General features: G+C 66.5%; 53 protein-coding genes and 3 tRNA genes. 30 read left to right on the forward strand and 26 right to left on the reverse strand.

The window, feature by feature from the left end; translation table 11 throughout:
* Positions 1-615: 615 nt before the first annotated feature.
* Complete coding sequence (locus tag ACTOWJ_RS28360) at positions 616-876, forward strand: helix-turn-helix domain-containing protein (protein WP_441337994.1); 261 nt, start codon at positions 616-618, stop codon at positions 874-876.
* 342 nt (positions 877-1,218) lie between these two features.
* Here the strand turns inward: ACTOWJ_RS28360 and ACTOWJ_RS28365 are convergent, their stop codons facing one another.
* The 7 genes from ACTOWJ_RS28365 to ACTOWJ_RS28395 all read right to left on the reverse strand — a co-directional run bounded on the left by ACTOWJ_RS28365 (position 1,219) and on the right by ACTOWJ_RS28395 (position 6,148).
* Positions 1,219-1,521, reverse strand: a complete 303-nt coding sequence (locus tag ACTOWJ_RS28365; protein ID WP_441337995.1) for a hypothetical protein — start codon at positions 1,519-1,521, stop codon at positions 1,219-1,221.
* A 26-nt stretch (positions 1,522-1,547) separates the two neighbouring features.
* Positions 1,548-1,982 (reverse strand): hypothetical protein, encoded by a 435-nt coding sequence (locus tag ACTOWJ_RS28370; RefSeq protein WP_441337996.1) that lies wholly within the window; start codon positions 1,980-1,982, stop codon positions 1,548-1,550.
* Positions 1,979-2,734, reverse strand: coding sequence for a hypothetical protein (locus ACTOWJ_RS28375; RefSeq protein ID WP_441337997.1), 756 nt, complete (start codon positions 2,732-2,734; stop codon positions 1,979-1,981). Before ACTOWJ_RS28375 ends, ACTOWJ_RS28370 begins: the two co-directional genes overlap by 4 nt.
* Positions 2,731-3,735 carry a transglutaminase family protein gene (locus ACTOWJ_RS28380; protein WP_441337998.1) on the reverse strand — a complete coding sequence of 335 codons (1,005 nt, stop codon included), beginning with the start codon at positions 3,733-3,735 and terminating at the stop codon, positions 2,731-2,733. The genes ACTOWJ_RS28375 and ACTOWJ_RS28380 overlap by 4 nt, the downstream gene beginning before the upstream one ends.
* A 208-nt stretch (positions 3,736-3,943) precedes the next feature.
* The gene (locus tag ACTOWJ_RS28385) at positions 3,944-4,612 is read right to left on the reverse strand and encodes a hypothetical protein (RefSeq protein WP_441337999.1); all 669 of its coding nucleotides are present in this window, start codon (positions 4,610-4,612) and stop codon (positions 3,944-3,946) included.
* 162 nt (positions 4,613-4,774) lie between these two features.
* Positions 4,775-4,864, reverse strand: a tRNA-Ser gene (locus tag ACTOWJ_RS28390).
* A 270-nt stretch (positions 4,865-5,134) separates the two neighbouring features.
* Positions 5,135-6,148: a LysR family transcriptional regulator gene (locus ACTOWJ_RS28395; RefSeq protein ID WP_441338000.1), complete on the reverse strand. Its 1,014-nt coding sequence runs from the start codon at positions 6,146-6,148 to the stop codon at positions 5,135-5,137.
* 120 nt (positions 6,149-6,268) lie between these two features.
* Here ACTOWJ_RS28395 and ACTOWJ_RS28400 point away from each other — a divergent pair, with 120 nt between their 5' ends.
* Entirely contained in the window at positions 6,269-6,847 is a 579-nt protein-coding gene (locus ACTOWJ_RS28400; RefSeq protein ID WP_441338001.1) for an FMN-dependent NADH-azoreductase, read from the forward strand.
* A 121-nt stretch (positions 6,848-6,968) separates the two neighbouring features.
* Here ACTOWJ_RS28400 and ACTOWJ_RS28405 read toward each other — a convergent pair whose 3' ends face one another.
* A complete protein-coding gene (locus tag ACTOWJ_RS28405) occupies positions 6,969-7,331 on the reverse strand; it encodes a hypothetical protein (RefSeq protein ID WP_441338002.1) in 363 nt (120 codons plus the stop codon).
* A 65-nt stretch (positions 7,332-7,396) separates the two neighbouring features.
* Positions 7,397-8,689, reverse strand: a complete 1,293-nt coding sequence (serS, locus tag ACTOWJ_RS28410) for a serine--tRNA ligase (protein WP_441338003.1) — start codon at positions 8,687-8,689, stop codon at positions 7,397-7,399.
* Positions 8,690-8,884: 195 nt separating this feature from the next.
* Here serS and ACTOWJ_RS28415 point away from each other — a divergent pair, with 195 nt between their 5' ends.
* The gene (locus ACTOWJ_RS28415; protein WP_441338004.1) at positions 8,885-9,553 is read left to right on the forward strand and encodes an energy transducer TonB; all 669 of its coding nucleotides are present in this window, start codon (positions 8,885-8,887) and stop codon (positions 9,551-9,553) included.
* A 194-nt stretch (positions 9,554-9,747) separates the two neighbouring features.
* Entirely contained in the window at positions 9,748-10,368 is a 621-nt protein-coding gene (locus ACTOWJ_RS28420) for an energy transducer TonB (protein ID WP_441338005.1), read from the forward strand.
* Positions 10,369-10,686: 318 nt separating this feature from the next.
* Here ACTOWJ_RS28420 and aroA read toward each other — a convergent pair whose 3' ends face one another.
* The 4 genes from aroA to serC form a co-directional block, all read right to left on the reverse strand.
* Entirely contained in the window at positions 10,687-12,027 is a 1,341-nt protein-coding gene (aroA, locus tag ACTOWJ_RS28425) for a 3-phosphoshikimate 1-carboxyvinyltransferase (RefSeq protein WP_441338006.1), read from the reverse strand.
* Positions 12,024-13,196: a histidinol-phosphate transaminase gene (hisC, locus tag ACTOWJ_RS28430; RefSeq protein WP_441338007.1), complete on the reverse strand. Its 1,173-nt coding sequence runs from the start codon at positions 13,194-13,196 to the stop codon at positions 12,024-12,026. The genes aroA and hisC overlap by 4 nt, the downstream gene beginning before the upstream one ends.
* The gene (pheA, locus tag ACTOWJ_RS28435) at positions 13,193-14,422 is read right to left on the reverse strand and encodes a prephenate dehydratase (protein ID WP_441338008.1); all 1,230 of its coding nucleotides are present in this window, start codon (positions 14,420-14,422) and stop codon (positions 13,193-13,195) included. The genes hisC and pheA overlap by 4 nt, the downstream gene beginning before the upstream one ends.
* Before the next feature lie 142 nt (positions 14,423-14,564).
* Positions 14,565-15,650 carry a 3-phosphoserine/phosphohydroxythreonine transaminase gene (gene serC / locus ACTOWJ_RS28440; RefSeq protein ID WP_441338009.1) on the reverse strand — a complete coding sequence of 362 codons (1,086 nt, stop codon included), beginning with the start codon at positions 15,648-15,650 and terminating at the stop codon, positions 14,565-14,567.
* 192 nt (positions 15,651-15,842) lie between these two features.
* On the opposite strand from serC, the gene msrP reads away from it, so the two are divergent.
* Both msrP and msrQ read left to right on the forward strand, forming a co-directional pair.
* Complete coding sequence (gene msrP / locus ACTOWJ_RS28445; protein ID WP_441338010.1) at positions 15,843-16,814, forward strand: protein-methionine-sulfoxide reductase catalytic subunit MsrP; 972 nt, start codon at positions 15,843-15,845, stop codon at positions 16,812-16,814.
* An 82-nt stretch (positions 16,815-16,896) separates the two neighbouring features.
* The gene (gene msrQ / locus ACTOWJ_RS28450) at positions 16,897-17,517 is read left to right on the forward strand and encodes a protein-methionine-sulfoxide reductase heme-binding subunit MsrQ (RefSeq protein WP_441338011.1); all 621 of its coding nucleotides are present in this window, start codon (positions 16,897-16,899) and stop codon (positions 17,515-17,517) included.
* A gap of 201 nt (positions 17,518-17,718) precedes the next feature.
* On the opposite strand, the gene ACTOWJ_RS28455 is transcribed toward msrQ, so the two are convergent.
* Positions 17,719-18,522, reverse strand: a complete 804-nt coding sequence (locus ACTOWJ_RS28455) for an FHA domain-containing protein (protein ID WP_441338012.1) — start codon at positions 18,520-18,522, stop codon at positions 17,719-17,721.
* A 234-nt stretch (positions 18,523-18,756) separates the two neighbouring features.
* On the opposite strand from ACTOWJ_RS28455, the gene ACTOWJ_RS28460 reads away from it, so the two are divergent.
* Positions 18,757-19,032: a polyhydroxyalkanoic acid system family protein gene (locus ACTOWJ_RS28460; protein ID WP_441338013.1), complete on the forward strand. Its 276-nt coding sequence runs from the start codon at positions 18,757-18,759 to the stop codon at positions 19,030-19,032.
* 24 nt (positions 19,033-19,056) lie between these two features.
* Here the strand turns inward: ACTOWJ_RS28460 and ACTOWJ_RS28465 are convergent, their stop codons facing one another.
* Positions 19,057-19,737, reverse strand: coding sequence for an FFLEELY motif protein (locus ACTOWJ_RS28465; protein WP_441338014.1), 681 nt, complete (start codon positions 19,735-19,737; stop codon positions 19,057-19,059).
* A 422-nt stretch (positions 19,738-20,159) separates the two neighbouring features.
* On the opposite strand from ACTOWJ_RS28465, the gene ACTOWJ_RS28470 reads away from it, so the two are divergent.
* The 3 genes from ACTOWJ_RS28470 (at position 20,160) to ACTOWJ_RS28480 (ending at position 24,395) form a co-directional block, all read left to right on the forward strand.
* A complete protein-coding gene (locus tag ACTOWJ_RS28470) occupies positions 20,160-21,464 on the forward strand; it encodes a patatin-like phospholipase family protein (protein ID WP_441338015.1) in 1,305 nt (434 codons plus the stop codon).
* Positions 21,465-22,269: 805 nt separating this feature from the next.
* The gene (locus tag ACTOWJ_RS28475; RefSeq protein WP_441338016.1) at positions 22,270-22,872 is read left to right on the forward strand and encodes a phasin family protein; all 603 of its coding nucleotides are present in this window, start codon (positions 22,270-22,272) and stop codon (positions 22,870-22,872) included.
* A gap of 488 nt (positions 22,873-23,360) precedes the next feature.
* Positions 23,361-24,395, forward strand: a complete 1,035-nt coding sequence (locus ACTOWJ_RS28480; RefSeq protein ID WP_441338017.1) for a restriction endonuclease — start codon at positions 23,361-23,363, stop codon at positions 24,393-24,395.
* 205 nt (positions 24,396-24,600) lie between these two features.
* On the opposite strand, the gene ACTOWJ_RS28485 is transcribed toward ACTOWJ_RS28480, so the two are convergent.
* The gene (locus ACTOWJ_RS28485; RefSeq protein ID WP_441338018.1) at positions 24,601-26,604 is read right to left on the reverse strand and encodes an SDR family oxidoreductase; all 2,004 of its coding nucleotides are present in this window, start codon (positions 26,602-26,604) and stop codon (positions 24,601-24,603) included.
* A 156-nt stretch (positions 26,605-26,760) separates the two neighbouring features.
* Between ACTOWJ_RS28485 and ACTOWJ_RS28490 the strand changes: the two genes are divergently transcribed.
* The gene (locus ACTOWJ_RS28490) at positions 26,761-27,030 is read left to right on the forward strand and encodes an acyl-CoA-binding protein (RefSeq protein WP_441338019.1); all 270 of its coding nucleotides are present in this window, start codon (positions 26,761-26,763) and stop codon (positions 27,028-27,030) included.
* Between the two features lie 35 nt (positions 27,031-27,065).
* Positions 27,066-27,692: a TetR/AcrR family transcriptional regulator gene (locus ACTOWJ_RS28495; protein ID WP_441338020.1), complete on the forward strand. Its 627-nt coding sequence runs from the start codon at positions 27,066-27,068 to the stop codon at positions 27,690-27,692.
* 133 nt (positions 27,693-27,825) lie between these two features.
* Here the strand turns inward: ACTOWJ_RS28495 and ACTOWJ_RS28500 are convergent, their stop codons facing one another.
* The gene (locus tag ACTOWJ_RS28500; RefSeq protein ID WP_441338021.1) at positions 27,826-28,227 is read right to left on the reverse strand and encodes a hypothetical protein; all 402 of its coding nucleotides are present in this window, start codon (positions 28,225-28,227) and stop codon (positions 27,826-27,828) included.
* 181 nt (positions 28,228-28,408) lie between these two features.
* Here ACTOWJ_RS28500 and ACTOWJ_RS28505 point away from each other — a divergent pair, with 181 nt between their 5' ends.
* The 3 genes from ACTOWJ_RS28505 to arsC all read left to right on the forward strand — a co-directional run bounded on the left by ACTOWJ_RS28505 (position 28,409) and on the right by arsC (position 30,194).
* On the forward strand, positions 28,409-29,263 hold the full coding sequence (locus tag ACTOWJ_RS28505) for a hypothetical protein (RefSeq protein WP_441338022.1): 855 nt from the start codon (positions 28,409-28,411) through the stop codon (positions 29,261-29,263).
* Between the two features lie 313 nt (positions 29,264-29,576).
* Positions 29,577-29,651: transfer RNA gene (locus tag ACTOWJ_RS28510), tRNA-Val, on the forward strand.
* A gap of 165 nt (positions 29,652-29,816) precedes the next feature.
* Positions 29,817-30,194, forward strand: coding sequence for an arsenate reductase (glutaredoxin) (gene arsC, locus ACTOWJ_RS28515; RefSeq protein WP_441338023.1), 378 nt, complete (start codon positions 29,817-29,819; stop codon positions 30,192-30,194).
* Between the two features lie 188 nt (positions 30,195-30,382).
* On the opposite strand, the gene ACTOWJ_RS28520 is transcribed toward arsC, so the two are convergent.
* From ACTOWJ_RS28520 to ACTOWJ_RS28535, 4 genes are all read right to left on the reverse strand, one after another.
* Complete coding sequence (locus tag ACTOWJ_RS28520) at positions 30,383-32,005, reverse strand: FMN-binding glutamate synthase family protein (protein WP_441338024.1); 1,623 nt, start codon at positions 32,003-32,005, stop codon at positions 30,383-30,385.
* 252 nt (positions 32,006-32,257) lie between these two features.
* Positions 32,258-33,547 carry a nucleotide sugar dehydrogenase gene (locus ACTOWJ_RS28525; RefSeq protein WP_441338025.1) on the reverse strand — a complete coding sequence of 430 codons (1,290 nt, stop codon included), beginning with the start codon at positions 33,545-33,547 and terminating at the stop codon, positions 32,258-32,260.
* A gap of 177 nt (positions 33,548-33,724) precedes the next feature.
* Positions 33,725-34,045 carry a hypothetical protein gene (locus ACTOWJ_RS28530; RefSeq protein WP_441338026.1) on the reverse strand — a complete coding sequence of 107 codons (321 nt, stop codon included), beginning with the start codon at positions 34,043-34,045 and terminating at the stop codon, positions 33,725-33,727.
* 1 nt (position 34,046) lies between these two features.
* Entirely contained in the window at positions 34,047-35,114 is a 1,068-nt protein-coding gene (locus tag ACTOWJ_RS28535) for a diguanylate cyclase (RefSeq protein WP_441338027.1), read from the reverse strand.
* A 458-nt stretch (positions 35,115-35,572) separates the two neighbouring features.
* On the opposite strand from ACTOWJ_RS28535, the gene ACTOWJ_RS28540 reads away from it, so the two are divergent.
* The 3 genes from ACTOWJ_RS28540 (at position 35,573) to ACTOWJ_RS28550 (ending at position 37,871) form a co-directional block, all read left to right on the forward strand.
* Positions 35,573-37,072 carry a S8 family serine peptidase gene (locus tag ACTOWJ_RS28540; RefSeq protein WP_441338028.1) on the forward strand — a complete coding sequence of 500 codons (1,500 nt, stop codon included), beginning with the start codon at positions 35,573-35,575 and terminating at the stop codon, positions 37,070-37,072.
* Between the two features lie 194 nt (positions 37,073-37,266).
* Positions 37,267-37,614, forward strand: a complete 348-nt coding sequence (locus ACTOWJ_RS28545; protein WP_441338029.1) for a hypothetical protein — start codon at positions 37,267-37,269, stop codon at positions 37,612-37,614.
* 65 nt (positions 37,615-37,679) lie between these two features.
* Positions 37,680-37,871, forward strand: coding sequence for a hypothetical protein (locus ACTOWJ_RS28550; RefSeq protein ID WP_441338030.1), 192 nt, complete (start codon positions 37,680-37,682; stop codon positions 37,869-37,871).
* Here the strand turns inward: ACTOWJ_RS28550 and ACTOWJ_RS28555 are convergent.
* The 5 genes from ACTOWJ_RS28555 to ACTOWJ_RS28575 form a co-directional block, all read right to left on the reverse strand.
* Complete coding sequence (locus tag ACTOWJ_RS28555) at positions 37,861-38,316, reverse strand: macro domain-containing protein (protein ID WP_441338031.1); 456 nt, start codon at positions 38,314-38,316, stop codon at positions 37,861-37,863. The genes ACTOWJ_RS28550 and ACTOWJ_RS28555 overlap by 11 nt on opposite strands.
* Before the next feature lie 76 nt (positions 38,317-38,392).
* Positions 38,393-39,109 (reverse strand): SDR family oxidoreductase, encoded by a 717-nt coding sequence (locus tag ACTOWJ_RS28560; protein ID WP_441338032.1) that lies wholly within the window; start codon positions 39,107-39,109, stop codon positions 38,393-38,395.
* On the reverse strand, positions 39,109-39,669 hold the full coding sequence (locus tag ACTOWJ_RS28565) for a 2-amino-4-hydroxy-6-hydroxymethyldihydropteridine diphosphokinase (protein ID WP_441338033.1): 561 nt from the start codon (positions 39,667-39,669) through the stop codon (positions 39,109-39,111). Before ACTOWJ_RS28565 ends, ACTOWJ_RS28560 begins: the two co-directional genes overlap by 1 nt.
* Positions 39,670-39,890: 221 nt before the next feature.
* The gene (locus ACTOWJ_RS28570) at positions 39,891-40,874 is read right to left on the reverse strand and encodes an NAD-dependent epimerase/dehydratase family protein (RefSeq protein WP_441338034.1); all 984 of its coding nucleotides are present in this window, start codon (positions 40,872-40,874) and stop codon (positions 39,891-39,893) included.
* A 76-nt stretch (positions 40,875-40,950) separates the two neighbouring features.
* A complete protein-coding gene (locus ACTOWJ_RS28575) occupies positions 40,951-41,379 on the reverse strand; it encodes a hypothetical protein (RefSeq protein WP_441338035.1) in 429 nt (142 codons plus the stop codon).
* A gap of 236 nt (positions 41,380-41,615) precedes the next feature.
* Here ACTOWJ_RS28575 and ACTOWJ_RS28580 point away from each other — a divergent pair, with 236 nt between their 5' ends.
* The 12 genes from ACTOWJ_RS28580 to ACTOWJ_RS28635 all read left to right on the forward strand — a co-directional run bounded on the left by ACTOWJ_RS28580 (position 41,616) and on the right by ACTOWJ_RS28635 (position 52,765).
* Positions 41,616-42,743 (forward strand): hypothetical protein, encoded by a 1,128-nt coding sequence (locus ACTOWJ_RS28580; RefSeq protein ID WP_441338036.1) that lies wholly within the window; start codon positions 41,616-41,618, stop codon positions 42,741-42,743.
* Positions 42,744-42,770: 27 nt separating this feature from the next.
* Entirely contained in the window at positions 42,771-44,000 is a 1,230-nt protein-coding gene (locus ACTOWJ_RS28585; protein WP_441338037.1) for a toxic anion resistance protein, read from the forward strand.
* 85 nt (positions 44,001-44,085) lie between these two features.
* Entirely contained in the window at positions 44,086-45,687 is a 1,602-nt protein-coding gene (locus ACTOWJ_RS28590) for a substrate-binding and vWA domain-containing protein (RefSeq protein ID WP_441338038.1), read from the forward strand.
* Positions 45,687-46,340 (forward strand): hypothetical protein, encoded by a 654-nt coding sequence (locus tag ACTOWJ_RS28595; protein ID WP_441338039.1) that lies wholly within the window; start codon positions 45,687-45,689, stop codon positions 46,338-46,340. Before ACTOWJ_RS28590 ends, ACTOWJ_RS28595 begins: the two co-directional genes overlap by 1 nt.
* A gap of 10 nt (positions 46,341-46,350) precedes the next feature.
* Positions 46,351-46,860 (forward strand): DNA-binding protein, encoded by a 510-nt coding sequence (locus tag ACTOWJ_RS28600; protein WP_441338040.1) that lies wholly within the window; start codon positions 46,351-46,353, stop codon positions 46,858-46,860.
* A gap of 146 nt (positions 46,861-47,006) precedes the next feature.
* Positions 47,007-47,093, forward strand: a tRNA-Leu gene (locus ACTOWJ_RS28605).
* Positions 47,094-47,279: 186 nt separating this feature from the next.
* Positions 47,280-48,521 (forward strand): tyrosine-type recombinase/integrase, encoded by a 1,242-nt coding sequence (locus ACTOWJ_RS28610; protein WP_441338041.1) that lies wholly within the window; start codon positions 47,280-47,282, stop codon positions 48,519-48,521.
* Between the two features lie 137 nt (positions 48,522-48,658).
* Positions 48,659-49,543 (forward strand): hypothetical protein, encoded by an 885-nt coding sequence (locus ACTOWJ_RS28615; RefSeq protein WP_441338042.1) that lies wholly within the window; start codon positions 48,659-48,661, stop codon positions 49,541-49,543.
* Positions 49,544-49,723: 180 nt separating this feature from the next.
* The gene (locus ACTOWJ_RS28620; RefSeq protein WP_441338043.1) at positions 49,724-49,951 is read left to right on the forward strand and encodes a helix-turn-helix transcriptional regulator; all 228 of its coding nucleotides are present in this window, start codon (positions 49,724-49,726) and stop codon (positions 49,949-49,951) included.
* The gene (locus ACTOWJ_RS28625; RefSeq protein WP_441338044.1) at positions 49,948-50,328 is read left to right on the forward strand and encodes a hypothetical protein; all 381 of its coding nucleotides are present in this window, start codon (positions 49,948-49,950) and stop codon (positions 50,326-50,328) included. The genes ACTOWJ_RS28620 and ACTOWJ_RS28625 overlap by 4 nt, the downstream gene beginning before the upstream one ends.
* The gene (locus ACTOWJ_RS28630; RefSeq protein ID WP_441338045.1) at positions 50,325-50,654 is read left to right on the forward strand and encodes a CHC2 zinc finger domain-containing protein; all 330 of its coding nucleotides are present in this window, start codon (positions 50,325-50,327) and stop codon (positions 50,652-50,654) included. The genes ACTOWJ_RS28625 and ACTOWJ_RS28630 overlap by 4 nt, the downstream gene beginning before the upstream one ends.
* Positions 50,651-52,765, forward strand: coding sequence for a DUF3987 domain-containing protein (locus ACTOWJ_RS28635; protein ID WP_441338046.1), 2,115 nt, complete (start codon positions 50,651-50,653; stop codon positions 52,763-52,765). Before ACTOWJ_RS28630 ends, ACTOWJ_RS28635 begins: the two co-directional genes overlap by 4 nt.
* Positions 52,766-52,961 lie beyond the last annotated feature (196 nt).

Here is a 52,961-nt window from a genome sequence, read left to right on the forward strand (position 1 = left end):
CACCTCGGCCTCTCGCAGCTTGTGGATGATCTCTTCGGAACTAAAGCGCTTCTTGGGCATGGTCCAAATCTCCTTGGTCATAGTTTATGAACAATCGATCTGGATCAGTTTTTTCAGGTCAGGTCAGCCTGACGCCTCAGCCACTTCGACATAGTCGCACTTCTCGCTTGCCGCCACGTGCAGTGCAGCCGCCTCGCGGATTGACTGTAGGCGAGACCATGACGAACCGAGCTTCCGCGCAAGCTTCGGGAAGTCCGCCTTATCGTCGGCTTCAAAGACGTAGGGAGACACCTTAGCCCTTGGATCAACCGCACGAGACGGAAGCGTACTGCTTGTTGGTGCGCCATCACGCCTGCCCACGAAAGGCGCAATCAGGGCTAGGACAACGAAGCCTAGGAACACCATGAGGATCACCAGGAGGCACCCTGACGACCTTTTGAGTTTGGCGCCGCACTTCGGACAAGCATCCACCTTCGCGCTCATCTCCCCGCCACATTGCTTGCACTTCACAATAGCCATTGGTTCCCCTATGTCGTGTGGTCATGCGGCCATAGGCACCCGCCAATGTGCCTATAGGCCGTGGACTATAGGCTACACGGAAACGACATTCGCCACATGGCGAAGTCGGACCCACAGGACATTGGCGCGATCTTCGGTGGCGTACTGCAACGCCATCGAGCGCGCGCTGGCCTGAATCAAGAAAATTTGGCCTTCGGAGCGGGCGTGGACCGCACCTTCGTTTCACGCCTTGAGCGTGGTATCAGGCAGCCTACGATCACCACCCTGATTGGACTGGCCGATGCGCTGGGCATATCTGCGTCCATCCTCGTCCAGGAGACCGAGGCGGAGTACAAGCGTATAAAACCGCGCAAGTAGATCAGAGGCACCTGAAAGGAGGCATCTATCTCAGAGTGCCTCGTCATGGCAATTTTCAGGGCACCGACGTCAGCCCGATTAAATCTTTCGAGAGGCGGAGGCAAAATTGCCTCGCGGCCTGACTGCCTCTGCACGCAGCCGCACGCCCCAAACTTCCCCCTACCCACCCCGCCAGCATGCCGCCAAGGCGAACAGGCGGCCTTACAGGCTCAAATAGCCACGCAGCCGATGCCAAGAACATCGCCCGCCCCTTAAGGCCACTGCCGCTCCTGTCAACGCCCCCGTATTCCGTGGTCGTTGTTTTCCGGTTGCTTGACGGTTTGAGGTGTCGGTATCGGAGGTTTACACGCCGGAGCAACCGGGGAGCGTAAGCACGCCGATAAACAAGAACATCACCGCAATGATCACAGCGGCTGCGAAGGTGCTAACGCCGCACCAGAGAGAACGCAGCCGAAATGCCGAAACGCCCAGCAAAATGCAACCAAGAGCCCCGACCATGACTGCGGCCAGCAGAACCCACGCTCCTACAGGTTGGCAAAGGTAGGCGCGGGTGAGATAGACGCCGCCTGCGTAGATTGCTAGGCACGCCACAAAGAGCACTATCGGCGTTTTTAGCCCTTGAGCCGCCTGGTTGCTGCCTTTCATAGTTCGTTGCCAGGGTGCGGTAGCGATCAGCGCCCGCAGATGTAGGGATGAGCCGTAAAGGCCAGCGTTCGATTAGCGTCCGCGGCAATGGCCGCGGCATCACCGAAGGCTTTGTAGGCGATGGTGCCGCGCACTAGCTGGCCCGGCTCAATGCGCACCTCGCCGCATCCACCAGGGCAATACGCACTGCCCGTCGGCAACAAGCTTTTCGGGCCGGTTGCAGTGTTCAACACCGCACCATCGAACCCAGCCGGCAAGCCGGCTTCGGCCGGCCAGCTTTCCTTCGACAAACAAAGTGCGACAACGGCCTTGGACATCAGCACCAGGTCGAATCGCCGCTGACTAGGATTGTCGGTAATGGCCAGGGTGAAGTCTGTGTCCGGTGCCCAGCGAATGGCGGCTATCGTCGCGCAACCGGCGACTACCAAGGCAGCCGCGAGAAAGATCAGGCGATATTTCACCGTGCCTGATCCATTAAGTGGTCAGGATTAACCAGGCGTTGTGGTGAGGGGAGAGATTGAAAGATTTGCTGCTGCGCCGGGGTGCCGAATTTGTAAGCCGAGACCCCGTTGACCTTTTGGTCGGTATAACCGAGTGCGGCATGTCCGGTTTCGTGCCCAACACCCCACGCCAGCACGGAGCGACTATTGAACCCGGAATGATTGAGATTAACGATCACCTGGGTCGGGCCGCTGGTCGGCACACCTGCCAGCACATCGGGGGTCATGTTGCTGTAGGCCGCTGTCATCGCAGTAGCCGTCATGCCGTTGGCAGGGATAGCGTTGGGGCCGGTGTCGCGAAGGGTCGATGCCATCGTGGACATATCGCCTGCCACCTGGGCCAGGTTGGCAGGTGTCGCAGACCCTGCGCCGAAGTTCTTCTCGAACGTCCGCTCGACACCAGCCAATCCCTTACCCGTTTGAAGGGCATTGGTGATTTTCCCAGCAGCCTTCTCAAGGCTGCCGGCCGCACTTTGTTGTGCGCGATCGAACTTCTTCCATTGTTTGTCGTCGAAGCCGGTTCCTCGGCTCAAGCGACCATCTGGATCGGTGAAACGATAAGGGTTGTTATTGGCATAGTGGTAGCGGTTGAAGTTCGCGCCGTTGTTTGGGTTCGCCTGCACGGGATCACCCGAGACGAAACGGGCATGCGCGCTTCCCGTAGCCAACAGCAGCGCCAGAAATCCAGTTTTCAGATATGTGCTCTTGCTCATGGTCGCCCGCCTCGCCCCTTCTCGCGTTGGATGGATTGTAGATACTTTTCTTCCTGCTCGGGCGTCTTGGGCGCCCAGCCCAGTTCCTCGGCCTTGGAGAACCAGGCCAGGTTCTCCCGGCTCAGCCGCTGGAAGTCGGCCTGCTTGTCCTTGGGGATATCCACCGGCCGGGGATACTTGCTGACGTAGCGGTCTTGAAGTTGAAGGTAGTAGGCGTTGGCCTTGTGGATGATAGCCACCGTGTCCTTGGGGTTGGCAGCCAGGGCCATTTCGGCCACGGCCAGCAGATCGCCCCCGCGTTTCTGTGCTGCGTATTGCTCCATGAGGGTGCTTGCCATGACGCCAACGGCTTCGCGCGGGGACAAGGGACGCAGATAGATTTCGTTCTGGATGGCAAGCGGGCCGATGCCGGTTTCCCGCTCATAGCTGCTGTCGGCCTTGAAGCCGCCGGCGGTGGCTTCGACATTGAGCCAACGCCCTTCGTCATCCACAAACTTGACCATGACATGGTCGGGCGCGGTTGCCAGCGCCATGATCAAGCCCAACCGCTGGCCCAGGATGGCAACAAGGATCGGCATAGACACGCAGTTGCCCTTGCGCGTCCTCAGATAGGTTGCCAGCAGCTTGTTCTGGCGGTTCTTGCCGAGTGGGTCGTTCAGATCGTACGAAAAGGGCTTGCTGCCGTTCCAGGGGCCGGGCTTATAGAGCGTATCCAGCAGCACATCCAGTTCGGCGCGTTTGGTCAGGCCGACAGGCGTGCGCTGCTTGATGGCTTTGGTCAGCGCGTCGAGTTCGCGCAACACTGCGGCCTTGTCCGTCGAAGGATCGATCAGGCGATCAATCGTCAGCTTGGCATCGGCCAGGTCGATCTGGTCTTCAGGCGTCTGAAACAGCGCGTGCAGCGGGGCAAGTTGTTTGCTTGATTGAGCGGAGGCAGCCGCGCCCACATTCGCCATTCCGAATATGAAGATGGCGCCAAGCGTGAGAAGTAATGACCGCATTCCCTATGCCCCCTATCCTTCCGCGATGCTAGCCAGCCCTTGGGCCTTTGTCCATCGGGGCTAGGTGCCAACCAGCTTACGCGTCCGGCGTTTCTGGCCGGCGGCCCTGCCAGCCCCGACGGTAGCGCATAGCCTGTGCGGCCATACGCGCCGCCTGCACGGCATGCGCAACGCGCTGCCAGCCGGCGGTGCGTGCACCCATAGCCCGTCAAACTTTGATAGGGCCGAACATCCCTGTGTAGATCAGGGCATTCCAGATCTTCTTTATCGCCTGCCCGGTCTCTTGGCTCACAAAAAGTGACGACCGACTGCCGTGCGGCCTGCCGAGGAAATAGGGTCGCATCGACTCCCACGTCTCGGCGACTTCTGCCCACTGCCAACACGGTATCTCCTTATCTAGGAGCAAGGGCATAGCAATGGGCAACGGAATCATCCCATCCATGCCAAGAGACTTTTCCCAGTTGCACTTGACGAGTATTGGAGTGGCGTTCGGGTTGTATAGCTGCACATCCAGCTTTTCCGCCGTAATCGTGGCGATGGGGTGATAGGGAAATGCAGCAACCGAGTCAATAACGTCCTGACCGTCGCCATAAGGGCAAGTAATAAACCCCTTGGCGAAGAATCTGGTGTGGTCGAGACCTTTGTAGCCGCACTGCTCGCTTGGCGTCGTCGTCGGGTGGCGGCTGTCGTGGTTGTAGACCAGCGGGTGCCAAGTGGGGTAGCTATCAACCACAGGGCCAAGCTCATCAATGATGTCCCGCAAGGCCTCTCTACTCCGCGCCCGCTGTGCCTCGTCAGCGTCCCGCGCTCGCGGGACGAGATAGGCCTCTACTTCCTCAAGCCCGATTCGTGCTGCTTCGTCTGCTCTGAATGCCATGTTGCGCTCCGTGTCTGACCTGCCTACGCATGGTTAGTCATGTTTGCGAATAAATCAAGCATTCTGTGCGAAATACTGAAATATCACGCATAGCATCGGAGCTTCACGACGCCGCAGACAAAGAAAAAGCCCCGAAGCCTATCGGCTCGGGGCCCTTGTGTATGGCGGTGGGTCAGGGATTCGAACCCTGGAAGGGGTCACCCCCTTGCTAGTTTTCAAGACTAGTGCCTTCAACCGCTCGGCCAACCCACCATTCTGCAATGTGCTTACGGGGCGCTTACTCGGTGCAGTGGGAGCCTCGCGTCGTATCCGCTAACCCATTGTTCTAGAAATATTTTAACTACTCCCTCGCCACCGGCACGCCGGTTTTCAAGACCGCTGCCTTAAACCACTCGGCCATCTCTCCGTTGCAGGCGCGGGCCGTGTATCCCGCGCGGAACTCAACACGAAACCTGGTTTCGCGAAGGGGCTTCGATGCATCGCCCTGCACACCCGGCTTTGCGCCGGACGCGCGCTATTGTCTCACGCCGGGGCGGAAATCTTCACCGGCTTGTCGGCTTTCTTGCCGTCGCGGCCGGCGATGCTGTCCGGGCACGGGCCGCCGCCCTTGATGTCGCTGCACTGCAGGCGCGCGGATTCGACCAAGGACGGCGCTTTCTCGGCCAGGAAGTCGATGAACACCCGCACCGCCGGGAGCAGGCCGCGGCGCGAGGCGAACACGGCGTGGAAGATGCCCTGCGGCAGGCGCCAGTTGGGCAGCACCACTTCCAGGTCGCCACGGCGCACGGCTTCGGCGCAGACGGTTTCCGGCAGCAGGGTGATGCCCACGCCCTGCTCGGCCAGCGCCATCAGCATCGGGAAATCGAAACCCATCACCCGCGGCTTGAGTTCGATCTTGCGCACCTCGCCGTCGGGACCGTGCAGTTCCCAACGCTGACGCGCATCGTCCTCGCTGACGCTGAGGGTGACGTGATCGGCCAGTTCGTCGGGATTGCTCGGACGGCCCATCCGGGTCAGGTATTTCGGGCTGGCGACCAGCAATTCCTGGATCTGGCCGAAGCTGCGCATCACCAGGCTGCCGTCGTCGTCGAGCTTGGAACGCACGCGCAGGGCGACGTCGACGCCCTCGTTGATGATGTCGACGCGACGGTTGCTGACGTGCAATTGCACGCGCACCTGCGGGTACTTGGCCAGAAACTCGGGCAGCAATTTCGGGATCTGCTGCTGGGCCAGACCGACCGGGACGCTGACCCGGATCACCCCGCGCGGTTCGGCGCTGAGCCGGTCGACCACTTCGCGCGCCGCCTGGGCCTCGGCGAGCATCGATTGGGCGTGGCGATACACGCTGTTGCCCACTTCGGTGACGGCGAAACGGCGGGTGGAACGCTGCAACAGGCGCACGCCCAGATCGGTTTCCAACTGGCTGATACGGCGGCTCAGACGCGACTTGGGAATGCCCAGCGCGCGCTCGGCGGAGGCAAAACCGGCGTGGTCCACGACCATCGCGAAGTAGTACAGGTCATTGAGATCGTGCATGGCGATAGTTCCACAATTAGAACAGCGAGTGATATTTAACCAGCTTTATCCCACGACCGCAACGATGCAGACTTTGCTCCAACGCGGCGACGCCCGATTTCCAGCCTAACGAGGCCCACCATGAAGCTGCTGCATATCGATTCCAGCGCCCTGGGCGCGAATTCCGTGACCCGTGAGCTGTCCGCGGCGGTCGCGGCTCGTTGGCAGGACACCCTGCCGGGCCTGACCGTGGACTACCGCGATCTGGACACCGATCCGATTCCGCATCTTACCGGTCGTTCCCTGGCCAAGGCCGATCCGGCCGAAACCGAGGAATCAGAGCGCATATTGCAACAATTCCTGGCGGCCGACGTGATCGTATTGGGTGCCCCGATGTACAACTTCGGCATTCCTTCCACGCTCAAGGCCTGGATCGACCGGATCGCGGTCGCCGGCAAGACCTTTCGCTATACCGCCGAGGGCCCCGAAGGCCTGGCCAAGGGCAAGAAGGCGATCATCGTCAGCGGCCGCGGCGGTCTGCACAGCGGCCAGCCCAGCGATTTCCAAGAGACCTACCTGCGTCACGTACTTGGTTTCATCGGCGTGACCGATGTCGAGTTCGTGCGTGCCGAGGGTGTGTCTTACTCACCTCAGCATCGTGCCGATGCGCTTGCGGCCGCGCATGCTTCGATCGCGCAGCCGCAGCGAATGGCGGCCTGATGTTCCGTGTCTGTCCCGCTGTAACCGCATAGCTCCTGATGCAACGTGCGGATCCAAGCCCGGCGTTCCCTCCCCCACGCCGGCATTCGCCGGGTCCTGACCGACCCGGCTTTTTTATGAGTCAGCGTTTCGCGGGGCCTGGCATCCATGCACGCGACACCCAGCAACGGCCCAGCAGATAGCCGGCGATAAAGCCCAGCGCCGCCCCGGCCGGCAGCGACAACAACGTGATGAGAACGCCAGGATCTTCCAGGGGACCACCGATCCAAGCCGGTATCGACCATGCCACGGCGATCAACGCCAACCCGGTCGGCACGCCAACCACAATGCCTAGCGCCGCGCGTGCGGCCAGCCCCAGATTCGTCAGCGGCCGCTCGCGTTTGCGATTGACCCGATACAACAACGCGAACTGCACGGCCATCCACACCGCCAGCAGCGGCAAGACGATGCTGGCGATCGCGAACGCATCGCTGAGCCAACCCATTGCGCCATCTCCTTGTCGAGCCGTGACGCGATGCCGCGATGCGGCGGCCACAGCCCGCGCGAGGATCAGGCCAGGGTTTCCAGCCCACCCATATAACGCCGCAGCGCCTGCGGCACGGTGATCGAGCCGTCGGCGTTCTGATAGTTCTCCATCACCGCGATCATCGCCCGGCCGATGGCGACGCCGGAGCCGTTGAGCGTATGCACCGGCTCGGGCTTGCCGGTGGCCGGATTGCGCCAGCGCGCCTGCATGCGCCGGGCCTGAAACGCCTCGCAGTTGGAGCACGAGGAAATTTCGCGGTAGCTGTTCTGGCTCGGCAGCCACACTTCCAGATCGTAGGTCTTGGTCGCGGAGAAGCCCATGTCGCCGGTGCACAACAGCATGCGGCGATACGGCAAGCCCAAGGTTTCCAGCACCACTTCGGCGCAGCGGGTCATCCGCTCGTGTTCGGTGTAGCTGTCCTGCGGGCGGGCGATGGTGACCAGTTCGACCTTCTCGAACTGATGCTGGCGGATCATGCCGCGAGTGTCGCGGCCGGCGCTGCCGGCCTCGGCGCGGAAACACATCGAGTGCGCGGTCATGCGCAGCGGCAACGCGGCGTCTTCGACGATCTCGTCGCGCACGATATTGGTCAGCGGCACTTCCGAGGTCGGGATCAGATAGCGTTTGCTTGCGCTCTCGCCTTCGCCGACCAGGGTCGCGAACAGATCGTCCTCGAACTTGGGCAACTGGCCGGTGCCGCGCATGGAATCGGCGTTGACCAGCAGCGGCACGTTGGTTTCCTGGTACTCGTGCTGCTCCACGTGCAGGTCGAGCATGAACTGCGCCAGCGCGCGGTGCAGCCGCGCCAACTGGCCACGCAGCACGGTGAAGCGCGCGCCCGACAACTTGGCCGCGGTTTCCGCGTCGAGCCAGCCGTGGCGCGCGCCGAGTTCGACGTGATCCTTGACCTGGAAATCGAATTCGCGCGGCGTGCCCCAGCGATGCTGTTCGACATTGCCGCTCTCGTCCGCGCCGAGCGGCACCGAGTCGTGCGGCAGATTGGGGATACCCAGCGCGATCGCCTCGATCTCGGCCTTGATCGCGTCCAGACGCGCCTCGCCGAGCTTCTGCTCGTCGCCCATGCTCGACACCTGGGACATCTGCTCGGAGACGTCCTCGCCCTTGCTCTTGCGCTTGCCGATCTCGCCGGAAAGCTTGTTGCGCGAAGCCTGCAGTTCCTGGGTGCGCACCTGCACCATCTTGCGCTCGCTTTCCAGCGACGCCAGCGCCGCCGGGTCCAGGGCGTAGCCGCGGGTAGCGTGCAGACGGGCGGCGAGTTCGCCGGGCTGTTGGCGCAACAGGTTCGGATCGAGCATGACGTAGCCGGATGTGGCGGGGAGAACCGCAGATTATCGCGTCAAACCGGCTTTTTCGCGAACCGCGCCAATGCCCGCCGCGATCGGAGCGCCGTCCCGACGCGCCACGGCGCCGACGGCGCCTGCCGTTTCGTTGCAGAATGCACGCCATCACGAATTCGCCGTCACCCTTCCGACCCGCGAGCCGCCTGCCCTATGTCGACGCCTTCTCCCGCACCGCGCCGTTCCTTCGATATCGCTTCCTGGCTGCCCTCGGGCAAGGCTTGGTGGTGGGTGCTGGGCGCGTTCGCGATCGGTCTGACGCTGTTCGCCTGGGTCTGGTCGAGCAACCGCAATCGCAGCGACGGCTTCTACCGCGCCGGCGAAGGCGATGCGCCGCCGACCGCCACGCAGCCGTTCTACGCGCCGCTGCCGGCACCCGCGCCCGCCGACGGCAGCGCCCCCGCGGCGCCGCAACCGACGCCGGCCGCGGCTCCGGACAGCGCGCCGGAAGAACAGCCGCGACTGGTCGAGAACCCCAATCCGCCGGCGCCGCCGCAATCGCTGCCGAACCCGACCGCGCAGGCGCCGGCCGCTCCCAGCGGAGCGCATGTCCCGGCCGCGCCGTTGCCGGGCAATCGCCCGCCGCAGTACCCGACCGCGTCGCTGCGCCGCGGCGAAGGCGGCACGGTGCGGATCCGCGTGCGGCTGACCGAACAAGGCGCCATCGAAGACGCCGAAGTGGCGGAAGGCAGCGGCTCGCGCGCGCTCGACCGCGCCGCGGTCGGCGCCGTGCGCGGCTGGCGCTTCCGTCCGGCCACGCGCGGCGGCCGGCCGGTCGCCGATACGGTGATCGTGCCGATCACCTTCAATCCCGAGCAATAAGCGCGACGATCAACGCGTGGCCACTGAAGCCTGTCCGCACCCAGTCCCACGGCCTGGCCCTCGCCCCGCTCGAATCGCCCGTTGAATCGCCCCTGAACCGCATACACGCTGCGTTCACCATCGGCTAACGGCGCGACTTAGAAGCTCGCCCTCCGCGATCCCATTCCCCCGGGGATCGCCGCAAGGAGGTCGGCATGAGCAACCCATCACATTCCATCGATCCCAATACGCGCGAACACGTTATGCCCCCGCCGGACCCCGCCGCGCCGGAAGCGGCGGCGCTGGAAGCTTCGCCGGGCCGCACCGGGCTGTGGCTGCTGATGCTGTTGCTCGGGGCGACGCTCCTGGGCTGGTACCTGTACGGCAAGCGCCCGGCCCCGCCGCCGCCGGCCGCGGCGCATCCGGTGGTGACCCTGCCGCCGGCCCAAGGCAGCGCGGAGCAGAACGCCGCGGTGGCCTCCAGCGATGCGGCCAAGAAAGCCGCCGTGACCAAGGCCAAGGCGGCTCAAGCCAAGGCCGTGGCGGCCAAGCCGCGTTCCACCCAGGCCCGGCCGATCGCCAGCCGCAGCCCGGAACCGCGTTACCCGGCCACGGCGCTGCGTCGCGGCGAGGCCGGCACGGTGGTGCTGCGGATCAACGTCGGCGCCGACGGCGTCCCCGACGACGTCGCGGTGGCGCGCCGCAGCGGCTCGCGCGAACTCGATCGCGCGGCGATGCTCGCAGTGCGCGACTGGCGCTTCAAGCCGGCGACCCGCAACGGCCGCGAAGTGGCCTCGGTGGTGGAGCAGCCGGTGGAGTTTCGTCCGGGTCAATGAAACCGCGTCACATCCGAAGGCCGACCCAGCCTCGACCATGGTGGCGAACTGCGGTAACGACGCATGTAACTTACCCGCACGCAACTGTGATCGAACCATCCTGACAGTCGCAAGCGCATAGAACGGCGGCCCCTGGGCCGCCGTTTTTTCGGCCAGCGCGCCAAAGATTAAGCCGCGATCCGAACGAAAAGCGTCGGGGCTGAAAGCCCCTCCCACAAAAGACCTCCAACAGTAACCGGTACTGAAAAAAGCCAGTCCCGGAAACGACGACGGCGGCTCAAGGCCGCCGTCGCTTGCATCCAGTTTGAAACATCATTCTTACGCGGCGGGCGAAACTCGCATCCCCGCCTTCGCCGCCAAGGCCTCGAAGCCCGGAAACGAGGTCGCCACATTCGCCACATCGCCGATGCGCACCTCGCCCGAAGCCAATTGCGCGGCGATCGACAGACTCATCGCGATACGGTGATCGCCGTGGCTGTCGACGCTGCCGCCGTGCAGCGCGCCGCCGTCGATGATCGCGCCGTCCGGCGTCTCCTCGATCCGTGCGCCGAGCGCGCGCAGGCCGGCGGCCATGGTCGCGATGCGGTCCGATTCCTTGACCCGCAACTCGGCCGCGCCGCGGATCACGCTGCGGCCTTGCGCGACAGCCGCGGCGGCGAACAACGCCGGAAACTCGTCGATCATGTCCGGTACCAGCGCTTCGGGCACTTCGATGCCGCGCAAAGGCGCATACCGCACGCGCAGATCGGCGACCGGTTCGCCGCCTTCGGCGCGCGGGTTTTCCTCGACGATGTCCGCGCCCATCAGCCGCAGCGCGGCCAGCAGACCGGTGCGGCGCGGGTTCATGCCGACCGCTTCGAGCAGCAGCTCCGAACCCGGCACCACGCTCGCGGCGACCAGGAAGAACGCGGCCGAGGAAAAATCCGCCGGTACCGCGACATCGGTCGCGCGCAGCGTGTGGCCGCCACTGAGCCTGGCATAGCCGGGCGAGAACTCGATCGGCCAGCCGAACGCGGCGAGCATGCGCTCGGTGTAATCGCGGGTCGGATGCGGTTCGTGCACCACGGTCTCGCCGCGCGCATACAAACCGGCCAACAGCAGCGCCGACTTCACCTGCGCGCTGGCGACCGGCAGGGTGTACTCGATGCCGAGCAAGGCGCGGCCGCCCTGGATGCGCAACGGCGGCAAACCGCCCTGCTGCGTATCGATGCGCGCGCCCATCGCCGCGAGCGGTTCGGTCACCCGGCGCATCGGCCGTTTGGACAAGGACGCATCGCCGATCAATACGCTGTCGAAGGCCTGTCCCGCCAGCGCGCCGGCGAGCAGGCGCATGCCGGTGCCGGCGTTGCCGCAATCCAGCGGCGCATCGATGCCGCGCAGGCCGTGCAGACCGACGCCGTGGACGATGCGTTCGCTCGCGCTCGGAGTTTCGATGCGCACGCCCAGGCGTTCGAACACCCGCGCGGTGGCGCGGGTGTCTTCGCCTTCGAGAAAACCGGTGACGCGGGTGACGCCCTGCGCGAGCGCGCCGAGCATCACCGCGCGATGCGAGACCGACTTGTCGCCGGGCACGCGCAGCGAGCCGCGCAACGGCGCGCCCGCGCCGGCGATCCACGCCTGTTGCGCGTCGCCGCCGTGATCCGCGCTGGCCGCGCTCATGCCAGCACCTCGTCGAGCGCGGCGAGCAAGCGGCGATTCTCGTCGGGCGAACCGACGCTGATGCGGATGCAATCGGCCAAGCCATAACCGCCCATCGGCCGCAGGATCACCCCGCGTTCGACCAGCGCCGCTTCGACCTGCGACGTACGCGCGCCGAATTCGACCAGCACGAAATTGGTCTGCGACGGAAACACGCGCAGGCCGCGCTTGGTCAGCGCTTCGGCCAACCAAGCGCGTTGTTCGGCGTTGCGCGCGCAGGCCCACTGCAGATGATCGGTATCGCCGAGCGCGGCTTCGCACGCGGCCAGCGCCGGGCCGTTGACGTTGAAGCTCTCGCGCAGACGCTCCATCACCGCGACCAATCCCGGCTGCGCCAGCAGATAGCCCACGCGCAGGCCGGCCAAACCATAGGCCTTGCTGAAGGTGCGGGTCACCACGAGATTCGGATAACGGTCGAGTACGCTCAGCGCGCTGACGTAGTCCGGGGCTTCGGCCATTTCGGCATAAGCCTCGTCCATCACCACGATGACTTCGCTCGGCACCCGGTCCAGGAACGCGACCAAGTCGTCGCGGCCGAACCAGGTGCCGGTGGGATTGTTCGGATTGGCGAGGAACACCAGCTTGGTGTCCGCGCCGATCGCCGCGGCGATCGCACCCAGGTCGTGGCCGTTGGCCATCGCCGCATCGCGCGGCAACGCCTCGACGATGCGCATCTGCGCGCCGGCGGCCTGGGTCGACAAAGCGAACACGGCGAAGCCGTAGCGCGAGAACACGATATCCTCGCCCGGTCCCGCGAACACTTGTCCCAATTGCATCAACAACTCGTGCGAACCGTTGCCGAGCTGGATCTGCTTGACGTCCACGCCGTGCCGGGCCGCGAGCGCGCGCTTGAGATCGGCGCCGAGCGGATCGGGATAACGGTGCAGCGCGTGCAGGCAATCCAGGATCGCTTCGCGCGCGGCCGGCGACGGGCCGTAGGGGTTTTCGTTGGAACCCAACTCGGCCAGATTCGCCTCGCCGAAACGCTTGCGCAGGGCCACCAGATCATGGCCCGGATCGTAAGCCTTCAGGCGCTGCACGCCCGGTTGCGCGCGCGCGGCGAACCAGGCTTCACTGAAGCGAGCCTCAGCGAAAGCCGACGCCTGCGATTGCGGTGCCGCCTGACTCATGCGATCGCCACCGGGTAGGAACCCAGAACCTTGACCTCGTGCGCGAGTTCTTGCAGTTCGTCCAGGGCTTCGCGCATCGCCGGCTCCTGCACGTGGCCGCCGATATCGACGAAGAACGCGTACTGCCAGCGGCCGGTATGGCCTGGGCGCGATTCGATCCGGTTCATGCTCAGGCCGCGCTTGGCGAACGGCGAGAGCACATTGTAGAGCGCGCCCGGCTCGTCCTTGATGAAGATCAGCAGCGAGGTGCGGTCGTTGCCCGACGGGGTGAACAGTTCGCGGCCGATCACCAAGAAACGCGTCGTGTTGTCGGGCCTGTCTTCGATCGGCCCTGCGACATTGCGCAGGCCGTAGATATTGCCCGCGCTGGCGCCGGCGATCGCCGCCGCGTCGTCGGCGTTGCGCGCGCGGCGCGCAGCTTCGGCATTGCTCGACACGGCGATCTTTTCGGCCTTGGGCAGGTACTGGCGCAGCCAGGCCTTGCACTGCGCGAAGGACTGCGGGTGCGAATAGACGCGCTCGATGTCCTCGATCCGGCCGCTGCGCGAAAGCAGATGCTGATGCACGCGCAGCTCGACTTCGCCGCTGATCTTGAGCTTGGAGGTCAGGAACATATCGAGGGTCGACTGGATCGTGCCCTGGGTGGAATTCTCCACCGGCACCACGCCGAAATCGGCGCTGCCGGCTTCGACTTCCTGGAACACTTCCTCGATGCTCGCCAGCGGCAGGCCGTGGATCGAATGACCGAAGTGTTTGTACACCGCCTGCTGCGAATGGGTGCCTTCCGGGCCGAGGAAGCCGATCTTCAGCGGCTCCTGCTGGGCCAGACAGGCCGACATGATTTCGCGGAACAGCCGCACCAGCACTTCGTCGTTGAGCGGGCCGTCGTTGCGGTCGACCACCCGGCGCAGCACCTGGGCCTCGCGCTCGGGGCGGTAGTAATCCACCGCCGCGGCGAGCTTGCCCTTGGCCTTGCCGACCTGGTTGGCGAACTGCGCGCGCTCGCCGATCAGTTCCTGGATGTGGCGGTCGATGCCGTCGATGCGTTCGCGCAGCGTGGCCAGATCGGGCAATGCTACGGCGGGCGAAGCGTCTTCGACCTTGGCCGGTTTCGGCTTGGCGATCTTCTTTTCCACCGCCGCCTTCGAAGCGACGGCCGGTTTCTGCTTACCGGCCTTGGCCGGCTTGCTCGTGTTTGATTTGGTCTTGCGGGACTTGTCGGTCATTTTCGTCTCATCGCTTCCGAAGGGGCTTCTATGCCATCCCTGGCGGAACATGACTGCCTTCGGATAGCCCGGCCCGGCCATCCATGGCCGGGCGTTCGCCGCCGCGGCCGATGCCGACAGGGCATCGGCCAAGCGCGGCTACTCACCCATGCCGTTGTTGGAAATCTTGCATGAAGGACGCCAACGCCTGAACACCCTTTTCCGGCATCGCGTTGTAGATCGAAGCGCGCATGCCGCCCAGGGCGCGGTGGCCCTTGAGCGAGATCAAGCCCGCCGCTTCGGCTTCCTTGAGGAAGGGCTTGTCGAGCGCTTCGTCCTTGAGGAAGAACGGCACGTTCATGCGCGAACGCGCGGCCGTGGCGACTTCGTTACGATAGAAACCGCCGGAGGTGTCGATCACCCCGTACAACAGCGCCGACTTGCGCGCGTTGCGCTTGGCGAATTCTTCCACGCCGCCTTCGGCCAGCATCCACTTGAACACCAGGCCCGCCAGATACCAGTTATAGGTCGGCGGCGTGTTGAGCATCGACTCGCCCTTGACGTGGGCGCGGTAATCGAAGATTTCCGCGCGCGGCTGGCCGGCGCGTTCGAGCAGCTCGCGCTTGACGATGACCACGCTGACGCCGACCGGGCCGAGGTTCTTCTGCGCGCCGGCGTAGATCACGCCGAACTTGGACACGTCCAGCGGCTCGGACACGATCGAGGAGCTGAAGTCGGCCACGAGCGGAACGCTGTCGGTGTCGGGGATGTCGCGGAACTCGACGCCATGGATGGTTTCGTTGGCGGTGTAGTGAACGTAGGCCGCGTCCTTGGACAGATTCCATGTATCGCGCGCCGGAATGTCGCGGAAACCGCCGGCCTCGCCGTTGGCGGCCACGTTCGCGCTGACGTAAGGCTTGACCTGCTTCAATGCGGTCTTGCCCCAGTGGCCGCTGACCACGTAATCCACGGCCTGGCCGGGGTTGGCGAAGTTCAGGGCGATCAGCGCCTGCTGCGCGGTCGCGCCGCCTTGCAGGAACATCACCGCGTAATCGTCCGGGATCGACATCAGCGCGCGCAGATCGCGCTCGGCCTCGGCGGCGACCTGGATGAACTCCGGTCCGCGGTGGCTGAGTTCCACGATCGAGGCCCCGGCGTTGTTCCACTCCAGCAGTTCCGACTGCGCCTGCAGCAAGACCGATTCGGGCAGGGTCGCGGGACCGGCACTAAAGTTGAAAGCGCGGGACATCGGTGGCTCCGGGGTTATGGGGTGGGCCCCGCAGTATGCCGCAGTGCAGCACCGTGTGTACGTGTCGTTACCTGCGCAACTTTTGCCGTCCTGGCTGCCTCTATCAGGTACCGGGCCGCGTATCGGAATACTTGCGCCCGGGCGGCGTCTCACAGCCGTCTTCCTTAGAAAGCACGTTATCGGAGCCGTCCCATGTCGTTGCGCGAAGTCCTCAAAATCCCCGCCTCCCGGATCACCGACGAGACCGTCTACCGCGAGCGCCGGCGTCTGTTGACGGCGCTGGCCCTGAGCCCGGCGCTCGGCCTGTCGGGCTGCGCCGAGGCCGAGGCCCCGCCGCCGCCCGCGGCCGCGCCGCCTAGTCCGGAACAGGTCAAGGCCGGGTTCCGCACCGACGAGCCCCTGACCCGCTACCAGGACGTCACCGGCTACAACAATTTCTACGAGTTCGGCACCGGCAAGGGCGACCCGTCGAGCGCGGCCAAGACCCTGCGTACCAGCCCGTGGACGGTCGCGGTGGGCGGCGCTTGCGCCAAGCCCGGCAAACTCGCGCTGGAGGATCTGATCAAGGGCCTGACGCCGCAGGAACGGGTCTACCGGCTGCGTTGCGTGGAAGGCTGGTCGATGGTGATTCCGTGGCTGGGCGTCCCGCTCGGCGACGTCCTCAAGCGCTTCGAGCCTACCTCCAAGGCCAAGTACGTCGCCTTCACCACCCTGGCCGACCGCAAGCAGATGCCGGGCATCGCCTACCCTTCGATCGACTGGCCCTACCGCGAGGGCCTGCGCATCGACGAGGCGATGCATCCGCTGACCCTGCTGGCGACCGGCTTGTACGGCAAGCCGCTGCCGCAGCAGAACGGCGCGCCGCTGCGGCTGGTGGTGCCGTGGAAGTACGGCTTCAAGAGCATCAAGTCGATCATCGCCATCACCTTCGTCGAAAAGCGGCCGGTGACCAGTTGGAACGAACTGCAACCCAGCGAATATGGATTTTTCTCCAACGTCAATCCCGACGTCGACCACCCGCGCTGGAGCCAGAAGACCGAGCGCCGCATCGCCGGCACCGGCAGCAAGCTGTTCGCCGACCGCGTTCCGACCCGTTTGTACAACGGCTACGGCGATCAGGTGGCCAGCCTGTATGCGGGGATGAACCTGCGGACCTGGTTCTGAGATGGCCGAGGATTCCGCAACACCGGCTGCGGCCTTCGCGCGCGCGGCGCGGCCGACACCGAAACGCAGAACCCCGCCCGGTGTGATCGCCGCCAAAGTCGCGGTTCACGCGCTCGCGCTTACGCCCGCCGCGATCCTGGCCTGGCAGATCCGCGAGGAGTTTCTTACCGGCACCGGCGGACTGGGCGCCGACCCGATCGCCGAGATCGAGCACCGATTGGGGCTGTGGGCCTTGCGCTTGCTGATGATCGCCCTGGCGGTCACGCCGCTGCGCCAGCTCACCGGTCAGGCGGTGCTGCTGCGCTTCCGGCGCATGCTCGGCCTGTACGCGTTCTTCTATGCCAGCCTGCATCTGACGGCGTATCTGGTGCTGGACCTGAAGGGTTACTGGACCCAGATCTTCGAGGAGATCGCCAAGCGCCCTTACATCACCGTGGGCTTCCTGGCGTGGCTGCTGCTGATCCCGCTGGCCGTGACCTCAACCCAGGCGATGATGCGGCGACTGGGCCGGCTGTGGGGGCGCCTGCATCAACTGGTCTATGCGATCGCGGTACTGGCGGTGCTGCACTTCTGGTGGCTGGTCAAATCCGACATCCGCGAACCGGCGCTGTATGCGGCGATCCTGGCGGTGCTGCTGGGTTGGCGGCTGTGGCGCAAGTTCGCCGACGCCAGGACACGGGCGAAACTGGCGCAAGCGCGTTGAGCGTGGTTGCCGTTTGCGAATCCTTCGGCATGGGCCGGTCGCCGGCCTTCGGATGCAGTCGGGGCTGAAGCCTCTCCCACAAAAAACCTCGCGGCTCTACGTTTTTTGTTTTGCGGGCCAGGCCACGCATGTCCGAAGTTTTTTGTGGGAGGGGCTTCAGCCCCGACAGCCAGCCGCCACCCAACTCAAGCGCAAGCGCGCTCAGCGCGCACCGTACAGCAGCAGCAATCCCAGCAACCCGGCCATCACCACCGCCGCCAGCAGCAGCCAGGGCATGCGCCGCACCGAGGACGGCAACGCCGACGGCGGCTGCGGACGCGCTTCGTTGGCCGCGGCCTCCTGGGACAGTTGCGCCTGCAAGGCTTCGGCCGCGCTGAACTGACGGGTCGGCGCTTCGATCACGAAGCGATGCTGGCCGTCGAGCAGCAACTGATCGCCGGGTTTGAGCAAGGCATGCCGCACCGGCTGGCCGTTGACCACGCTGCCGTCGACCGAACCCACGTCGCGCAGCACCACGCCGTCGGCGTGCGCTTCCAGACGCGCGTGCCGGTCGGCGAAAGCCGGCTCGTTGATGCGGATATCGCAGTCGCCGGCGCGACCGATCACCTTGGGCTGCTCCAGCGTGTAGCAACGGCCGTGATGGATGCCGCCGACGCCGCGCACGACCATGCGCGAATCGGCCGGAATCTCCACCCCGAACGGCGGCGCCGACTCGGGCTTGTCGGCCACCAGCAGCAGTTCCACGCCATCGAGGAAGATCGCATCGCCCGCGCGCAGCATCGCCATGCGCTTGACCGGCCGGCCGTTGACATGCAGTCCGCGCAGGCCTTCGCGCACCTGCAGCCAGACGCCGCGGCGGTCGACGGTGAATTGCGCGATCGCCGCGGCCGGATCCTCGACCAGGACGGTGCGGCCGGCGCTATCGCGGCCGATGGCGTGCACACCCGGCTTGAGTGCTAGGTCGCCATGTTCGCGGTTGGGGTATCGGAGTTTGAGGGCGCTCACTCGGCAAGAATCTAGCAGGTTGTGGATTCGGGCACATCCCGCGTGCGCGGCCGACTAGATGAACAAGACTGACGAGCACACGCAACGACAGTGATCGGACACGCCCTGCGACGGATCGTCACCAGCGCGGTGCCGCGCGGCCGCTTCATCCGACACCGGCGAAGACACTTCGAGCGGACTTGGATGCGCCCCGCCCTGGCCGCACAATAGCCGGCTCCAGGGAGAACCCAGACCATGTCCAGCATCGATATCCAGCACCCGCATCAGCTCGCTCCGGCCAAGGCCCGCAAGGCCGTCGAGGAAGTCGCGCAGAAGCTCGCCGAGCGTTTCGACGTCGAGTACGGCTGGGTCGGCGACACCTTGAACTTCGCCCGCAGCGGCGTGGACGGCAAGATCTCGCTCCAGCCCAACCAACTGCACGTCACCGCGCAACTGGGCTTTCTGCTGGGCGCGCTGAAGGGGCCGATCGAGTCGGAAATCCGCCGGGTTCTGGAAGAACGCTTCAAGTAAACCGCCGACCGGCCGCGTCGGGCGTCAGCTATCGGCGAACATCCCCTCGTCGCCGTCGAACAACCGCCGGGCCACATCGCGTTCGTCCTGTTCGATCTCGGCGATGAACTCGCGCACGTCGCCCAACTGCGCGAACGCGGCGAAACCGCGCTCCAGAAAGCCCTGCAGTTCCGACAGCCCGGCCGCCTTGGCCGGCCCGCGCGATAACCTGAGCAGCGTGCCGATGCCCGGCATGCGCACCGCCTTGCCCAGGCCCAGGCCGACCCGCGCGATCAGTTCGACCTGGTGCTCGCGCAAGCGCGGCAGGCCGCAGGCGCGATAGGCCTGCGCGTACAGCGCCCCGTCCAGCTTGCGCCGGCGCGGAGCCAGTTCGTGCAGGTACTCGCTCATGCGCAGGTCGAAGGCCTGGGTCAGCAGGCCCAGCTCGATGGCGTCGGCCACCGTCGCCAACAGCGCGCCCGGCAGCAGTTTCTGCATCATCGGCAGCACCTTGGCGATGTCGGCGTCGCGACGGCTGAAATCGCGGTCGTTGTAGACGTCGCTGAGAAAGAACTGCGCCGCCGGACGCCGGCGCGGGTCGCGCAGGAAGCGGTCGAAGCTGGCCTCCAGCCGCCGCGCCTGCCATTGCCGCAGCTCGGGCAGCCAACGCAGGCGGTTGCGCGGGTCGCGCCGCGGATCGTGCAGGGCCTGGTGGCGGGCCAGCATGCAAGCCAATCGGCGGCTGAGGTCGGTCGTCCTGGACATCGTGGGCGATGATCGCGGCGCCCGCGTTCGGCCGCAAGCCATGGCGGCCGCTTCCGCCTCGGCTTGGGCGAGAGGGCCGGGCCTGAAGGCCCGCCATAAAAGCGTATGCGGCGGTGGGGAGTTGCGGAAGCGGCTTGGCGTCCGACTGCCTTGGGCTGGGTTCGCGGCGACCGGATCGGAAGGCCTCGGGCCTGAAGGCCATCCCGCAAGATCCGGGCTTGAGCAGCAGTGCCTTCGCCTCCGCCGCTTTGGGAAGACCTTCGGGCCCGACGCCCTTCGGCCGCCGCCGCGTCCCGTCTGCGACCTTGGTACGGGTCGGCTGGACGCTCTGCCCGGCTGGGCTACACTCGACCGAATTCCGTCAAGGCCGTGCCGACGATCACATGCTGTCACTTCACGCCGCCCGGCATCGGGCGAACCGCAAACGGTCGGCCAACGGCTCGGCAAATCCCGGCACCGCCCCCAAGATCGGCCTGGCCATCGCCGGCGGCGGCCCGATCGGCGGCATGTACGAGTTGGGCGCCCTGCGCGCGCTCGACGAGGCGATCGAAGGCCTGGACCTGACCCGCCTGGACTGCTACGTCGGCGTCAGCAGCGGCGCCTTCCTCGCCGCCGGCCTGGCCAATCGCATGGACACCGCCGAGATGTGCCGGATCTTCATCACTGGCGACAGCGCCGACGTCGAGTTCCGGCCCGAGACCTTCATGCGCCCGGCGTTCCTGGAATACGCCAAGCGCGCGACCAGCTTTCCGCGCCTGGCCGCCGAATGGTGGCGCGAGCTGCTGTTCTCGCCGCTGGAAGCGCGCTGGTCGGACCTGATCACCCGCTTCGGCGGGCTGATTCCCAATGGCCTGTTCGACAACGCCCAGGTCGAGCGCTTCCTGCGCGAGGTGTTCACCCGCCGCGGCCGCAGCAACGATTTCCGCGAACTCGGCTCCAAGCTCTATGTCGTCGCGGTCGATATCGACAGCGGCGACGCGGTGCGTTTCGGCGGCGAGGATTGGAACGACGTGCCGATCTCGCAGGCGGTCCAGGCCAGCGCTGCGCTGCCGGGGCTGTATCCGCCGGTGCATATCCGCGGCCGCCACTTCGTCGATGGCGCGCTGCGCCGGACCATGCACGCTTCGGTCGTGCTCGAACGCGGCGTGGATCTGTTGATCGGGATCAATCCGCTGGTGCCGTTCAACCACAACCACGGCGGGGTGCCGGTGGCCGAGGACAACAGCCTGGCCGCAGGCGGTCTGCCGGCGGTGTTGTCGCAGACCTTCCGCACCCTGCTGCAATCGCGCATGCAGGTCGGGCTGGCGCGCTACGCCCAGCAGTACCCGGACATCGACCAACTGGTGTTCGAACCCAACGCCGAAGACCGCGAGCTGTTCTTCACCAACGCCTTCAGCTTCTCGGCGCGCCAGCGCATCTGCGAGATCGCCTACCGCAACACCCTGGCCGACCTGCGCCTGCGCGCCGACGCGCTGGCGCCGGTGTTGGCCGCGCACGGCCTGCGCCTGCGCGAAGAAGTGCTGGCCGATACCGAGCGCTCGATCCTCGACGGCATCGGCAAGCCGCAGCGCGACACCGAAACCACGGCGCGGCTGCGGCGGGCGCTGGATGATGTGGATCATCTGGTGGCTAAGGCGGCGCCGCGTGCGGTGAAGCGCGCGCCGCGTAGGCGTCAACAGGTGGGTTGAGGGCGGGCGGCCGAGTCCCGTCGCTCTTTCGAGATCGTCATTGACGTCTGTCTCTTTCCAGGTCGCCATTGACCTGTCTCTATTCCAGATCGTCATTCCTGCTAACCGATACTTCAGCGCCATCTCCCCAGGCCGTCATTCCCGCGAACGCGGGAATCCAGGGCCTTTCGTGCGAGAACGTTTGAAGTCACTGGATTCCCGCATTCGCGGGAATGACGGGCAAGGGTGACTTTCGTCGTTTTTGGCTTGTGGTTCCTGCGCGGCGACCTGGGGGCGCAAGTCCGTCTCTTCGAGTGACTTTCGTCGCACCTGGATCGGGGTACTGGCGCGGCGATCTGCGGATTCAACGCCGTCGCTTCGAGTGACTTTCGTCGCGCCTGGATTGGGGGCCTGACGCGACGATCTGCGGTTTCAACGCCGTCGCTTCGAGTGACTTTCGTCGCATCTGGATTGGGGGCCTGGCGCGGCGATCTGCGGATTCAACGCCGTCGCTTCGAGTGACTTTCGTCGCGCCTGGATTGGGGGCCTAGCGCGGCGATCTGCGGATTCAACGCCGTCGCTTCGAGTGACTTTCGTCGCGCCTGGATTGGGGGCCTGGCGCGGCGATCTGCGGATTCAACGCCGTCGCTTCGAGTGACTTTCGTCGCGCCTGGATTGGGGGCCTGGCGCGGCGATCTGCGGATTCAACGCCGGACAAACGGTTTACGCACTTGGGTGAGAGGACGTACTCCAAGTGTTGGTGTGAATACTCTAGACAGCGGGCCCATCTTGGGGGCACAGCACTAACACCAATCACAGGATGTCCATGGCCGCCAAGTTCAAGAAGACCGCGAAGAAGACCACCGGCAAGACCCAGTCCGCCGGCAAGGGCAGCGCGCAGGAGCAGGCCGAGCGCCTGTCCAAGACGTTGAGCGAATCCGCGTCGCAGATCTGGCTCGCCGGCGTCGGTGCGTTCGGCCGCGCCCAGGCCGAGGGCACCAAGCTGTTCGAAGGTCTGGTCAAGGAAGGTTTGAACCTGGAGCAGACCGCGCGCAAGTTCACCGGCGGTCAGGCCGGCGCGCTGCGCGACGTGGTCGAGTCCAAGGTCGGTCAGGCGCGCGAACGCGCGACCGATACCTGGGACCGTCTGGAAAAAGTCTTCGAAGAACGCGTGCAGCGCGCGCTGGTCAAGCTCGGCGTGCCGGGGCGCGACGATCTGACCGGCCTGAGCGAACGCGTCGATGCGCTGACCGCCGAACTGCGCCGCCAAGGCGGCGCGCCGGCCGCGCGCAAGACCGCCAAAGCCGCCAAGCCCGCCGCCGCCGCGCGCAAGCCCAAGGCCGCCAAGGCTCCGGCCAAGCCTGCCAAGGCCGCCAAGAAAGCAGTTCGCAAGTCGATCGCCCGTCCCAAGCCGCCGGTCGCACCGTAAGCGACCGCGGCAGTACAAGATCCGGTAGCACTCGACGTACACAATCCGCTTTATCCGCGCCGCGATGCGATCGCGGCGCGCCGTTTAAGCCCGCCAGTCCGCGCTTCCGTATGCTCCCCTCCCCTTACGGTTTCGGACTGGCGGGCTTTCTTATTGCTCCGCGCCGGTGACGCGCGCCGGCCGATGACCCCGCCCACTCCTGTTCGCCGCAGCGTTCCGCCCGCCTGGCGGCGGCAATCGGCGGCCTCGCGCCGACCTCCCGCACCCTGCGTCGCGGATTGAGCTGCGCGCCGAACGCGATGCCGTCATCGCTCAGGTTCGATGAGCCGGTTGCGCCAAAAAAGTCATTCACAGTGATGCCGATGCGACGTTCTAAGGACAACGGCGGATGAAAGACACACCCATTTCGAGAAATTCGTCGCACTTTTGATGAATTTCATGTGTCTGAAGCCGTATATCCTCAGCGTCTTTTATGGGCCTAGCGCTGCATGTCGAGCTTCTCCCTGTGGGCCGCCGCTGCCGTCGCCCTGACGATCGGTCTGGCGTCCACCGCCTACCTGTGGTCCTACCGCCGCCATCGCACTGAGGTCTCCACCGGCATCGCCGGCCTGGCCAAGATGCGCTGGCGCGAATTCGCGCGCCTGATCGTCGAGGCCCTGCGCGAGCGCGGGTTCGAGGCCGAATCGGTGGAGGAATCGCTGGCTCGCGGCACCCAGGCCGAGTTGCGCCTGGTCCGCGCCGGCAAGCCGTGGCTGCTGGCGTGCAAGCTCGGCGACGCCGACTACAAGGTCGCGGCCGCGACCGTGGCCGAGCTGGCCGACGCGGTGCGCTTCAACGGCGCCGCCGGCGGCCTGCTGGTCACCACCGGCCGCTTCGACACCCATTCCGAACGCGTCGCCGACGGCCTGGACCTGTACAGCGGCGAGACGCTGTGGGAGCTGGTCGAACCGCTGTTGCCGGCCTCGACCCGCCACGAAGTCATCGCCGCCGCGCAGAAGCGCAGCATCCAGACCATCGTCGCGGCCTGGGCCGCGGCGATCGTGCTGGCCCTGATCGTCGGTTTCGTGGTGCCCCATCTGGGTTCGCAGCCGGCCGCGGATCCGGCGCCTGCCGCGACCGAAGCGGTCGCCGACAGCGCCGCCGCCTCGGCGCCGGCGAGCGCGCTCGAGCCGGCGCCTGCCCCCGCATCCGTCCCGCCCGCCTCCGCCGCCCCGACGACGCCGGCTGCGACGCAATCCGCTCCAGCCAGCACCACGCCCGACGCACCGCCCTCGGGCAATGCCGCAGCCGACCGCGCCCAGGTGATCCGCACGATAGCGACGCTCGACGGAGTCGAACGCGCGCTGTGGTCGACCCCGTCGAATCTGCTGATCTACCGTCTGACCGACGCCAGCAAGGACGACGTCGACCGCATCTGTCAGGTGCTGGAACGCTACCCCGAACTGCGTTCCTCGCGCGTGCAGTTGCAGCCGCCGCCGGGCAACGCCGCGCGGGTGCGGTTCTTCCAGTGTCGGGCGTATTGATCCAACCAACGCGAAGTACGAAAGCGCCGTCGTAACCGAAGACCCGATGCCCAGGGCGTCGAGCGAGCGCCTACGCTGTAATCTGCGTCGTAGCCGCATTGTCGCGGTCGCAGCTTGCGCAGCTCCTACAGTCGGGTCGCCAGCCTGCGAAGCGAACTGATATCACGTGAAGCGAGGCCGGAGACGATCCGGCCTCGCTTCGTCTTTACCAGTGCACGCCCCGCATCAACGCCGCGAAGGCGATCTGCTCGTTGCTCGCGTGTTCCTCCTTGAGGCCCTTGCGGTCGCCCTTGGCGGCGGCCGAATCGGGGAACAGTTCGAACGCGGTGCTCATCACCACTTCGTAAGCCTTCGGCGCCAGCGCGTTGACCACCGAGGCGAAGATGCCCAGACGCGTGGCGATCCGGCTCGGCTTCTCGATGATGCCGCGGATCACCATGTCGGCGGCTTCGTCCGGGGTCAGGGTCGGGATACTGTCGTACATCTTGGTCGGCGCGATCATCGGCGTCTTCACCAACGGCATGTTGATCGTGGTGAAGCTGATGCCCTTGCCCGACAGCTCGCCCTGAGCGCAGCGGCTGAACGCGTCCAGCGCCGCTTTCGACGCCACATATGCCGAGAACCGCGGCGAATTGGCCAGCACGCCGATCGAGGAAATGTTGATGATGTGGCCCTTGCGGCGCTCGGTCATCTTAGGCATGAAGCCCATGATCAGGCGCAGGCTGCCGAAGTAGTTGAGCTGCATGGTCCGTTCGAAATCGTGGAAACGGTCGTAGCTGAGCTCGATCGAACGGCGGATCGAGCGGCCGGCGTTGTTGACCAGGATGTCGACGTGCCCATGCTCAGCCAGGATCTGCTTGACCAAGCGATCGCAGTCGGCCATGTCGGCCAGATCGGCGGTGTAGGCGAAGACCTTGCCGCCCTGCGCCTTCATCGCGTCGCGCGCCTTGAACAACTCGTTTTCGCCGCGCGCGACGATGATGGTGACCGCGCCGGCCGCGGCGACCTTTTCCGCGGTCGCAAGACCGATGCCCGAGGACCCGCCGGTGATCACCACGACCTTGTTGCGGACCTTGCCCTTGAGGGTGCGGTCGACGAACAGGTCCGGATCCAGATGCCGTTCCCAGTAATCCCACAGACGCCAGGCGTACGTGTCCAGATTCGGCACCTTGATCCCGCTGCCGCGCAGCGCGCGCTCGGTCTCGCGATTGTCGAACCGGGTCGGATAAGTGATGAACTTCATCACTTCCTTCGGGATCTTGAAATCGCGCAGCAGCATGCCGATGAAGCGCTTGACCGGCGGCAGATTGCTCACCGCGCCGCGGATACCGGCGGGCACGAAGGCGAACATGCGCGCGTCGATGCGCATGGTCATCTCCGGCGTGTGGCCGGCGCGGGCGAAGGTGTTGAGCACCTCGCCGACGCGCTGCGGCTCCGGATCGGTCAGGTGGAAGCAGTGTCCGTCGAGCTTGGGCTTATGCGCGATGTGATCCATCGCATCGACCACGTAGTCGACCGGGATGATGTTGATGCGCCCGCCTTCCAGGCCCAGCATCGGCATCCACGGCGGCAGCATTTCGCGCAGCTTCTTGAGGAAGGTGAAGAAGTAGTACGGGCCGTCGATCTTGTCCATCTCGCCGGTCTGCGAGTGGCCGACCACCATGCCCGGACGGTAGATGCGCCATTTGACCCGCTTCTCGTTGCGGACCAGGCCTTCGGAATCGTGCTTGGTGCGCAGATAGGGATCGTCCAGGCCCTCGGCCTCGTCGAACATGTCCTCGCGGAACACGCCCGAGTACAGGCCGGCGGCGGCGATCGAGCTGGTGTGGTGGAACACAAGATTAGAAGCCGGGCCGGCGCTGATCGCCGCGGCCAGATCCAGCGCATGCTGAGTGCCGTCGATGTTGGCCTCGCGCTGGGCGGCGGCGCTGGCGGTGAGGTCGTAGATCGCCGCCAGATGGAAGAAGTGCTTGATCTTGCCGCTCAACGCGCGCAACTGCGCGGCGGTGAGCCCGCACTTGGGCTGGGTCATGTCGCCTGCGACCGGGATCACACGTTTGAGATCCCAACCCATCTTCTTGGCGGTGGCATCGAACTTCTTTTGCGAATCCTTGCGCACCAGCACGTGGATCGTGCCCTTGCGTTTGAGCAAGTTGCTAACGAGAAAGCGACCGATGAAACCCGTCGCGCCGGTGACGAAATAGCTCATACCACTCTCCTGGATGGCCCCGTTCGGCCGCCGTTGCGGCGGCATGGCTCTTACGTTGCCAGAGCCCGGGCGCGGTAACAATTCTTTTCCGTATTGACCGCCTGTTGGGCGCGTGCTGTTATGCGGCCTCACCCTGGTGCCCAGGAGAGGCCGGCCGTGTCCCCAACAGACTCCGCGATTCAATCCGCTTTCGAACAAGCCGCGAAAGACATCCAAGCCCTGCCCGAGCGCCCGGACAACGACACCCTGCTGCGCCTGTACGCGCTGTACAAGCAGGGCGCCGAAGGCGACGTCAACGGCCCCAAGCCGGGTTTCTTCGATTTCGTCGGCACCGCCAAGTACGAGGCCTGGGAGAAGCTCAAGGGCACCGCCCAGGACGAGGCGAAGAAGAAATACGTCGACCTGGTCAAGAAACTGCGCGGCTGACGCCGCGCCCGACTCCTCCAACTCACGGCCGCCCGATGGCGAAACAGACCCGCCAGCGCATCCTCGATGCCGCGTTGACCATGTTCAACGCGCAGGGCGAGCCGAACGTCACCACCAACCATATCGCCGACGAGCTGGAGATCAGCCCCGGCAATCTGTACTACCACTTCCGCAACAAGGACGACATCATCGAGCAGTTGTTCGCGCGCTTCGAAGAGCGCATGGACATCGCGCTCGCCGCGCCGCAGGGCCGTCTGCCGGGGCTGGAGGACATCTGGCTGCAGTTGCACCTGGTGTTCGAATGCATCTGGGATTACCGCTTCTTGTACCGAGACCTGGTCGAGATCCTCAGCCGCAACCGCCGCCTGCGCATGCGCTTCGCGCGCATCCTCAAGCGCGCCGATGAACAGGCGCACCTGGTGATGCGCGGGTTGTCGCAGGCCGGGGTGATGCGGGCCTCCGGGGACGAATTGGCCGCGACCGCGACCAACGTCCTGGTCATCGCGACCTTCTGGCTCAACTACGCCGCGGCGCGCGGCGACAAGGACGAACACGCCGCGATCCGCGACGGCATCGTCCAGGTGATGATGCTGCTCTCGCCGTTCCTGCGCGATGCCGAACGGTTGCACCTGAACACGCTGGTCCGGGCTTATCTGGACTGATCCGGCCGCGCCCTGCATAACTCAGCCGCATCGTCCGGGACAGTTGTCACTGCGCCTGGGGCCACACGCGGGCACACACTGCGCAGAACGCGACGGCGCAACGCCGTCGCTTGGCAACATGGACGCGGCCGGTTCAGGCCTTGCGTGCGCGACGCGCGGCCGGCTTGCGCGCGGTGCGACGTGCGACAGGCTTGTTGGCCGCCGGCTTGCGCGACTTGCGCTGCGCGCGCGGCTTGTGAGCGCTCTTCAGGCCCAGCTTGTCCAACACCGGTGCCAGGCGCGCCTCGACGTCGGCGCTGAACTTGACCACTTTCGGCTCGACCTGATCGCGCATGGTCTCGATCCCGCCGCGCACGTTGCTGCGCGCGTCCGAAGCCAGATCGCGCACGCGCTGCTGCAGGGCTTCGACCCGACCGGCCGCGCGACCGGCGCCGGAGAGCGCCTCGCGGCGCGCGATCACGGCCAGGCCCAGGCCGGCCAGCCAGAGGTGACGCAGCGTGGTTTCGTTCGCCGCGACCTGCTTCTTGCGTTTCACACCTGCCATCGTTTGCTCCGCCGACCGCCCGGAGTGGGCGGTTCCACCAGCGCACTGTGGCCGCGGCCCATCGAGCAATCACACTAGCCGCTTCAGTCGCCGCACAGCCGCGCCCTCTTGCCAGCGCCCCCGTCGCGGCGGGATGCTGCCCTCCCGATGATCCGCTCGACAAGGACCGCTGATGGCCGCCAAATCCGCCTGGGCCGCTTTTCCCCACGACGCCAAGGGCTACGCCTACGCCGGCGACGCTCTCAAGAAAGCCTGGCCCAAGCTGCATGCCGGCGATGCAGAACCCTTTCCCGACGCCAAGCACGCCGCCGCGCTGATCAAGGCCGCCGGCAAGTCCGCGCCCAAGGGGCAAGATGCCGAAGCTCTCGCCACGGCCTTGCAGGACGCCTGGCGCGCGTTCCATCGCGGCGATTTCAAAGCCGCCTTCGACGCCGGCCAGGCCTTGGGGCCGATCGGCGCGTCAGTCGCGGTGAAAGCGCTGGGCATCCATGCGACCTACCTGGTCGACGACCAAGCCGAGCAACTCAAGCGTTACGAGCAGGCCGCCAAGATCGCCGAAACCGCGGTCGCGGCGCTGCCCGATGAAGCTAACAGCCACTACCGCCACGCCTTCGCGCTGGGCCGTTACAGCCAGGGTCTGAGCATCGCCAAGGCGCTCAAGGCCGGCATCGCCGGCAAGGTGCGCGGCGCGCTGGATACGACCTTGGAGCTGGAGCCCAAGCACGCCGAGGCGCACACCGCGATGGCGCTGTACCACGCCGAGATCATCAACAAGATCGGCGGCATGATCGGCGGCCTGACCTATGGCGCGAAAGCCGCTGATGCCGAAAAACACATCAAGACCGCGCTCAAGCTGACTCCCGATTCGCCGATCGCGCATATCGAGCATGGCAACGTGCTGATCCTGCTGCACGGCGACAAGCAGGAAGACGCCGCCGCGGCCGCGTACGAAAAAGCCGCCAAGCTCAAGCCGCTCGATGCGATGGAAGCCTTGGACGCCAACTATGCAAAGGAGCAGTTGGAGTAAGCGCGGGCCATCCAGGCCGCTGGATCGTTCGCACGAACCGGGCTGCCGAGTCCGCGACAGGGCGAGCCCGCATACACGCGAACCGTCGCTGCGTTTGGACAGGCGGCCAGTGGCCGGCGCGGAAACGAGGTCTGAACACCGGTCGGGGCGCGGGGGATTTGCTGTTTGAGCCCGCCCAGGCGCTCGTGGAATCCACGCTCCCCGGGCCCGAAACGGCGAAACCCCACCCGCCGCCGGGCGCGCGCTCCCGATTCATCCGGAGACTTGTCAGTTGCGCAAAGCCCCATTAAACTCTGCGGCCCGATTCGACATCGGGCGGTTAGCTCAGCGGTAGAGCATCGCCTTCACACGGCGAGGGTCGCAGGTTCGAACCCTGCACCGCCCACCAGTTACATGGAAAGGCCGGCGCAAGCCGGCTTTTTTCGTTTGCGGCGGGCGCGATCCGGACGCGCCGCGGCACCGTCCGACGCCGACCGCCCCGTTTCATCGGCGTGAGCTCGACGCGCGCTCGTCCACCCCGCTGCAGCCGCGGCGATCCGCCTGGAGGCTTGCGATGACCGACGCCCATTCGGCCCCGACCCGGTTCTACCACAACCCGCGCTGCTCCAAATCGCGCGCGACGCTGGAGCTGCTGCGCGAGCGCGGCCTGCAACCGGTGATCGTCGCGTATCTGGATTCGCCGCCGGACGAGGCCGAATTGCGCGCCCTGCTCGGCCTGCTGGGCGTCTTCGCGCGTGAGCTGTTGCGCAGCGGCGAGGACGAATACGCGGCGCTGGGTTTGGACGACACCTCGCTCGACGAGTCCGTCCTGATCGCGGCGATGCTCGCGCACCCGCGCCTGATGGAACGGCCGATCTTCGTTCACGGTGGACGCGCGGTGATCGGGCGGCCGCCGGAGCGCGTGCTCGAACTGCTCCAGCAAGCAGCCTAACTCTCCGCGGGCCCCTGTAGGAGCAGCGCGAGCCGCGACTGCGGCACAGCAAAGATTGCGCAAGCTCCACCGCAGCCGCAGCCGCAGCCGCAGCCGCAGCCACGCGGTCGCGGCTCGCGCCGCTCCTACAGTCGGATGGCGTGTGTTCGGTCGGGCCATGTGGATCGGCTTTCCATACCCGCACGCGATCAAATCGACTTGCTGGCCCGCATCGCGAGCACCTTGTCCGGCGCCTTGAACGAATCGCTGCGCGCGCCGGCCCAGAACGACTGGAACACCGCGTGCGCCGGGATCTTGCCGATCAGTTCGCCGGGGCTGAGGAAGTTGTAGAGCGCGCCGAGCGAACGCACCTCGGTCGGCGAGACCCGGCGCAGGATGTGTTCGGGCCCGATCTCGGCCGGATGGGTCAGCCCGGCCGCGCACAACAGATCGCGCAAGGCCTTGAGCGTGTTGTCGTGGAAGTGGAACACACGGGTGGATTTGTCCGGCACGTCGAGCTTGCTCCAACGGCTGGGGTCCTGGGTGGCCACGCCGGTCGGGCAACGGTCGGTATGGCAGCTCTGCGCCTGGATGCAGCCCAGCGCGAACATGTAGCCGCGCGCGGCGTTGCACCAGTCCGCGCCCATCGCCAAGGTGCGCGCGATGTCGAAGGCGCTGGTGACGCGCCCGGCCGCGCCGATCCGGATCTTGTCGCGCAACTCCAGGCCGACCAGGGTGTTGTGCACCAGCATCAGTGCTTCGTGCATCGGCACGCCGACGTGATCGATGAACTCCGCCGGCGCCGCGCCGGTGCCGCCCTCGGCGCCGTCGACGACGATGAAATCCGGCAGCACGCCGGTTTCCTGCATCGCCTTGGCGATGCCGAACCACTCCCAGGGATGGCCGATGGCGAGCTTGAAGCCGGTCGGTTTGCCGCCCGACAGCTCGCGCAATCGGGCGACGAAATGCAGCAGTCCCTGCGGCGAATCGAAGGCGGTGTGCGCGGCCGGCGAAACGCAGTCGTGGCCCATCGGCACGCCGCGGGTGGCCGAGATCTCGGCGCTGACCTTGGCCGCCGGCAGCACCCCGCCGTGGCCGGGCTTGGCGCCTTGCGAGAGCTTGATCTCGATCATCTTGACCTGGGCGTCGCGGGCATTGGCGAGGAAGCGTTCCTCGCTGAACAAACCCTGCTCATCGCGGCAACCAAAGTAGCCCGAGCCGATCTCCCAGACCAGATCGCCGCCGTTTTCGCGGTGATACGGCGAGATCGAGCCCTCGCCTGTGTCGTGATAGAAGTTGCCGAGCTTGGCGCCCTTGTTCAAGGCACGGATCGCGTTGGCCGACAGCGATCCGAAGCTCATCGCCGAGATGTTGAACACGCTGGCCGAATACGGATGGGCGGTGTTCTCGCCGATGACGATGCGGAAGTCGTGCGGAATATGCGCGGTCGGCGCCAGCGAATGGTTGATCCATTCGTAATCCAGACTGTAGACGTCCTGCTGGCTGCCGAAGGGGCGCACGTCGTTGACCGACTTGGAGCGCTGATAGACCAGCGCGCGCTGCTGCCGCGAGAACGGCACCTCGGCGGTATCGGCCTCGATGAAGTATTGGCGCATCTCCGGGCCGATCGACTCCAGCCCGTAGCGGAAGTGCGCCAACACCGGATAGTTGCGGCGCAAGGTGCTGCGGGTCTGCAGCAGATCGACCGTGCCCAGGATCGCGACGGAGCCGAACCCGGCCACGCCCCACAGCCAGTCGGTGTGGTGGGCGAACACCAGCACCACGGAAATCACGGTCAACAGCAGGCTGGCGAGGTAAGCGGCATAGCGCATGGCGATCGGATGGGTTCACGAGCTGAGCCCGAGCATACCCTTGAGCGGGTGGATTGGCTGTACGACGGCGGGCGGAAGGCGCGCGCCGGTCGCCGCGCGACCACAGGACTTTTGTGGGAGGGCCTTCAGGCCCGACTGCAGCAAGGTCGCCGCATAGCCGCACCGAGGCCTGCGGCAGTCGGGTCTGAAGCCCCCCACAAAAGTTTCCGTCGCTTGCGCAGTCGCCGCGGATCACGCTAGGCAAGGCGCCCCCTACAGCCGCGCATCCACCTCAGCGCGCGGATACAGGCTCTTGATGTCGTACAACAAGGCCCCGGGCTTGCCGTAGGCGCGCGCGCCGGCGGCGCCGAGCGTGCGGAATTGCTCGTGCGACACCGCAACCACGATGGCGTCGTAGGCGCCGGCCTCGGGCCGGTCGACCATGTTCACGCCGTATTCGCGCCGCGCCTCTTCGGCGTGCGCCCACGGGTCGTGGATGTCGACCACGGCGCGATACTCGCCGAATTCCTGCGCCAGATCGATCACCCGCGTATTGCGCAAGTCCGCGCAATTTTCCTTGAAGGTGATGCCCAGGATCAGGATCCGCGAACCGGCCACGGTGATGCCGCGCTGGATCATGCGCTTGACCACGTCGGCCGCCACGAAGCCGCCCATCGCGTCGTTGATGCGCCGGCACGCCAGCAGGATATCGGGGTAGTAACCGGCGCTCTGCGCTTTCTGGATCAGATAGTACGGGTCCACGCCGATGCAGTGCCCGCCGACCAGGCCCGGACGGAACGGCAGGAAGTTCCACTTGGTTCCCGCCGCTTCCAGTACCTCGGTGGTGTCGATGCCGAGTTTCTGGAAGATCAGCGCGAACTCGTTGACCAAGGCGATGTTGGCGTCGCGCTGGGTGTTCTCGATGACCTTGGCCGCCTCGGCCACGCGCAGGCTGGAGGCCTTGTGGGTGCCGGCGGGAATGATGCTGCGGTACAAGGCATCGACCCGGTCGGCGGTGTCGGGATTGGAACCGGACGTCACTTTCGGAATATCCACCAGCCGTCGCTTGCGATCGCCCGGATTGATCCGCTCGGGGCTGTAGCCGACGAAAAAATCCACGTTGCAACGCAAACCCGAGTTGCGCTCGAGTTCGGGAATGCAGATTTCCTCGGTCGCGCCGGGGTACACCGTGGACTCGTAGATCACCGTGTCGCCGGACTTGAGCAAGCCGGCCAGCGCGCGGCTGGCGTCGATCAGCGGAGTGAAGTCGGGACGCTTGTGCTCGTCGATCGGCGTGGGCACGGTGATCACGTACACGTCGCGGTCGACCAAGTCCTCCAGGCTGGCGCTGAAACGCAAGCGGGTCGCGGCGGCGATCTCCTCGGCGGCGTTCTCGCGATGATGATCCTCGCCGGCGCTGAGCTGGGCCACGCGCACCGCGTTGATGTCGTAGCCGACCGTGTCGTAGCGCTTGCCGAATTCCAGCGCCAGCGGCAGGCCGACATAGCCCAGGCCGATCACGCCGATGCGCGCCTGAGCGATGCTGTTGTGGTGCTGTGTCATGCCTGGCCTTGATGTCGGGATCGGGCGCCGCGGCGACGCGGTCCCATCTTGCCTGGATTCTAGAGAGCCGCCTCGCGCACTGGCAAATCAGCGCGGCGCGTTCGATGAACCGATCGGCCGGCCTGCGTACAGCTGCACGGCTGCGGCAAACACCGTTCAAGCGATCCCGGCGCCGGATCAGGCGGCCTGCATCGAGGGCTCGGCGATCAGTTCGAACACCGCGGCCACCGGCAGAAAATAGCGCTCCGCTTCGCTGTCGCGGTCGGTTTCCAAGGCCACGATGCGGTCCTCGCGGTATTCGATAACGATCCAACTGCCGTCGGCGCACCATTCCCAGACCGACAGGCCGCCGCCGGGATTGAGGTAATGCCAATCGCCGTCGAGCTCGGACACGCCGTCCCAGATCGCATTCGACAAGGATTGATTCGCGACGAAATCGGCCCAGCCGCCCGGCGGCGTCCATCGGGTCCTGCGCGGCGGCGCGTGCTGCTGGCTCATCTCAATCCTCCGCCACCATCACCGCATTGCGCCCGCCCTGCTTGGCGCGATACAGCGCGGCATCGGCGTGGCGCATCCACATCGCCGCGCTGATGGTCTTCGGGCCGGTGCAGGCCAGGCCGATGCTCACCGTGCAACGCAACGCGGGCGCATCCTCGAAACGCGCATCCTCGACCGACCGGCGCACGCGCTCGGCGATCGTCACCGCGTCGTCGCGGCCGGTGTCCATCAGGATCAAGGCGAATTCGTCGCCGCCGATACGGCTGGCGGTGTCGGTCATGCGGGTGACCGCGTGCAAGTTATCGGCGACCCGGCGCAGCACCGCATCGCCGATCAGGTGGCCGTGGTAGTCGTTGATCTCCTTGAACCGGTCCACGTCGATCAAGACCAAGGCCGCGCTCTTGGCGCTGCGCGCGCAGTGGGTCATGGTCGCGGTCGCCGAGTCGTCCCAGTGCAGGCGGTTCTGCAGTCCGGTCAGCGGATCGGTGCGGCTGATGTGGGCCAGTTGCTTGTTCTGACGCACCACTTTGCGCGCCAGGCCATAGGCCGCGCTGCTGATCGCCAGCGGATAGACGAACATGAAAGGCAGGCTGGCCAGAATCACCGGCATCGAGCTGTAGGGCGAGAACGGGAACCCCAGAATCGTCCACACCAACAGGCAGGCGATCGCCTGGATCAGCGCGGTGCGCACGAAGAAGCGCCAGCCGCCGACGCCGATCTTGTCGGCCGACAGCATCACCGCCAGCAGCGCGCTAGGCACCACGTCGAAATGCATGACCGCGATCCACACGCCGCCCATGGCCGAATCGATGGCCAGATTGCGGTACTCGGCGAATTCCGGATCGCGGCTGCGCGACGCCAGCAGATAGGCCAGCGGCGGCCACAGATAGCCGTTGAAGAACAAGATCGCCCAGACCCACGGCGAGGCGTCGTCTTCGTACAGCACGCCGGCGACGGCGAAGAATCCGACGCCCAGGCCCAGGGTGCGCATCTGGTAGATGCGGCGCACGAAGCGCTGGTGTTCGCTCGCGCGAGCCGGGTCCAACGGGCGGTCGGTGGTTTCCGTCACGCGCACTCCCCGCGGACTGAAGGTGCCGGTGCCGCAGGGGTTTGCGGCGAGTTCCGCATACCCTGCGCGCTCGCGGGCCGATGCGCAATCGCGATGCCTCGTCGGGCTTGCGGCCGCCGTATCGAGGTCGCGGCCGGACCGCCCCATGGCGTTCGGCCCGGCCTCGGCTGGGTCGCGATCGCCCTCGCCACGGCCCGAGCGCCGCGCAGATCGGCCGCAACGGCGCAACCGCAATGTGCCTGCGACGTCCAACGGTGCGTGACATCACTAATTCACATGGTTTTTGTGTCCTTCAGTCGCAACAAACGCACCGACACGGCGCCTAAATTGGAACCGGACTCTCCAGACGGCAAGCACTTCACAGCGCCGAACGGCGCAGCGCCGCTCGCGAGGGCCCGCCCATTCCGCCGCGCTCAGCGGCCACCATCGAGAGGGCTTCGCCGATGTCGCACTCTTCCATGCACTCCGCTTTCGGGCATTCCCCGCGGGCATACCGTCCGCTCGCCATCGCCACCGCCATCGCCACCGCGACTGTGCTCGCCGCCGTATGCGCCGCGCCGGCCACCGCTGGCGTGGTCAACGCCAACGGTCTGCAAGCCGCCGGCCAGTACGATCAGTTCATCGTCAAATATCGCAGCGGCAGCCGTGCGCGCGTGGATGCGGCGAGTCTGAACGCCGCTTTGAACCGCGCGGCCAGCGCCCTGCCCGCCGCCGGCCAGCCGCGCCTGGGCTTGGCGCATCTGCGCCGCATGTCGCTGGGCGCCGATGTGATCCGCGCCGATCGCGGCCTGGACCGGCTCGACGCGCTGGCGCTGATGAAGCGCATCGCCGCTCACCCCGACGTGGAATACGTCGAACCCGACCTGCCGATGCGCACTCAACTCACGCCCAACGACAGCCGCTACAACGAGCAATGGCATTACGCCGACAGCGCGGCCGGCATCAACGGCCCCAGCGCCTGGGATCAGGCGAGCGGCGCCGGCGCGGTGGTGGCGGTGGTCGACAGCGGCTACCTCAGCCACACCGATCTCAACGCCAACCTGCTGCCCGGCTACGACTTCGTGACTTCGGTGAACGGTTTGGGCTTCGCCTGCCTGTTGGCCGGACTGCCGTTCAATTGCGGCGGCGGCGGCGACGGCAACGGCCGCGACAACAACGCCACCGACTCGTCCAACGTCAAGCACGGCACCCATGTCGCCGGCACCATCGCCGCGGTCACCAACAACAACCTCGGCGTGGCCGGGGTAGCGCGCGACGCCAAGATCGTGCCGGTGCGCGTGCTCGGCAACAGCGGCGTGGGCAATACCTCCGACATCGCCGACGGAATCGTGTGGGCCTCCGGCGGCAGCGTCAGCGGTATTCCGGCCAATGCCAATCCGGCCGACGTGATCAATCTGTCGCTCGGCGGCGCCCAGCCGTGCAGCCAGACCCTGACCTATCGCGACGCGATCAACGCCGCGACCAACAACGGCGCGATCGTGGTGGTGGCCGCCGGCAACAGCAACACCGACGTGTCCGGCTTCACCCCGGCCAGTTGCCCGAACACCATCACCGTCGCCGCCAGCGATATCAACGGCAACCGCGCGTGGTACTCCAACTATGGCACCGGTATCGACATCACCGCGCCGGGCGGCGAAACCTGCTCGCCGGCCGCCGAGTTCCTGGCCCTGGGCGAATCGACCAGCGGCAAGTGCACGCAGACCCACACCGAACGCGGCGTGCTGTCCACGGTCGACGCCAACGGCTACGCCTTCTACCAAGGCACCTCGATGGCCGCGCCGCACGTGGCCGGCGTGGTCGCGTTGATCAAGTCGGTGAGCCCGACGCTGACCACCGCCCAGGTGCAGACGATTCTGACCAGCACCGCGCGGCCGATCGTCAGCGCCAAATGCCCCGGCGGATGCGGCCCGGGCCTGATCGACGCCAATGCGGCGGTGACCGCGGCGCAGGGTCCGTAAGCCCTGATTGGGCAAAGCCCGCGACCCCGGTGGCGCCGCGGTCGCGGGCGGCGTGCAAACAGCGTCGATCGGTTTCGCAGGACCGATGCGACGGCGCTCGCATTGCCGAAATTCAAACCTTGGCTTTACGTACAGCTAACACAACGGTCGGGCACCATTTAGGCACAGGGGGTTCCCGTAGCGGAGCCAGAGCGATGACGACCACCTTGCAGGGCCGCCCCACTCCCTCCACGCCCGGACTGAGTTACTGGGCCATCCATTATCGCGATGCCGAGTTCTACCGCGACGGATTGCACTTCAGCGATTACGCGCCGGCGTTCTACGTCGGGATCGCCGCGCACCTGGAACATCCGGATCGGGACTTCGACGATCCGCAACTGGGCCTGTCCGAACGTTACCAGCGCATCCGCCTGGGTTCGGCGCTGAGCTGGGAACAGGCCGAACACGCCGCACGTTCGGCCTGGGAGCGCGCGCGCAGCAATGCCCAAGTCGCGCGGCTGCATTTCCAGCGTCGCGTGGCCGAACTGGTCGCGCGGGCCTGAAGTCCGCAACGCGCGCATCCGCCTGCGTGACGGATGCGCGCGACATCGGCCGGATCGCCCTGCCCATGCCGTCTTCGCCCTTTTACGACGAACAGCGTCTGCGCGAGTTCTTCGCCGGCTACGAGCGCGGCGCCAACACCTTCGAGACCGAACTGGTCACGAGTGCCTTCGCCGAACAGCATGCGCGAGGCCGGACTGATCGATGCGCAGGGGCGGCCTTGAGCGCCGCGGCGATGGCTCGCGCGATCAGCTGGTAAATTCGACCAAGGTGTGGTCCTCGCCGGCCAAGGCGTCGTCGATGATCGCTGCGATGGTGTTCCAGTCGCCTCCGGCCAAGCCCGCGCCGATCAGCGGATAGCCGATCCGCAAGCCGTGGAATTCCCGCGCGATGGCGCGCATCGCTCGGCCGATCGCGTCGTAATCGGCGAGCACGCCCTCGCCGCGCCAATGCCACTGGGTGTAAGCGTTGACGACCACGAACGAACGACCGTTCTCGCTCACCCTGACCTGACTGTAGGTGCCGAGCTTGATGCGATCGCCTTTGGCGGTGCCCAGATCGGCGCGGTATGCCTGCGGAAAGCGACGTTTGATGCTCAAAGCGATGCCCTTACCCATTTGGCACTGGCAATTGCAACCGTGCACGATCGCATCGAAATGTCCTTGCGCCGCGAGTTCCAGCAGGTCGCCTCGGACGGTCTTCATGGTCTTCCTTGAAGGAAGGTGGCCGTTGAACGAATCCGGCGCGGACGCCGCGCCGATCGCAGTGCAGTCCGGTCGTTCACAGTTTGAAGCGGCCCCCGTCCACCCGCAGGATCTCGCCGGTGACGTAGGGCGCATCGCGCAAGTACAACACCGCATCGACCACGTCCTCGACCGAACCCATCCGGCCGAGCACGGTGCGCGCGGCGATCGCGTCTTCCTGTTCGGCGCGTTCGGCCGGATCGCGCACCGACGGCAGCACCGTGCCCGGCGCCACCGCGTTGACTCGGCACGGGGCCAGCTCGGCGGCCAAGGCGCGGACCATGCCCGCGCCCGCGGCGCGACTGACCTGATAGGCGCCGTGGCCAGCGAAGGAACGGTCCAGGTAGGTATCGAGCAGCATCACCACCGAATTCAGCCGATGCCGCGCGTGCAGGCTCACCACCAACTCCCACGGCGCCAGCAGATTGACCCGCAGATGGCGCTGCAGCCGCTCGCGTTCTTCCTCGATCCGCTCCGCGCCGACGTCGGCCGCACCGAGCGCGCCCCAGGCGTAGCCGCGTTCGAACAACGAGGCGCTGAGCACCACATCGGTGATCGGCGCCTGCGGCAACGCCGGCAGCGGCTGGTTCATGTCCCAGCACCATTCCAGCACCGGCGCCGAATACGGTTCCGCCGTGGCCTCGACGCTACGCCGGTGCGCGACCACGGTTTCGCCGCGGCGCAGGCAGGCCTCGGCGATGGCGCGACCGATCCGGCGCGAGGCGCCGGTGACCAAGGTGACAGCTTGCGACATCAGCCGGTCTCCCGTTGCGTGGCGTTGGCGATGCGATCGGCCGCTTCGCGCAGGTAACGCTGCACGAAGGCGGCGCTGGCGAAACAGTAGAAACCGGTCGCGTTGTGTTCCGGACGAAAGCCACGTTGTTGCGCGATCGCGGCCAGTCCGTCCTGCAGCGCCGGCAGCGGCAATTGGCGCAAGCCGTGGAACAGGTAAGGCCGGCCCGGGTCGTAACGCGCCTGCCAACGCAGCGCGCCGTCGATGCGGCCGATCAGGTCGATGTCCAGCGGCACCGGCATCTGTCGGCGCGGATCGCGCTCGCGGCCGAACTCGGCCTCCAATTGCTTGAATCGGCGTTCCAGCGCGGCTTCGGCCGGCGCCGCGCGCCACTCCAGCGCCAACAGCAAATTGACCGTGGCGCCGCCGCGATACGGACGGTGCCGGTCGCCATACAACTCCGACACGCCGCGCACGGAGTCGGCGCCGGCGTCGACGGCCAACAACGCCGCGGCTTCGAGCAGATTCTCGACCCGCGCCCCGTCGCTCGCGCCCAGGCAGATCAGCGCGGTCCAGCTCATGCGCGGCGCATCCGCGCGCTGCGGCGAAGACGACGGCTCGGCGGATGGATTTCCATGGTCTTGCGCTCCCAATTGCGCGCGCCCGGTCCCGGCGGGCCGCGGCGCTTGAATGACGCGCGATCGCGGCGGACGGCCGCGATCGCTCCGCCTGCATTCTAGCCATCAATCCGGGACTTCTCCCGGCCGCCGCCGCGACGGCGCGGACCGGTTTGCGCACGCCCTCAGGGCACCGGGTACGGCATGTCCTCGAAGCGCTGGGGATGATAGCCCTTGATCCCGACCTGATGGGCCAGCTCGCTGCGGAAATCCAGGCCCGCGCGCAGGCAGTCGAGCACATGGCCGAAACCGAAACGCGGTTCCCATTGCAGATCGCGCCGCGCCGCCTGATTCACGTAGACCCGATCCAACTGCGGCAACAGCGTCCAGCCCTTGGCCGCGTACAACTCGCGGCAGTGCGGGAACAGGCGTTCGACCACCGCGGCCGCGTCGCGGCTGAGTTCGGCCAGGTGCTCGGGCGCGAACGGGGTGGTCGCCGAGACGATGTAGCGGCCGAACCCGAGCGCGGGCGCGCGCTCGATCGCGCACAGATGGGCCTGGACCACATCGTCGATATCGGCGCGGCGGTACAGCAGTTCGTTGGCCTGCAGGTTGGCCGAGTCGAAACGGCTGCGCGCCTCGGCGTTGTCGTCGTCTTCGGGAAAGAAGCGCGAGGTGCGCAGCACCAGCACCGGCAGGCGGTGCCTGTGGTGAAACAGCTCGCACATGCCTTCGGCGGCGATCTTGGTGGTGCCGTAGATGTTCTTGGGAATCGGCGTCACCTGCTCGGTGATCCAGGTCGCCGGATCGCCGGGATGCGGGGTGAGGGCCGCGCCGAAAGCGCTGGTGGTGCTGGTGAAGATGAACGACTCCACGCCCTGCGCCAGCGCCGCTTCCAGCAACGCCAGGGTACCGGCGATGTTGGTGTCGACGAACTGCTGATAGCTGTGGGTGGCCACATGCGGTTTGTGCAGCGTGGCCGAGTGGATCACGCAGCGCACGCCGCGCATCGCCTCGGCGACGAAATCGCGATCGGCGATGGAGCCGACTTGGTCGGTGAACGCCGAAGGCTTGATGTCCAGCCCGCGCGCGGGCCGCGATTGCGCGCGCAGGCGGCGCATCAGGCCTTCGCCGAGGTGGCCGGCGCTGCCGGTGACGAGGATGGTCATAACGCAGAGCTCGCGACGGGTACGGAAACGGGCGCGCCACGCGGTCGAGCCGCGCCGGCGCCAACAGGGTCGAGCTTCAGGGTACAAGCCCGCGCCGGCGGCGGCCATGTACAGCTGTCATGACCGTTCGGTCGTGTGGATCGACGACGCGGCGATCGAGCGTTCGCTCGACGGCGCGCCCCTCATCGCGGGATGCGATCGACCTCGTCGACGAGCTCAGGCCCACGCGCTGCTCGTGGCGATCGCGCCCACGGTCATCACAGCGACGGTTCCGTGCGCTCAGGCTTCGACCGATATCCGCGGCGGCGGCGGATCGCATCCGGCGACGGCCGGCGTGGACGGCCGGCGTGCTTGGCTGCTCCGGCGAGGAAACCGGCGCGAGCGACGGGGCCGCCGCCTCGCGCGCGGTCGCGACGATCTCCTGGGCCAAGCGCTCGGGATCGTCGATCTGCGACAACCGCACGGCCAGGCGGTCGTATCCAAGCGAACGCGGGTGATCGTTCATGGCGGCGCAAGGGTCCGATGCGCGACGGACGGCGCGCGACCCGCACAGCCTGCGCCGGCGCATGTAAGCCCGATGTCGGAATCGTGTCGGGCCTGCATCCGGCCGTTCAGGCCGATCCGTCCCGGCCCCGCCGCCGGGACACGGGCCGCCGGCGCCGCGCCGACCGGCGGCGGGACGCTGTCAAACATAGGTCATACATAGGCCATACGATCGCGCCAGCATAAGGAGATCCACAGATGAGGAAGATCCTCGGCCCCGCTCTGGCGGTGGTGTTGCTGGCCGGCGTCGTCGTCGGCATCGTGTTGTCCTTCAGCGGCAAGCGCGCCAGCGACCGCGCCTCGGCCGCCGCCGATCAAGCCCAGGCCGCCGCCGCGAACCGCATCACCGTGCGCGTGCTCACCGGTTCGGAAAAGCTCGAATTCCTGCGCGATCCCGAACTGGCCCAGGCCCTGCTCGCAGACGACATCGTGCTGGAAGTGCAGAAAGCCGGCTCGCGCGAAATCGCCACCCGCCCCGACCTCAAGACCTTCGACGCCGCCTACCCCGCCGGCGCCGCGGCGGCGCGCAAGATCGCCGCCGCGACCGGTTCGCGCCGCGTGTTCAACAGCTACTACACGCCGATGACCGTGGCCAGTTGGAAACCGCTGCTGCCGACCCTGCAGGCCAACGGCATCGTCGGCAAGCAAGGCAATGCCTACTTCATCGTCGACATGCGCAAGCTGGTCGCGTTGATGGAACAAGGCATTCGCTGGAAGGACCTGCAACCCAACCCGAACTACGCGGTCGGCAAATCGGTGCTGATCACCAGCACCGACGTGCGCACCAGCAACTCGGCGGCGATGTATCTGGCGCTGGCCAGCTACCTGGCCAACGGCGACGACGTGGTCGCCAACGAGGCCGGCGCCGACCAGATCGCCGATCGCCTAGTGCACTTGTTCTCCAAGCAGGGTTATCAGGAATCGAGTTCGTCCGGTCCGTTCGAGGACTACGTGACGATGAAGATGGGCAAGTCGCCGCTGGTGATGATCTACGAGCAGCAGTTCCTGGAATACGCGTTCAAGCACAACAGCGTGGACCCGGACATGGTGCTGCTGTACCCGCAGCCGACCGTGTTGACCAAGCACACAATAGTTGCTCTCAATGATAAAGGCGCGCGCTTCGCCGAAGCCTTCGAACGCAATCCCAAGGTGCGGGCGATCGCCGCGCGCTACGGTCTGCGCGGCCCCGACAACGCGGCGCTGTTCGCCGACGCCGCCAAGCGCGGCATCGAGGTTCCGCAAACGCTGGTCGACGTCGTCGACCCGCCGACCTACGACATCCTCGAACGCATGATCAGCCGCATCGAAACCCAACTCGGCCACTGAAGAGTGTGCTCATAAAGGAATGACCTCATGAACAGCGACGTCAAGCAAGAACCGCAAGCGCAGACGCTGGCCGAACCGGTCGCGCCGCTCACCCTGGAAATGCCCGAACCGGAGATCGCAGTGCGCGAGCCCGATCAGGCCGCGGCGATGATTCCGTTCAAGGACGAAACCCGCGGCCAGGTGCTCACCCAGGCCGACCAGTTCATCGCCGATCTGCTGGCGCTGGACCCACATTCGGAAGATTTCCGCGGCCGCGTCGACAGCGCGTTCCGCCTGGGCCGCAAGGAGATCGGCGACAGCACGTTGCTTACCAACAAGTTCCTCGACAAGAACTTCGTCTCCGACGCCGACAGCCCCGCGTTCAAGGTCATGAGCCAGATGCGGACCTTGTTCGAAGACCTCAATCCGGCCAATGAAGGCGATCTGTTCAGCGCCTACAAGATCCTCGGCCTGATTCCGTTCGGCAACAAACTGCGCGCCTATCTGCAGCGCTTCGACTCGGCGGGCGAATCGATCCGCAAGACCATCGACAATCTGTACGGCGTGCAGGACGAGCTGGCGCGCGACGATCAGGCGCTGTACGCGACCATGCAGAAACTGCTCGAAGCCATGACCCGGCTCAAGGCCGCCGACGTGTTCGCCGAACAGCTCGACACCCGGCTCACCACGGCGTTGGACTCGCTCAAGAGCACCGACCCGACCCGGGCCAAGGCGGTCGAACAGGAAGTGCTGTTCTACGTGCGCCAGGCCAGCGTCGACATCAAGACCCAGATCCTGGTCTGCATCAACGGCTACAAGATGCTCGAAGGCCTGCGCAAGACCGGGCGCGAGCTGCGCAACGGTTGCGACCGCATGGCCACCATCGGCATGTCCAGCCTGTCGATCGCCGCGACCTTGGCGCGCGCGCAGGGCTATCAGATCCAGGTGATGGACGCGCTGAAATCCAGTTCGAAGGCGATCGAAGGCCTGATCACCTCGACCTCGACCCAGTTCGGCCAGCACGTCGACCGCGTCGCCGAGTTCCAGTCCAATCCGCTGATCGGCGTGCAGACCTTGCAGAACGCCTTCGACACCACCTTCGCCGCGCTCGACCGCATGGACGAGTTCCGCAGCAAGGCGATCGCTTCGATGGGCACCAACATCGAACAGCTGCGCGGCCTGATCGCCACCGGCGAGGCGCGCATGAACCGCGAACGCGAGGCGATCGCGGCAGTCAAGCACGCCGTGCCGGCGGTGAGCGGCCCGGTGGCGCTGTAAGCCGCGCGCCGATGGCGATCCGCTCCCACCTTCTTCACCTCGTCTCTCCGGCCCAGGCCGGAACCGCCACAGGATGGCCGCGACCATGATTCGATTACTGCGCAACGCCCTGCTCGCCCTAGCCTTGCTGACGCTGGCCGGGTGCGACGGCGGCGGCGCCGACGCGGGCGCCGGCGAACCGCCCGGCGCGGCGGATTTCACCGTACTCGCCGGCTCCGAACTCAAGGACGTGGAAACCCAGTTGTCCGACGAGATCCGCAAGGCGACCGGGGTCCGGCTGCGCTTCGCCTACGCCGGCACCCTGGATGCGATCGACCGGCTCAACGCAGGCGAGCAGTTCGATGCGGTGTGGGTGAGTCACGGCAAGTATCTGGCGATGAATCCGGCGCTCAAGCTCAAGTTGCTCGCCCAGGACAAAGTGATGCTGTCGCCGGTGGTGCTGGGCGTCAAAACCTCCAAGGCGCGCGAGCTGGGCTGGGACCAGAACGAACCGACCTGGAAGGACATCGCCGAAGCCTCGCGCAGCGGCCGTTTCAGTTTCGGCATGACCAACCCGACTTCGAGCAATACCGGCTTCACCGCCTTGATCGGCATCGCCTCGGCGCTGGCCGCCAATCCCGATGCGCTGACCGAAGCCGACGTCGCCAATCCCACCCTCAAGGCCTTCTTCCAGGGCCAGCGCATGACCTCGGGCTCGTCGGGCTGGCTCGCCGACGCCTATGTGCGCGATCAAGCCAAGGTCGACGGACTGATCAATTACGAATCGGTGCTGCTCAGCCTCAATCGCGACGGCAAGCTCACCGAACCGCTGGTGTTGGTCTATCCCAAGGAAGGCATCGTCACCGCCGACTATCCGCTGATGCTGCTGCAGGCCGGCAAGCGCGCCGACTACGACAAGTTGATCGCGTTCCTGCGCTCGCCCGCCTTCCAGACCCGCTTGTCGGAGACGACCTTGCGCCGTCCGGTCAATCCCGACGCCACCGCGGCCGCGGCGATTCCCAAGCGCACCTTGATCGAGCTGCCCTTCCCCGGACAGCCGCAGGTGATCGAGCGTTTGCTGGAAGGCTTCCTCGCCGACGTGCGTATTCCGGCCAGTTCGCGCTACGTGCTCGATCTGTCCGGCTCGATGGCCAACGAGGGTCGCATCGACGCGATGAAGGCGGCGATGGCGACCTTGGCCGGCGCCGAAGCCGGCTCGCTGAGCGGCCGTTACGCGCGTTTCCAGAAACGCGAGAAAGTCGGACTGCTGCCGTTCTCCACCCATCCCGAGCCGACCCGCTTGTTCGACATGGGCGATACGCCGCAGACCAGCCAGGCCACGCTCAAGGCGATCGCCGACACCGTCGCGCCGATGCGGCCCGACGGCGGCACCGCGATCTTCGACAGCGTGCGCCAGGCATTGGAAGAACTCGCCGCGGAAAAACGCAAGACTCAACAACCCCGGTACTACACCGTGGTGTTGATGAGCGACGGCGAGAACACCGAAGGCAGCGGCCTGCGCGAATTCATCGCCTGGCACGCGGCGCAGGACGAAACCCTGCGTTCGATCCGGGTGTTCCCGATCCTGTTCGGCGACGCCGACCTGGACGAGATGAACGCCCTGGCAGAAGCCACCGGCGGCAAGGTGTTCGACGCCAAATCCAAATCGCTGACCCTGGTGTTCAAGGACATCCGCGGATATCAGTGATGAACGAGCTGACCACGCCGACGACGCCGCAGCGCTTGCGACTGTATCTCTACAGCAACCGCAACATCGCCGGTTGCGTGTTGGGGCTGCTCGGCCTGGGGCTGTTGTTCGCCGGCGTGATCGATCGCGGCTGGCCGCTGATCGTGCTGGGCCTGTACGGCGTGGGCGCCCTGGGTTGGCCGCGCAACACCCTGGCCGAATCGATCGCCCAGACCGAAGTATCCGGCGAAGCCTTGGTCCAGCACATGGATCGGCTGGTCAAGCAGGTCGCCAAGCGCCTGCCGCCGCCGGCCTTGGAAAGCCTGCGCAACATCCAGCAGACCCTGCAAGAACTGCTGCCGCGCCTGAGCGAACTCAAACGCAATGGCGCCTTGTCCGCGCAGGCCGCTTTCACCGTGCAGGAAACCCTGCGCCGCTATCTGCCGGACATGCTCTCGGGTTACCTCAAACTGCCGCCGGTGTTCGCCAAGACCCAGGCGCTCAAGGACGGCCGCACCGCCGCGCAGACGCTGTCGCAGCAATTGCAGTTGTTGGACGATTCGCTCAAGCGCATCTCGCGCGACGCCTTCGCCGGCGACGCCGAATCGCTGATCGTCAGCGAGCGCTTCCTGAAGGAAAAATTCGACGCCAAGTCGGCGTTCGAACTGGCCTAGGAGACCGCCGATGCCGCCCGAAGACGACGCGCTGTGGGCCATCCGCGAGGAGTTGATCGGCGAAGGCCGCCTGCCCGGCGCGCAGATGCGCGCGCCGTTGGAACAGGCTCAGCTCGACGATATCGCCTGGCGCATGCTGCGCGCCGGCGTGCAGCCGACCGTGGAAAGCCTGCGCACCGTCTATGGCCGCGGCTCGCCCAACCGGCTGCACCCGATGCTGCGCCGGTTCTACGCCGGCCTCGCCACGCGTCTGCAGTTCGCGCCGCTGGCCGAGGACGTACCGGCGCCGCTGCGCCAGTTGTGGTTGCAGGCCTTGGATCTGGCGATGGACGCGGTCGCGGCGAAGCACGCGGCGCAGGCCGAGGATCTGCGCAAGCGCGAAGCCGAACTCGACCGGCGCGAGGCGGCGCTGGCCCTGCACCTGGCCGAAGCCTCCGCGCACGCCGTCGCGGCCGAGCCGAGCCCGCCACGCAAACGCGAATCCGCGCGGCGGATCGGCAACGAGCGTTCGCCGGACTGAGCGGCTCGCCGGTTCACGCGATGGGCATGAGCATGGCGCAGCGCCCTGTGCAGCCGCCTGCGCGATCGACGCGGCGGGCCCGGGCCGTCGGCCGAGCGTGGGTGCCGCATCGCGAATGGGCTAAACTAGCCCGGTTACCGCACCCTGCCCGGATGGCGAAATCGGTAGACGCAGCGGACTTAAAATCCGCCGGCCTCGCGGCCGTGCCGGTTCGAGTCCGGCTCCGGGCACCACAGCGCCGTCTTGCACCATCCCGAGTTGCCCCGGTAAAGAGCCAAAGCCCGCAGAAATTCGGGATTTTTCGTTTCAGGGCGTTCCGCATCGTCCCGTTGCAACCCGTTCCCTTCGGGGATACCGTTGGGGATACCAGCGACGGAATGCTCAGGGTGGGCGTTCCGGTATCCCAAGGAACCGACCCCATGCCTAACCCCCGATCTACGGGCCTCACCGATACCCGCGTCCGCCAAGCTAAAGCCGACGCCAAGCCCTACAACCTCTACGACACCGCCGGCCTCTACGTGACCATTGCCACGACCGGGGCGAAGTGGTGGCGACTGAAGTTTCAGCACGCCGGCAAAGAAAAACGAATGGGCTTGGGCGCATATCCCGAGGTCTCGCTCGCCGAGGCTCGGAGTCGGCGCGATGCCGCGCGCGCGGTCGTACGTGACGGCCGCGACCCGGCCGCCGAGCGCAAGGGCGAACGCCAGCGCGCGGCGTTGTCGGCGGCGACGACATTCAAGGCGGTGGCGGAGGAATGGCTCGACAAGCAACGCCAGCGCCTCGCGGCCGTGACCCAGGCAAAGGCCGAGTGGTTGTTGGGAATGGCTTACGCCGGCTTCGGCGCGCGCCCCATCGCCGAGATTGCCGCTCCCGAGGTGTTGGCGATGCTGCGCGGGATCGAGGCACGCGGCACGCACGAAACGGCATCGCGGGTGAAGCAACGCATCGGACAGGTGTTTCGATACGCCATCGCGACCGGGCGGGCCGAGCGCGATCCCACCGCAGATCTGCGCGGCGCGTTGACGCCGGTGGTGTCGAAGTCGCGGGCGGCGGTGACGCATCCCGACGATGTGGCCGTTCTGCTGCGCGCGCTGTATGCCTACGAAGGCCAGCCGACGACCTGCGCGGCGTTGAAGCTCGCTCCGTTGCTGTTCGCGCGCCCCGGCAACCTGCGGGCGATGGAGTGGTGCGAACTTGATCTGGATGCCGAGGAACCGGAGTGGCGCATCCCGGCCGGCAAGATGAAGATGCGCGACGAGCATGTGGTGCCGCTGCCGACGCAGGCCGTGGCGATTTTGCGCGCGCTTCACGCGCTGACCGGGAGGGGGCCGTATTGTTTCCCCGGCCTGCGCACGGCGGGTCGGCCGATGTCGGAGAACACAGTCAATGCCGCGCTGCGCCGACTCGGATTCGATAAGGACACGATGACCGGCCACGGCTTCCGGGCGATGGCGTCCACGCGGTTGAACGAAATGGGCTGGTCGCCGGACGTGATCGAACGCCAGCTCGCGCACGCCGAGCGCAACAAGGTGCGAGCGGCCTACAACCGGGCGCAATACCTGGGCGAGCGGCGGAAGATGATGCAGGCGTGGGCGGACTGTCTGGACCGGCTTCGCGAGGGTGAGAACAAGGTCGTTCCGATTCGGCGCAAGCGCGCGTAGCCAGCGACTTACTCGGGCTTGTAAACGTCCCGAGCCGTCCCAATCCGTCTCACCTCCCAAGATCACGGCGCACTACCGTGTCCCCACCCCCGTCGCAACGCCGGGTGGGTGATCCGCGTCGCAAGGAGCCAAGACGAATGAATCGCGACATCACGCCCGGCGCGGCGTACCGCTTTGAACACTTCCGGGTTTCCGACGGGGGCGGCCTGTCGCTCCCGAAAGGTACTGCGCCAGAATTCGTGCAGCTAGTGAATCGCGCTTGGCGCAGTTCGCCGACCCCGGCCGCACGTTCTCTCGACTGGTGGGGTGTGCTTGCGGAATTCGCTTCTTATGCGGCGCGGTGGGGGCGCGCGATGTACCGTGTCGTGCGATCACCGACGGGGGATGAGCGGCTGCGATTCTTTTGGGATGAAGCCGATCAGGCCGCGTTCTTGCGAACCCATCCAGGGACCGAACTTAGGCCGCATCAGCCGCAAGCCTTGTTTACACCGGTGGGTGCGGTACACGAGCTTCAGGCGTTCTTGACGACCTGGGACGGCGAGGCGAACCGTCATCCGTGGAAGGACGCGCTGCCTGAGGGATTTGAAGGTGTGACCTACGAGGACGTGTTGACGGCGTTCGCGCTGCACTTGATTCATGAAGCCTTGCCGTGTCCGGCGACGGGTTGGTGGCCGGATCACGCCGTCAACGGTTTGGTGCAAGCCGGCCTCGCGCTTGCGATCGCCGAGTACTGGCGGGGCCACAACGGCCGGGAGGAAGCGGTCAGCGATGAAGCGGCCACGCGCGCGCGCCGCCGCTGGGAGCCGCTGGGGCCTGTCAAGGCGCGTGCGCTTGAACTGTATCAATCACGCAAGTGGCCGAGCGCTTGGGCCTGCGCCGGCAGCATTGCTCCGGAGTTGGTCGAGATGTCGCGCGCGGTGGGCCTGCCGTTGAGTCCGGAGAATGCGCGGCGCACGGTGTATGGCTGGATCAAGCCGCCCCGGCGCAGCCCGCCGTCAATGTTGGCTGCCGGCAGCCGGTAATGGGTGGTCTGAGCGCAGCCGGGTAGCGGGCTGCGCGGGGTCCACTAACGTCTCTGCGCAGGTCGTCAACGCGTGCAGGCACACGGTCTAGGCGTACGTTCGCATCTGATTAGCTTGTTGCATCGCTGCACCCGCAGCGGCCCATGCGATCCCGCATCGGCCCATTGCCGGAAACCATCGATGCAAAACAAACCCCGCCTTTCCCCGTCTGTCTCCGACCTGCTGCGCCTGCCCGAGGTGATGCGTCGGACCGGCTTGTCCCGTAGTGAGGTGTACCGCCGCGTCGCGGCGGAGACCTTTCCCGCTCCCGTCAAACTCGGTGCTCGCGCGAGTGCGTGGGTAGCCGTCGAGGTCGGGGCCTGGATCGCCGACCGCATTGCCGCGCGCGCGGTCAAGGAGGTCGCATGATCGTGCGCTTCCTGCACCTGCCGGACGGCACGCCGGTCGAACTCGATACCGAAACGGCGACGTTGCGCGCGCCGACCGCGCACTTGCGCGAGAGCGGCGGCGTGATGCCGGTGGGTCTGCCGCGCCGGCTGCATACGGCCTGGATGCTGTCCTTGCCGATGGCTTTGAGCGATCTGGCGACGGCGACGTGGCCGCGCGGTGAGGCGATAACGCTGGCGCAGGCCCGACGCATGGTCGATGCCGCCGACCCCCGCGAACTCGACACGATCCTGGCCGGTTTCGATGCCGACGTCGGCGGCGATTTGGACGCCGGAGGTTTGGCCGCGCTGATCGAAGCCGGACTGTCCGATCTGCGCGACCTGGAGGCCCCGCGATGATGCCGCGTCCGAATCGCCGCAAGGTGGTAACCGAGCGCGCTGTGCGCCTGCCGATCCGATGGCGCGACCGATTGCCCGATCCGGCGACGTACTACGCCGCCCATGTCGCCAGCCTGGGCCGAGCGACCGCCGACGGCTGGGCGCGCGGTTGCTGTCCGTTCCACGAGGACCGGAACGCATCTCTGAGCGTCCACGTCGGCGACGCGCGCGGTGGCTGGCGCTGCTTCACTGGTTGCGGCCACGGCGATCTGGTTGCTTTCCATTGCCGATTGCACGGACTCGACTTCATCGCCGCCGTGCGCGATCTGATCGGGAGCGGACGATGAACTCCGCCGCTCTACTTCCGGCAACTGTCGGCAACAACGACGAGGCGGCCCGACGGGCCGCCCGTCACCTCGCGCACGGCGTCATCGCGCAGGGCTATCAGCCGACCGCCTTGCACGCCTACCGCCTGGCCGATGGCGCGGCGTGGGCTTGGCGTATGCGCTGCGATCATCCGCAACACGGGAAATGGATGCGTCCGATGCGGCGGGACGGCGGCGACTTCGTGATCGGCGAGCCCGACGCCCCGGCCAGCGGAAAGCCGCTGTATCTGCTGCCGGAACTGCTCGCGTCCGACGATCCGGTGTGGGTGGTGGAGGGCGAGCGCTGCGCCGACGCGCTCGCGGCCTGTGGATTGACGGTGACGACCAGCGGCGGCGCGGATAGCGCGCAGGCGGCCGATTGGTCGCCACTGCGCGGACGCAGGTGCATCCTTTGGCCGGACCATGACACTGCTGGCCAGCGCTACGCCGACGTCGTCGCCGGCCTGCTGCGTGCATTGGGATGCACGGTAGAGGTCGTGGAAGTCGCCGCGTTGGGTCTGCCGTCCAAGGGCGATTGCGTGGACTGGCTGGCCGCGCATCCCAGCGCGACCGTGGACGATGTGGCCGCGTTGCCGCGCGCGCTGAGCACGATCCAGGGCGACGGCGTCGCCGCCGCGCGCGAGGGCTGGGGCGAACCGGAGCCGCTGGTGCGCGAGGTGCCGGCGTCTGCGTCGTATCCCGCCGACGCGCTGGGACCGATCCTGGGCGATGCCGCGCATACCTTGCACCGCATCGTGCAAGCGCCGCTGGCGATCTGCGGGCAATCGTTGTTGGCGGCGGCCTCGTTGGCGGCGCAGACGCACGCCGATGTCGTCATCGATGGCCGCGTCATGCCGTTGACGGTGTGGGGATTGACCGTGGCCGACTCCGGAGAACGCAAGTCGGCGGTGGACGCCGAAGCCTTGCGCATGCACCGCGAGGTGCAGCGTGATCGGGTTGAGCGCTATAAGGACGCGCACGCCCGCCACCTGATCGAGTTGGAGGCTTACGACACTGCACGCGCGGCGGCGAAGCGCAGCAAGCAACCCGACGCCGTGCGCGCGGGGTTGCTCGCGCTTGGACCCGCCCCGGAACCGCCGTTGTTGCCGTACCTGCTGGCGTCGGAGCCGACCTTGGAGGGCATCCACAAGTTGCTACAAGCCGGTGGCCCTGCGCTGGGCCTGTTCTCCGACGAGGGCGGTCAGTTCCTGGGCGGGCACGCGATGGGCCGGGACCACGCGACCAAGACGGCGGCGGGCTTGTCGAAGCTGTGGGACGGCGGCAGTGTGGACCGTATTCGCGCCGGGGATGGCGCAACGGTGCTGTACGGGCGGCGACTGGCGCTGCACTTGATGGTGCAACCCGTCATCGCCGAGGCGGTCTTGTCCGATCCGCTGTTGACCGGGCAAGGATTCTTGGCGCGTTGCCTGCTGGCGTGGCCGCCGCCGATGGCAGGCACGCGCAGCTACACCGAAGCCGACGCCAGCGCCGAGCCGGCCTTGCAGCGCTACGGCGCGGCGGTCGCCGACCTGCTGCGTCGGCCGTGGCCGCTGCGCGAGGGCCAGCGCAACGAACTGGAACCGCGCCGGCTGCCGCTCAGCGCCGAGGCAAAGCGCCTTTGGATCGAGGGCTATCACACCATCGAGGCCGGGATCGCGGACGAGTATGCCGCGATCAAGCCGGTCGCCAGCAAGGCCGCCGAACAGGTCGCGCGCGTCGCGGGCGTGCTGACCCTGATCGCCGATCCTGACGCCGTGCAAGTCGAGGCGACGGCGATTCGGTCGGCGGCGGTGCTGATCGACTGGCACCTGGGCGAGGCCGCGCGGTTGGCCGGCAGCGCGGCCTTGTCGGTCGAGGTGCAGCGCGCGCAGGCGGTGTTGACCTGGTGTCGTGAGCGCCGCAAGGCGTGGACGTGTCCGCGCGAACTGATCCGCCTGGGACCGAACTGCGTCCGCGAAGGTGGGGCAGCGCATGAGGCGATGGCCGAACTGGTGCGGGCGGGCTGGGCGCGACCGGCCGACGACATCGAACTTGACGGGCGACGCCGCCGCCGGGCGTGGCGACTGCATCCGACCGTGTCCGATGACGACTGACCCCTGCGACAATTGCGACATTGCGACGCTTTTTGTCCCAGGCCGTCCCGACCTTCAGTCGGCGGCCGAAAGTGTCGCAATTGTCGCAATGTCGCAGCGGGTCCAGCTCCGCGCGCGCAGCCGTGCGAATGACCTTCCCCGATTCCCTGACCACGATCCCGGAGCCATTCATGGGCCGACTGGCCGACGCGATGAC

Source organism: Lysobacter sp. CA199 (assembly GCF_052078715.1).
In the GTDB taxonomy this organism is placed as follows: Bacteria; Pseudomonadota; Gammaproteobacteria; order Xanthomonadales; family Xanthomonadaceae; genus Lysobacter.

Coding starts and splice junctions, on each gene's coding strand:
- serC (WP_441338009.1), bottom strand. CDS start 15,650: ATGTCCCGCGCTTTCAACTTTAGTGCCGGTCCCGCGACCCTGCCCGAA.
- ACTOWJ_RS28620 (WP_441338043.1), top strand. CDS start 49,724: ATGCAAAACAAACCCCGCCTTTCCCCGTCTGTCTCCGACCTGCTGCGC.
- ACTOWJ_RS28520 (WP_441338024.1), bottom strand. CDS start 32,005: ATGCGCTATGCCGCTTACCTCGCCAGCCTGCTGTTGACCGTGATTTCC.
- ACTOWJ_RS28595 (WP_441338039.1), top strand. CDS start 45,687: ATGAACGAGCTGACCACGCCGACGACGCCGCAGCGCTTGCGACTGTAT.
- ACTOWJ_RS28465 (WP_441338014.1), bottom strand. CDS start 19,737: ATGCTGGCCCGCCACCAGGCCCTGCACGATCCGCGGCGCGACCCGCGC.
- ACTOWJ_RS28545 (WP_441338029.1), top strand. CDS start 37,267: ATGACGACCACCTTGCAGGGCCGCCCCACTCCCTCCACGCCCGGACTG.
- hisC (WP_441338007.1), bottom strand. CDS start 13,196: ATGAGTCAGGCGGCACCGCAATCGCAGGCGTCGGCTTTCGCTGAGGCT.
- ACTOWJ_RS28420 (WP_441338005.1), top strand. CDS start 9,748: ATGAGCAACCCATCACATTCCATCGATCCCAATACGCGCGAACACGTT.
- ACTOWJ_RS28470 (WP_441338015.1), top strand. CDS start 20,160: ATGCTGTCACTTCACGCCGCCCGGCATCGGGCGAACCGCAAACGGTCG.
- ACTOWJ_RS28540 (WP_441338028.1), top strand. CDS start 35,573: ATGCACTCCGCTTTCGGGCATTCCCCGCGGGCATACCGTCCGCTCGCC.
- ACTOWJ_RS28475 (WP_441338016.1), top strand. CDS start 22,270: ATGGCCGCCAAGTTCAAGAAGACCGCGAAGAAGACCACCGGCAAGACC.
- ACTOWJ_RS28615 (WP_441338042.1), top strand. CDS start 48,659: ATGAATCGCGACATCACGCCCGGCGCGGCGTACCGCTTTGAACACTTC.
- ACTOWJ_RS28385 (WP_441337999.1), bottom strand. CDS start 4,612: ATGGCATTCAGAGCAGACGAAGCAGCACGAATCGGGCTTGAGGAAGTA.
- ACTOWJ_RS28555 (WP_441338031.1), bottom strand. CDS start 38,316: ATGAAGACCGTCCGAGGCGACCTGCTGGAACTCGCGGCGCAAGGACAT.
- pheA (WP_441338008.1), bottom strand. CDS start 14,422: ATGACCGACAAGTCCCGCAAGACCAAATCAAACACGAGCAAGCCGGCC.
- ACTOWJ_RS28365 (WP_441337995.1), bottom strand. CDS start 1,521: ATGAAAGGCAGCAACCAGGCGGCTCAAGGGCTAAAAACGCCGATAGTG.
- ACTOWJ_RS28590 (WP_441338038.1), top strand. CDS start 44,086: ATGATTCGATTACTGCGCAACGCCCTGCTCGCCCTAGCCTTGCTGACG.
- ACTOWJ_RS28360 (WP_441337994.1), top strand. CDS start 616: ATGGCGAAGTCGGACCCACAGGACATTGGCGCGATCTTCGGTGGCGTA.
- ACTOWJ_RS28565 (WP_441338033.1), bottom strand. CDS start 39,669: ATGAGCTGGACCGCGCTGATCTGCCTGGGCGCGAGCGACGGGGCGCGG.
- ACTOWJ_RS28635 (WP_441338046.1), top strand. CDS start 50,651: ATGAACTCCGCCGCTCTACTTCCGGCAACTGTCGGCAACAACGACGAG.
- ACTOWJ_RS28395 (WP_441338000.1), bottom strand. CDS start 6,148: ATGCACGATCTCAATGACCTGTACTACTTCGCGATGGTCGTGGACCAC.
- ACTOWJ_RS28625 (WP_441338044.1), top strand. CDS start 49,948: ATGATCGTGCGCTTCCTGCACCTGCCGGACGGCACGCCGGTCGAACTC.
- ACTOWJ_RS28530 (WP_441338026.1), bottom strand. CDS start 34,045: ATGAGCCAGCAGCACGCGCCGCCGCGCAGGACCCGATGGACGCCGCCG.
- ACTOWJ_RS28460 (WP_441338013.1), top strand. CDS start 18,757: ATGTCCAGCATCGATATCCAGCACCCGCATCAGCTCGCTCCGGCCAAG.
- ACTOWJ_RS28495 (WP_441338020.1), top strand. CDS start 27,066: ATGGCGAAACAGACCCGCCAGCGCATCCTCGATGCCGCGTTGACCATG.
- ACTOWJ_RS28630 (WP_441338045.1), top strand. CDS start 50,325: ATGATGCCGCGTCCGAATCGCCGCAAGGTGGTAACCGAGCGCGCTGTG.
- ACTOWJ_RS28600 (WP_441338040.1), top strand. CDS start 46,351: ATGCCGCCCGAAGACGACGCGCTGTGGGCCATCCGCGAGGAGTTGATC.
- ACTOWJ_RS28380 (WP_441337998.1), bottom strand. CDS start 3,735: ATGCGGTCATTACTTCTCACGCTTGGCGCCATCTTCATATTCGGAATG.
- ACTOWJ_RS28570 (WP_441338034.1), bottom strand. CDS start 40,874: ATGACCATCCTCGTCACCGGCAGCGCCGGCCACCTCGGCGAAGGCCTG.
- arsC (WP_441338023.1), top strand. CDS start 29,817: ATGACCGACGCCCATTCGGCCCCGACCCGGTTCTACCACAACCCGCGC.
- ACTOWJ_RS28575 (WP_441338035.1), bottom strand. CDS start 41,379: ATGAACGATCACCCGCGTTCGCTTGGATACGACCGCCTGGCCGTGCGG.
- ACTOWJ_RS28585 (WP_441338037.1), top strand. CDS start 42,771: ATGAACAGCGACGTCAAGCAAGAACCGCAAGCGCAGACGCTGGCCGAA.
- ACTOWJ_RS28485 (WP_441338018.1), bottom strand. CDS start 26,604: ATGAGCTATTTCGTCACCGGCGCGACGGGTTTCATCGGTCGCTTTCTC.
- msrP (WP_441338010.1), top strand. CDS start 15,843: ATGTCGTTGCGCGAAGTCCTCAAAATCCCCGCCTCCCGGATCACCGAC.
- ACTOWJ_RS28480 (WP_441338017.1), top strand. CDS start 23,361: ATGTCGAGCTTCTCCCTGTGGGCCGCCGCTGCCGTCGCCCTGACGATC.
- ACTOWJ_RS28400 (WP_441338001.1), top strand. CDS start 6,269: ATGAAGCTGCTGCATATCGATTCCAGCGCCCTGGGCGCGAATTCCGTG.
- ACTOWJ_RS28560 (WP_441338032.1), bottom strand. CDS start 39,109: ATGTCGCAAGCTGTCACCTTGGTCACCGGCGCCTCGCGCCGGATCGGT.
- aroA (WP_441338006.1), bottom strand. CDS start 12,027: ATGAGCGCGGCCAGCGCGGATCACGGCGGCGACGCGCAACAGGCGTGG.
- ACTOWJ_RS28375 (WP_441337997.1), bottom strand. CDS start 2,734: ATGAGCAAGAGCACATATCTGAAAACTGGATTTCTGGCGCTGCTGTTG.
- ACTOWJ_RS28550 (WP_441338030.1), top strand. CDS start 37,680: ATGCCGTCTTCGCCCTTTTACGACGAACAGCGTCTGCGCGAGTTCTTC.
- ACTOWJ_RS28505 (WP_441338022.1), top strand. CDS start 28,409: ATGGCCGCCAAATCCGCCTGGGCCGCTTTTCCCCACGACGCCAAGGGC.
- ACTOWJ_RS28525 (WP_441338025.1), bottom strand. CDS start 33,547: ATGACACAGCACCACAACAGCATCGCTCAGGCGCGCATCGGCGTGATC.
- ACTOWJ_RS28580 (WP_441338036.1), top strand. CDS start 41,616: ATGAGGAAGATCCTCGGCCCCGCTCTGGCGGTGGTGTTGCTGGCCGGC.
- ACTOWJ_RS28405 (WP_441338002.1), bottom strand. CDS start 7,331: ATGGGTTGGCTCAGCGATGCGTTCGCGATCGCCAGCATCGTCTTGCCG.
- ACTOWJ_RS28610 (WP_441338041.1), top strand. CDS start 47,280: ATGCCTAACCCCCGATCTACGGGCCTCACCGATACCCGCGTCCGCCAA.
- serS (WP_441338003.1), bottom strand. CDS start 8,689: ATGCTCGATCCGAACCTGTTGCGCCAACAGCCCGGCGAACTCGCCGCC.
- ACTOWJ_RS28415 (WP_441338004.1), top strand. CDS start 8,885: ATGTCGACGCCTTCTCCCGCACCGCGCCGTTCCTTCGATATCGCTTCC.